Source organism: Bacteroidia bacterium, assembly GCA_041391665.1.
In the GTDB taxonomy this organism is placed as follows: domain Bacteria; phylum Bacteroidota; class Bacteroidia; order J057; family J057; genus JAGQVA01.
The window spans coordinates 288,357-346,027 of sequence record JAWKNO010000002.1 but is presented as its reverse complement, the minus strand read 5'-3'; the positions used below and the strand labels follow the sequence as shown (position 1 = coordinate 346,027).

Annotated in this window: 35 protein-coding genes (2 of these 35 cut by a window edge); 20 read left to right on the top strand and 15 right to left on the bottom strand. The window is 46.7% G+C overall.

What is annotated here, in order from left to right; all coding sequences use genetic code 11:
- Nucleotides 1–2,433, bottom strand: the 5' portion of a protein-coding gene (locus R3D00_13090) for an ATP-binding protein (GenBank protein ID MEZ4774112.1). Its footprint begins 1,044 nt before the window's first position; only the first 2,433 of its 3,477 coding nucleotides appear in the window; it begins with the start codon at nt 2,431–2,433; its stop codon lies beyond the left edge, outside the window.
- 68 nt (nt 2,434–2,501) lie between these two features.
- Nucleotides 2,502–3,932, bottom strand: a complete 1,431-nt coding sequence (locus R3D00_13085) for an amidohydrolase (protein ID MEZ4774111.1) — start codon at nt 3,930–3,932, stop codon at nt 2,502–2,504.
- A gap of 102 nt (nt 3,933–4,034) precedes the next feature.
- Here R3D00_13085 and R3D00_13080 point away from each other — a divergent pair, with 102 nt between their 5' ends.
- Nucleotides 4,035–4,865, top strand: coding sequence for a nuclear transport factor 2 family protein (locus R3D00_13080; protein MEZ4774110.1), 831 nt, complete (start codon nt 4,035–4,037; stop codon nt 4,863–4,865).
- A gap of 14 nt (nt 4,866–4,879) precedes the next feature.
- On the opposite strand, the gene R3D00_13075 is transcribed toward R3D00_13080, so the two are convergent.
- The 5 genes from R3D00_13075 to R3D00_13055 all read right to left on the bottom strand — a co-directional run bounded on the left by R3D00_13075 (nt 4,880) and on the right by R3D00_13055 (nt 10,449).
- The gene (locus R3D00_13075; protein MEZ4774109.1) at nt 4,880–5,788 is read right to left on the bottom strand and encodes an SDR family oxidoreductase; all 909 of its coding nucleotides are present in this window, start codon (nt 5,786–5,788) and stop codon (nt 4,880–4,882) included.
- A gap of 7 nt (nt 5,789–5,795) precedes the next feature.
- Nucleotides 5,796–7,010: a hypothetical protein gene (locus tag R3D00_13070; protein MEZ4774108.1), complete on the bottom strand. Its 1,215-nt coding sequence runs from the start codon at nt 7,008–7,010 to the stop codon at nt 5,796–5,798.
- 62 nt (nt 7,011–7,072) lie between these two features.
- Nucleotides 7,073–8,365, bottom strand: a complete 1,293-nt coding sequence (locus tag R3D00_13065) for an alpha-hydroxy-acid oxidizing protein (GenBank protein ID MEZ4774107.1) — start codon at nt 8,363–8,365, stop codon at nt 7,073–7,075.
- A 147-nt stretch (nt 8,366–8,512) separates the two neighbouring features.
- The gene (gene clpX / locus R3D00_13060; protein MEZ4774106.1) at nt 8,513–9,736 is read right to left on the bottom strand and encodes an ATP-dependent Clp protease ATP-binding subunit ClpX; all 1,224 of its coding nucleotides are present in this window, start codon (nt 9,734–9,736) and stop codon (nt 8,513–8,515) included.
- Nucleotides 9,736–10,449, bottom strand: a complete 714-nt coding sequence (locus R3D00_13055; GenBank protein ID MEZ4774105.1) for an ATP-dependent Clp protease proteolytic subunit — start codon at nt 10,447–10,449, stop codon at nt 9,736–9,738. Before R3D00_13055 ends, clpX begins: the two co-directional genes overlap by 1 nt.
- 120 nt (nt 10,450–10,569) lie before the next feature.
- On the opposite strand from R3D00_13055, the gene R3D00_13050 reads away from it, so the two are divergent.
- Nucleotides 10,570–13,725 carry a S8 family serine peptidase gene (locus R3D00_13050; GenBank protein ID MEZ4774104.1) on the top strand — a complete coding sequence of 1,052 codons (3,156 nt, stop codon included), beginning with the start codon at nt 10,570–10,572 and terminating at the stop codon, nt 13,723–13,725.
- A 54-nt stretch (nt 13,726–13,779) separates the two neighbouring features.
- Here R3D00_13050 and R3D00_13045 read toward each other — a convergent pair whose 3' ends face one another.
- On the bottom strand, nt 13,780–14,907 hold the full coding sequence (locus R3D00_13045) for an ATP-binding protein (protein MEZ4774103.1): 1,128 nt from the start codon (nt 14,905–14,907) through the stop codon (nt 13,780–13,782).
- A gap of 87 nt (nt 14,908–14,994) precedes the next feature.
- Nucleotides 14,995–16,155 (bottom strand): ATP-binding protein, encoded by a 1,161-nt coding sequence (locus R3D00_13040; protein ID MEZ4774102.1) that lies wholly within the window; start codon nt 16,153–16,155, stop codon nt 14,995–14,997.
- 361 nt (nt 16,156–16,516) lie between these two features.
- On the opposite strand from R3D00_13040, the gene R3D00_13035 reads away from it, so the two are divergent.
- Both R3D00_13035 and R3D00_13030 read left to right on the top strand, forming a co-directional pair.
- Nucleotides 16,517–17,269: a hypothetical protein gene (locus R3D00_13035; protein ID MEZ4774101.1), complete on the top strand. Its 753-nt coding sequence runs from the start codon at nt 16,517–16,519 to the stop codon at nt 17,267–17,269.
- 84 nt (nt 17,270–17,353) lie between these two features.
- Nucleotides 17,354–18,370, top strand: coding sequence for an alpha/beta hydrolase (locus R3D00_13030; GenBank protein MEZ4774100.1), 1,017 nt, complete (start codon nt 17,354–17,356; stop codon nt 18,368–18,370).
- Nucleotides 18,371–18,614: 244 nt separating this feature from the next.
- Here the strand turns inward: R3D00_13030 and R3D00_13025 are convergent, their stop codons facing one another.
- The 4 genes from R3D00_13025 to rpsO form a co-directional block, all read right to left on the bottom strand.
- Nucleotides 18,615–20,360 carry an SBBP repeat-containing protein gene (locus R3D00_13025; protein ID MEZ4774099.1) on the bottom strand — a complete coding sequence of 582 codons (1,746 nt, stop codon included), beginning with the start codon at nt 20,358–20,360 and terminating at the stop codon, nt 18,615–18,617.
- A gap of 16 nt (nt 20,361–20,376) precedes the next feature.
- Complete coding sequence (locus tag R3D00_13020; GenBank protein ID MEZ4774098.1) at nt 20,377–22,791, bottom strand: hypothetical protein; 2,415 nt, start codon at nt 22,789–22,791, stop codon at nt 20,377–20,379.
- A 183-nt stretch (nt 22,792–22,974) separates the two neighbouring features.
- On the bottom strand, nt 22,975–25,209 hold the full coding sequence (gene pnp / locus R3D00_13015) for a polyribonucleotide nucleotidyltransferase (protein ID MEZ4774097.1): 2,235 nt from the start codon (nt 25,207–25,209) through the stop codon (nt 22,975–22,977).
- Nucleotides 25,210–25,262: 53 nt separating this feature from the next.
- On the bottom strand, nt 25,263–25,538 hold the full coding sequence (gene rpsO, locus R3D00_13010; GenBank protein ID MEZ4774096.1) for a 30S ribosomal protein S15: 276 nt from the start codon (nt 25,536–25,538) through the stop codon (nt 25,263–25,265).
- 179 nt (nt 25,539–25,717) lie between these two features.
- Here rpsO and R3D00_13005 point away from each other — a divergent pair, with 179 nt between their 5' ends.
- The gene (locus R3D00_13005) at nt 25,718–26,719 is read left to right on the top strand and encodes an AAA family ATPase (protein MEZ4774095.1); all 1,002 of its coding nucleotides are present in this window, start codon (nt 25,718–25,720) and stop codon (nt 26,717–26,719) included.
- 124 nt (nt 26,720–26,843) lie between these two features.
- Nucleotides 26,844–29,192, top strand: coding sequence for a T9SS type A sorting domain-containing protein (locus tag R3D00_13000; protein MEZ4774094.1), 2,349 nt, complete (start codon nt 26,844–26,846; stop codon nt 29,190–29,192).
- A 21-nt stretch (nt 29,193–29,213) separates the two neighbouring features.
- Here the strand turns inward: R3D00_13000 and R3D00_12995 are convergent, their stop codons facing one another.
- Nucleotides 29,214–30,719, bottom strand: coding sequence for a glycosyltransferase family 39 protein (locus R3D00_12995; protein MEZ4774093.1), 1,506 nt, complete (start codon nt 30,717–30,719; stop codon nt 29,214–29,216).
- 159 nt (nt 30,720–30,878) lie between these two features.
- Between R3D00_12995 and R3D00_12990 the strand changes: the two genes are divergently transcribed.
- From R3D00_12990 to trxA, 8 genes are all read left to right on the top strand, one after another.
- Nucleotides 30,879–33,230: a T9SS type A sorting domain-containing protein gene (locus R3D00_12990; protein ID MEZ4774092.1), complete on the top strand. Its 2,352-nt coding sequence runs from the start codon at nt 30,879–30,881 to the stop codon at nt 33,228–33,230.
- 127 nt (nt 33,231–33,357) lie between these two features.
- Nucleotides 33,358–36,279 (top strand): LamG-like jellyroll fold domain-containing protein, encoded by a 2,922-nt coding sequence (locus R3D00_12985; GenBank protein MEZ4774091.1) that lies wholly within the window; start codon nt 33,358–33,360, stop codon nt 36,277–36,279.
- Between the two features lie 49 nt (nt 36,280–36,328).
- Nucleotides 36,329–39,358, top strand: coding sequence for a LamG-like jellyroll fold domain-containing protein (locus R3D00_12980; GenBank protein ID MEZ4774090.1), 3,030 nt, complete (start codon nt 36,329–36,331; stop codon nt 39,356–39,358).
- Between the two features lie 26 nt (nt 39,359–39,384).
- Entirely contained in the window at nt 39,385–41,154 is a 1,770-nt protein-coding gene (locus R3D00_12975) for a BspA family leucine-rich repeat surface protein (GenBank protein ID MEZ4774089.1), read from the top strand.
- Nucleotides 41,155–41,195: 41 nt separating this feature from the next.
- A complete protein-coding gene (locus tag R3D00_12970) occupies nt 41,196–43,730 on the top strand; it encodes a LamG-like jellyroll fold domain-containing protein (protein ID MEZ4774088.1) in 2,535 nt (844 codons plus the stop codon).
- 61 nt (nt 43,731–43,791) lie between these two features.
- A complete protein-coding gene (locus tag R3D00_12965; GenBank protein ID MEZ4774087.1) occupies nt 43,792–45,468 on the top strand; it encodes an aryl-sulfate sulfotransferase in 1,677 nt (558 codons plus the stop codon).
- 28 nt (nt 45,469–45,496) lie between these two features.
- Nucleotides 45,497–48,109: a DNA mismatch repair protein MutS gene (gene mutS / locus R3D00_12960; protein ID MEZ4774086.1), complete on the top strand. Its 2,613-nt coding sequence runs from the start codon at nt 45,497–45,499 to the stop codon at nt 48,107–48,109.
- 68 nt (nt 48,110–48,177) lie between these two features.
- A complete protein-coding gene (gene trxA, locus R3D00_12955; GenBank protein ID MEZ4774085.1) occupies nt 48,178–48,501 on the top strand; it encodes a thioredoxin in 324 nt (107 codons plus the stop codon).
- Between the two features lie 92 nt (nt 48,502–48,593).
- Here trxA and accD read toward each other — a convergent pair whose 3' ends face one another.
- The gene (gene accD, locus R3D00_12950; GenBank protein MEZ4774084.1) at nt 48,594–49,469 is read right to left on the bottom strand and encodes an acetyl-CoA carboxylase, carboxyltransferase subunit beta; all 876 of its coding nucleotides are present in this window, start codon (nt 49,467–49,469) and stop codon (nt 48,594–48,596) included.
- A 336-nt stretch (nt 49,470–49,805) separates the two neighbouring features.
- Between accD and R3D00_12945 the strand changes: the two genes are divergently transcribed.
- From R3D00_12945 to R3D00_12920, 6 genes are all read left to right on the top strand, one after another.
- Complete coding sequence (locus tag R3D00_12945) at nt 49,806–53,021, top strand: SusC/RagA family TonB-linked outer membrane protein (GenBank protein MEZ4774083.1); 3,216 nt, start codon at nt 49,806–49,808, stop codon at nt 53,019–53,021.
- A gap of 22 nt (nt 53,022–53,043) precedes the next feature.
- A complete protein-coding gene (locus tag R3D00_12940; protein MEZ4774082.1) occupies nt 53,044–54,435 on the top strand; it encodes a SusD/RagB family nutrient-binding outer membrane lipoprotein in 1,392 nt (463 codons plus the stop codon).
- Between the two features lie 26 nt (nt 54,436–54,461).
- Entirely contained in the window at nt 54,462–55,241 is a 780-nt protein-coding gene (locus R3D00_12935) for a hypothetical protein (protein MEZ4774081.1), read from the top strand.
- Between the two features lie 80 nt (nt 55,242–55,321).
- Nucleotides 55,322–57,064 carry an FG-GAP-like repeat-containing protein gene (locus tag R3D00_12930; protein MEZ4774080.1) on the top strand — a complete coding sequence of 581 codons (1,743 nt, stop codon included), beginning with the start codon at nt 55,322–55,324 and terminating at the stop codon, nt 57,062–57,064.
- 27 nt (nt 57,065–57,091) lie between these two features.
- Entirely contained in the window at nt 57,092–57,571 is a 480-nt protein-coding gene (locus R3D00_12925; GenBank protein ID MEZ4774079.1) for a GNAT family N-acetyltransferase, read from the top strand.
- Nucleotides 57,564–57,671, top strand: the 5' end (the start) of a protein-coding gene (locus R3D00_12920; protein MEZ4774078.1) for an MFS transporter. The gene runs 1,176 nt beyond the window's last position; the window shows 108 of its 1,284 coding nt (coding positions 1–108); the start codon lies at nt 57,564–57,566; the stop codon falls past the right edge of the window. Before R3D00_12925 ends, R3D00_12920 begins: the two co-directional genes overlap by 8 nt.

The window sequence follows — 57,671 nt, the reverse complement described above, 5'->3', positions numbered from 1 at the left end:
AATATGAAGTCGCCGGGTATTGAGTTTTATTGTGCCGTAAATCAAAATTCCCACCAGACAGGCATAACCTAAAAAGGCCCATATTGTGCGATACCAGGGCGGGGAGATTTCGAAATGATAGACGGCCGGGCTGCTGATGTCTCCGTAAATATTTTTTGCACGCACGAGGAATTCGTATTCACCCGGAGGGAGGGAATTATACTCTTTGCGCGTTTCGGCAGTCCATCCCCCCCAGTCGCTGTCCCAGTTTTTGAGCTGATAACTATACAGGATGGTAGATTCTTCCTGATACCAGGGGCTTGTATATTGAAAGACAATAGAATTGTGTTTGTAATTGAGCAACGGGATCCGGGCCAGTCCGGGGTTTCGCGTTTTTAAGGAATCTCTGAATTTATTGACGATAGAATTAAATGCCCCAAAATACAAAACGGAGTCTTTGGCAATAGAAACCTGTCGGATAAGCGGCAGGAAATGGTTCCCTTCCGGCATTTCCCTGCCGGTATCATACACATACAATCCCTCCTGCGTCCCGATCCATGTGAGGCCGGATGGTTCAGGATAAATATTTCCCCAAATCTCGGTATTGGAAAGCCCCTTAAGCGTTGAGGTATCACGCAACCAGCTGCCATCCGTCTGAGGATGAAGCACTTCCAGCCAACGGCGGGGCTTAGCTTGTCTTTCTACCCATACATTGCCCTCGTGATCCTCCTGAAACCGGATCACAGCCCCTTCTTCCGGGTTGAGTTGAAGCCGGGTATCAGGATAAAACTGCTGCGTTTTCTCGTCAAAAAAGTATAATCCACGGGAGGTTGAAAATACAAGTTCATCCCCCAGATGGTAAATTTTCAATACGGGAGGAAGGGCATTGGAGGTGTCATCTATAGGAATAATCCGGGATTGGGAGAAATCGTTTTTCACAGGAAATTCTACCCGGTACAATGCCCCCTGCCCCAGCATATCGACCAGCCAGAGATTCCCTTCATGGTCCTCCGCCATACTTTTATAACGGCCGGTAAGCCCTTCAATCTGACGCACAGGCTGCCAGCGCCCCTGGCTAAACTCCATGATTTGTACGCCTGCCGTACCAGATATATTATAAAGCCTCTCCGGATGCCAGGGAGATTGGTAGGAGTTGGAAAGCCTGATACCCGGATCTATCGGGATTGCCCGGTTTTCCCTGATTTCGTACACACCTTTTACCGTTGCTACCAATAACTTTTCGTCTGCTCTCCCCCCCGGAAGATTTACCGGATAGGTGATCAGCTTCCATGATTCGACGTCGATATTTTCGACCGGAAAAAACCGCCCGTTTTTCAGATAGAATACCCCCAGTGGCGTAGATGCATACAATATGCCTTTATGTCTGACAGTAGAAAAAACCAAACCCTGCAGCCCGTTGTCTTCATTCCAATGGGATAGCGGGCTGGCAATTTCCACCCGTGAAATTCCCCTTGAAAGAGCCAGCCACAGCGACTTATCACGGTCCTGAAACCCTCCCAACACGAGATTATCCTGAAGCCCGGCTGTTTCGTCGAGATAACGCACCAACCGCCCTTGGCTATCAATCACTAATCCGCCATCCTTGACGGTGCCTATAAAAAAATTTCCATCTTCAAGCGCAATCAGGATCGTAAACAAATTGGCAGAAACAACCTCATCGACCTCTGTACGAAACGGCGTAAGCTTTACCACGCCATCTACAAAGGAGAGAATGAAAAAACCATTTTGAAAGGTGCGGACCAAAATCTTGTGGTCAGCAAATGGAACCATCGCCATTACCGACATAGCAGCCATCGACTGACCACCCGGCATGGCCCGAAATTCTTTCCCGGTCCATTCTACCAAACCCAGCTGGTCTGAAATTCCCAGCAACTTATTCTCCAGTCTGAATATGCTTTTCACGCCTGCTTCCACGGCGTGATGGCTGGTGCGAAGATGTCCGTTTTCCCAAAAAAACAACCGACCGGTATCCGTCGAACGAAAAACAGCACCGGAAGGCAGGCCCACAACGCTGATGATGTCGGTGATGCTCATTTCAGGATTTTCCAGACGGCTTTTGAGGGAATAATATCGCAATGTCCCCATCGAATCTGGCGCCAGATAACCAAATTCGCCCAACGCACCGGCATAAATCGTACCAGCATCATCTGCTGCCAGAGATCTTACCATGGTATGATTGTCAACCGGAATCAGCCGCCAGGAAGTACCATCATATTCGAGGATTCCGCGATAATTGCCAAAATACATGATCCCCCGTGAATCCTGGGCAACTGTATAATTGGTAGAACTCGCCTGATACTCTCTGGATTTATAATTGCGGATATAGGGTGCGCCCTGATCCTGGGTATAAGCCGCAGGTAAATCTGCCTGCCAGATCAGGAATACTAACAAAAACCGAAGCGAAAATAATGATATAAGAAAACGTCTGTTCATTTGCTGGTGGCGTCTGTAGAGTATTATACGGAACCAAACCCGATTGGATAAATAACCCGATTGTGCGATCATTCAACCATTTCCTTTTGGATTTCAGAAGTAATCCGGCTGAAGTTGGCTAACACTTCGGCTTCATCTATTGTAAGTAGTTGGCGGTTTTCCATTACGATTTTACCGTCAACGATAACGGTTTCTACATCTGCCGCATCTGTACTATATACAAGCAGAGAAAAAATATCATATTGCGGCTGGTTATGGGGTTCTTTCAAATCGACAATAATCAGATCCGCCTGTTTACCCGCTTTGAGAGAACCAATTTTATTATCCAGCCCCAATATTTTTGCGCCATCAATCGTCGCCATTTTAATGACTGCTTTGGGATTCATGGCTGTAGGGTCATTCAAAAAAACCTTTTGAAGAAGGGAGGTTGTATTCATCTCTTCCCAGAGATTGAGATCATTATTACTGGCGACGCCATCTGTACCGAGACCAACGGCCAACCCGGCTTTTAACATAGCAGGAACCGGCGCCACGCCCGAAGCAAGTTTCATATTGCTTTGCGGATTATGGGAAACCCCAACTCCTTTGGATGCAAGAATAGCGATATCTTTTTCAGAGACCTGCACACAATGTGCGGCATTCACATCAGGCCCCAGAAAGCCAATTTGATCCAGATATTCGACAGGAGACTGATTGCGGAGGGTTTTCATATCTGAAACTTCCTTACGGGTTTCAGAAAGGTGGATCATAAGTCTTACATCCAGACTGTCTGCAAAATGCCTGCATTTACGGAGCAGCGTTTCCGAACAGGTATAAGGAGAATGAGGGGCAATCGCAACCGAAATCAACGGGTCGTTTTCCCACTTTCTGATAAGTTCCACAGTATAGGCAAGCGCCTTGTCCGGGGAAGGATGGTCTGGCGTCGGGAAATCCAAAATACCTTCTCCAACTACGGCACGCATACCTGAGGATTTGGCAGCACGGGCGACTTCCTCCTCAAAAAAGTACATATCACAGAAGGTGGTAGTACCAGCCTGGATCATTTCTGCCACAGCCAGCAACGAGGCGGTATGAACAGTTTCTCCACGCACATACCGGGCTTCAGCCGGCCATATATGCTTTTCAAGCCATTCCTGAAGGGGAAGATCGTTAGCCAGACCCCGAAATAAAGTCATGGCTGCATGGGTATGGGTATTGATCAGGCCCGGCATGACTAACTGCCCCGTTGCATCGATAATTTTTTCGCCTGAATATTTTTGCCCCAGATCAGCCATTTTACCTAAATCAATAATCTTCCCATGGCGAACCGCCAGAAACCCCTCGTCGATGACCGGTCGAACGTCATCTGAAGTAATGATTGTGGCCCCTGTAATCAGAATATCTACCCTTTCGCCAGTTACCGACTCAGGTTTGGGGCCGCACGCAAAAATATTGAGAAAGAATAAAATAAAAACCAGGTGGGTAGAAGAATGCTTTTGATCCATAATGTAAGACTTCATACTGTCCGCTTCCAGGCAAAATATATCCCTAGTGTTGGTTAAGTTTCCGTTTTATGTATATTTGGTACCTGGCAATATAACATACCTCAAGATATAAAAACTATGAATCTGTTAACAAAATCTATGTTTTATCTGGTCATAATGGCTGCAACGCTTTTCCTCAAACCGATAACAACTGTAGCCCAATCAGATGCTGAAACACAGAAGCTGCTTGTAGCTCAGTTGAAAGCATTTGCTGAAGCCTATGTCAATTTGCCCAATTCTAAAAATAAGGCAAATGTCCTCAGGTATTTCAGCAAAGACGCCACTTCCAATATTTTTGTTTTTAATATCTCCGGTGTTTCTCGGGTATCAAATGGGGATTATAATGGCTTTGAAGCATATCTCGACAATCTGCTCCGCACACCGGGAATTATGCTCTCCTATGATATTGGAAATCAGGTGGACGTAGAGGTTAATGGTACCGTAGCAACACTGGTTTATCGTGTCAACTATGAAACAAAAATCCCCGACGGAATCTGGGTAAAAGGCAAAGAACTGGTAACTATGGCACTGGAAAAGAAAGGTACAGAATGGAAAATTGTTCACTATACCTTCATGCAGGTAGAAGATGAAAAACTTAAAGGTACCTGTCTGTGTGAACTCTTTACTGCTGAAGGTGAAGATGGCGAAGTCGTTGCAAAAACAACCGTCCCGAGTGGCCGTAGCTATACCACGAAGTTTGACAATCTGGAATTCCGCACCACTGGCTCTGATCAGATGATCAAAGTACAGGACAATTACTTCAGACGTGCTGGCACAGGTAAACTGTTGATGGTCAAAGACGGAGAAGAAGTTGAAGTTGGTATTTCAAACAGCAAACGTGAAACCGTTCTGCTTGTCATTCAGGCGCTCTATAAAGACAGCTGTGCCCGCCTGAAAACCAAAAACTAAAACTATAAAATATATTACAGGGACTTCATCTGTTGATCCAGCAGGTGAAGTCCCTGTTCAAATGAATGAGGGTTGTAAGCCAGCTCAGTCTGAGCTTTTAGAATGATAAACCCTGTTTTGGGAGGTCTTTTGGCCTTTTGGTTGAGTGATTCGCTGCTTACCTCCGTAATCAACGATTTATCCAGCTTCCAGAAGTCTGCCACCCGATACACCAGTTCATGCATAGGCATCATCTCCGCCCCGGAGACATGGTATAATCCCCCCGCATTTCGCATTACAGCGGTTACGCTCGCCGACGCCAGGTCTTCAGCCAACGTAGGGCAACGAAACTGGTCGTTGACAACTCGTATTGGCATTTCTTCTTCCAAAGACTTTTTTGCCCAGAGGACGATATTCGTACGCGACATTCCCGGCGTGATCCCATACAACAACATGGTGCGGAGAATGGCATAAGGTATGCCACTTTCCAGAATCAGATGCTCCGCCAGAAGTTTGGACTGCCCATAGTAGTTTACCGGCCCGGTTGCATCTTTTTCTTTATAAGGCCCTGCATCTCCCGGGAATACAAAATCAGTGGAAATGTGTACCATCCGTGTGCCGTATTCGCGGCAGAGATTTACCAAATTTTCAACAGCGCCGACATTTACCGAATCGCACAACGTGCGATTGTCTTCACATTGATCCACATTCGTAATAGCAGCTGTATGGATAATATGAGTGGGGCGAAAATCATGAAAAACTTCCTTCCATCGGTCAAAATCCAGCAAATCAACGGATTCATACTCATACCCTTCGCGGAGCGGATGGCGGTTTATTCCAATTGAAGTTGCCATCAGGCTTACATTCAAACGATCTGCGAGCAAAGGAACAATCTTCTGTCCCAGAAGGCCATTGCTTCCGGTTAAAATAATACGTTTCTGCATAAAGGAATCAATCTGCTGAGGGTCCGAGCTGATAGAGTTTTCCGCCCTTAAAGCTGGCAAAAATCATCTGCGCCTGGGGAAATTCTTTTTCGATTTTTTCAAGTGCTGCGGTGGCTTTATCGCTGTCTTCATAAAACCGATAGACAATGGCGTAGTAGTCTTTTCCATCACCTCTTCGGATCTGGAGGTGATGCGGGATATCCTGCCCTTTCCGCAAGTGTGAAAACACAAGTCTTTTTGCCATATCCTCGTCGGTAACCCACTCGGTTACAATCACATAGATATTTTCCGGGTGAGCAGTCATTTCACTCATATTTTCCAGAATCTTCGCTGCGACTTTGGCGTAGGGAGAGGATTTACTGCTCTCCGCAAAATTTTCCAATGTAGTGGTTTCCGACGCATAGGGGTACGTTTCCACATTTACGCCGCCCACCAATGCCATTGCCGAATTGTCCTGCCGGGCGGTTCCGGGAGGAATAACCATATGGATATCCGTAAAATTTTCGACAGCCTGCTGAAATCGTTCTTCTATTTTATCATAATAAGCATTCGGCTGAAGTTTAGTAAGCTTTTCGCCCGCTTCAACCATTTTTCGGTATGGCTCCATATTGACAAACGGATATTCCCCGCTGGCGGAATTGGCATCAGCCACCAAAAAATCAATATAAGCACGCAAGGCTTCAGAGCCTACTTCCGCCAGCTTGTCTTGCAGAAATGATTCAGGTCCAAGCCCCGTAAAAGTTCCTTCAGCACTGGTAATCTGAATCCCCAGCCGGGAAAGTTCATCGTACAAACCACCATCATCCGCGCTTCCGTCGGCATATCCATTCACCGCCGCAATCGCATCGTAAAGGGAAGATTCGAGCAGACTGTCGCGCATAGCAAAAATGGCCAGCAAATCTTTTTCTGTTCGGATTTCCTCCGTCTTTATCACTTTCTCTGCATAAATACTCATTTTTTGCAGTAATGCCGGGTCGGTATAAATGAGTTTGTATATAGCAGGAAAATATCGATCCAGCGAGAATCCCGCCATCCGCGCATTGGGTATGCCGCGGGTTCTCATTGAGTCAATGGCAGGCATTTCTTCTACAGCAATAGATTCTGCTTCCTCCGAAGAGGTATAAGAAGAAGACGAAGAATTGTCGCAACCAGCCAAAAACATCGCAGAAAGGAGGAACAGAATGAATCCAGGTTGCCGGTTTATTCTCAAAAAAATATTCATAAGGCTGAATTTTCAGTTTCGGGGCAGAATTTACAGACGAATTTTTTACCATACAATCGTATTTACCCCCCAACTCTGACAAGCGTACTATTGCGGATTTCTTCAAGTGTCGTACAACCAGCCAGTCCCATTGTTAACTCAAAATCTGCCCAAAAATTGCGAATCACTGCTTCAACTCCCTCCTTACCTGCAAGCGCCAGTCCATAAACATAAGGGCGACCGATGCAAACGGCATCTGCGCCCAGTGCGATGGCCTTAAACATATCTGCACCGCTTCGTACCCCGCTGTCAAGTAATACAGGAATCTTACCGCCGACTGCTGCCACAATACCCGGAAGCGCTTCTATTGTACTGATGGCCCCATCAACCTGTCTGCCGCCGTGGTTGGAAACAATGATTCCATCCATTCCCCTTTCCACCGCCATACGTGCATCATCGGGGTGTAGAATTCCCTTGAGGATAATGGGCAGACTGGTTTTTTGGCGGAGAAAATGGAGGTTTTCCCAGGTGAGAGACGGGCGGGAATAAATACTGATAAACTTTCTGACAGAAGCCAGCGGGATTCCGGAACGGAGATTTTCCATAAATTTTCCCGGGAAACTGCGCGTCAGCTCCATGAAAAGCGAAAGAGAAGACAAGGTAATTTTCCGGGGCGGGGTGGGTTCTGCCTCCGAATCCGTCACCAGTTTTCGAAACACAGGATCAGAAATATACTGGGCAATTCCTTTTCCGCTCAAAAAAGGCAGGTAAGCCAGATCCAGGTCATCCATTCGCCAACCCAGGATCGTGGTATCGAGCGTTACGACAATGGCACTACACCCCGCATTTTCTGCTCTTCTAACAAAACTTTCCACGAGGTCATCGGATTTACTCCAGTACAGTTGAAACCAGCGCGGGTTATTTCCCATCACAGCGGCAGATTTTTCCATGGCAACAGAGGCCTGACTGCTGAAAATAAAGGGAATGCCCACTTCCGCCGCAGCTTTTGCCACAGCCAGGTCAGCCTGAGGGTGAGCCAGTTCCAGCACACCTACCGGTGAAAGAAGGAGCGGAAACGGCAACGGTTCTCCCAATAAGGAAAGTGCGGTATTTCGCACAGACACATCTTTGAGCATACGGGGCACAATCCGCCATGTGTCAAAAGCACTGCGATTGGCAGCAACAGTAGCACCCGTACCCGCACCGCCAGCGACATAGGTAAAAGCTTCTCTGCTCATTTTTTTTGCGGCGGCAGATTCCAGCAGGGTGGTATTGACCGGGATCACGGGTTTAAAACCCGCTGCGCCATTGAGGTAAATTTCCCGCTGGCGGTTTAGCGCAGCAGATTGGTCGGAGGAGTAGTCTTTTTCTGGCATAAGTGTACGGAAGAAAAGAAAAAAAGCCTGGATACACAAGTGTATGCAGGCGCAAACAAAAATGTCGCACCCACGGGAGAGGTACGACATTTTCGTTTGTATGCCCATAAAAACAGGCCTTTTTTTTTCTTATAGAAAGGCGGAGGGTTAACCAGCCGCCCGGTAAGTCAAAAAGTTTGCTTCTGAGAGTTTCTCCGTGGCGAGATCCAGTGAAATATGATACTGAGTCTCTTCGCTGTCTGGCATGTCAAACATCACATCCAACATAATCGCCTCCAGAATGGAGCGAAGACCGCGGGCGCCAAGTTTCAGTTCTACTGCCCTTTTCACCACAGTTTCCAGAACTTCTTCATCGAAGGTAAGTTTTTTATCTTCGAGTTCGAACATCTTCTGGTACTGCCGGATGATGGAGTTTTTAGGCTCAGTGAGGATTCTTCGGAGGGTCTTGGCATCGAGCGGATCCAGATAGCTCAATACAGGGAGACGTCCGATGATTTCCGGAATCAGCCCAAAAGAGCGAAGGTCAGTAGGTTGAATAAACCGGTAGATATTGGTTCCTTCTTCCAGTTTCTTTGTGGATGCGCCATCAAAACCAATGGTTTTTACGGATATCCGGTTGGAGATAATCCGGTCGATCCCTTCAAAAGCACCGCCGCAAATAAACAGGATATTGGTGGTATCTATCTGAACCAGGTTTTGTTCCGGGTGTTTTCGGCCACCTTTTGGTGGAACATTGGCGATGGAACCTTCCAACAGCTTAAGCAAAGCCTGTTGCACACCTTCTCCGCTCACATCACGGGTGATCGAGGGGTTGTCCGATTTGCGGGAGATTTTATCAATCTCATCGATATAAACGATGCCCTTTTGAGCAGCTTCTACATCATAGTCCGCTTCCTGGAGCAGCCTTACCAGCACACTTTCGACATCTTCACCGACGTACCCGGCTTCTGTAAGCACCGTTGCATCGGCAATACAGAAAGGTACATTCAGCATTTTGGCGATGGTTCTTGCCAGCAGTGTTTTTCCGGTACCGGTCTGACCTACGAGCAGCACATTGCTTTTCTCGAGTTCCACTTCATCTTCATCCTTACCGGGGTGGAGAATGCGTTTGTAGTGGTTATAGACGGCAACCGAAAGCACTTTTTTAGCTGACTCCTGCCCAATGATATACTTATCGAGATGGGCGGTAATCTCGCTTGGCTTTGGAACCCGGGTGATGCGGGTAACGGGTTTTTCTTTAAATTCTTCTTCTATGATCGTATTCGCGTGCGCCACACAGTTTTCGCAAATATGGGCACCGCCATATCCAGCCAGCAGAATCTGGACTTCGCGTTTGGATCTACCACAGAAGGAGCAACTCTCACTTCTCATTATTTATCTTTTTTGCGGGTATTGAGAACCTCGTCCACGAGGCCGTATTCTTTTGCTTCAGCAGATGTCATCCAGTAATCTCTGTCAGAATCTTTCCATACTTTATCAAACTCCTGACCGGAATGGTGGGCGATGATTTCGTATAGTTCTTTTTTCAGGATCTGAATCTGGTTGTGTACAATTTCGATATCAGAAGCCTGGCCCTGTGCACCTCCCATTGGCTGGTGAATCATCACCCGTGAATGCGGAAGTCCGGATCTTTTACCGGCAGCCCCGGCACAAAGCAATACAGCAGCCATAGAAGCAGCAATACCGGTACAAATGGTAGCGACATCCGGGCTGATAATCTGCATAGTGTCATAAATACTCAAACCGGCATAAACAGATCCTCCCGGTGAATTGATATATATATTGACATCCTTACTGGCGTCGGCGGACTGGAGAAAGAGCAATTGGGCACTGACGATATTTGCAACCTGATCATTGATCGGCATGCCCAGGAAAATGATGCGATCCATCATCAGACGTGAAAAAACGTCCATTGCAATCACATTCAGCTGGCGCTCTTCAATAATGTTGGGGGTAAGACCGTAAACATTAGGAACAACGGAAGCGTTGATCTGATGATTGGATGCGCTGACATAGTCGTGCATAGTCAGACTGCTTATACCCACGTGTTTTGTGGCGTATTTCAGAAACTCGTTTTGATTCATATAATTGGCCATAGTTAAAAAGAGGTTAAATTTAATTATAATTTGTTTAAAACACCATATAGTTAGATTTAGTGACACTGTTGCGTGAAAAAAAATACTTTAATTTTCTAGCTTTAGCTCATGAACCTGAGAACCTTTCTACCCTTATTGCTCATCTCCTTGTTTGCCAGCCAGCAGATCACTGCTCAACCGGCTCTGTTGCCCGAATTAAAATACAGACCTTTTACTCTTCCGCCAGATACCCGATATGTGGAAGGGAAAGTGATTTTTAAGATTAAAAGCACGTACAAACATCTCTGCGAAGAAAAAATCATCCATATTCCCGGTATTGAACAAAAACTCAGCACCCTCAAAACCGAAGGCCTCGGGCTCGTTTTCCCCAATATCCTTCCTCCTGATACAGAAACCAACGCCTGGGGACAGAAACTAACGGATCTTTCTACGGTATATGAATTTTCTTATTCATCCCGATGGTCAATTGAGGATGCGGTCAACCTCCTGCTTGCAGATGATGCAGTAGAATACGCCGAACCATGGGTTATTTACGAGCCATTCTACATTCCCAACGATCCCTATTCTGATACAACCGGTTTTCTTTCGGGCATGTGGCACCATGAGCAGATCCAGGCACTTCAGGCCTGGGATATCCGGAAAGGCGACCGCAATATTGTCATCGCGACAGTAGATGCCGGTTTTAATTTGATTCACCCGGAACTTCAGGACAACATTTTTCTCAATCAGGACGACCCGATAGATGGCATAGACAATGACCTGGATGGCTATGTGGACAATTATCGCGGATGGGACTTTGCAGGTACTACTACAGGAAGTCCGGGAGATAACAATCCCTCTGCCGGCAATGTACACGGACATTGGGTACTGAGTACCTATGCAGCCACGGCGGACAACAACCTCGGCATTACAGGAACCGCATTCAACTGCTCCTTCATGCCGGTAAAAGCAGCCCCTGACGACTCGATAGGTAGTATTATATTTGGTTATCAGGGAATTGTCTATGCAGTAAATCAGGGAGCCGATATTATTAATGCGTCGTGGGGCGGTTCATTTAAAAGCAGATTTGGGGAAGATGTGATTCGTTATGCGACGATCAACCACGGGGTTGCCGTTATCGCTGCCGCAGGCAACAGCGGGCAGAATCAGCGATTTTACCCGGCGGGTTTCGACGAAGTAATATCCGTCGCCAATGTCGCCTTTGGGGATACCCTTTGCTGCCCTGATAATGAAGGCAACAGCACCTTTCATCATTCGGTGGATATTTCTGCGCCGGGATGGCGGATCATCAGCCTTGACGGAGACAACGGCTACCGAAACTGGAAAGGCACGTCTGCCTCCGCCCCAATTGTCTCTGCTGTAACAGGTATAACGCTGGCTGCTTTTCCTGACTTCACACCTTTTCAGGCTGCACAAAGGGTACGCATTACCGCCGACGATATCTACGCCTTTAATCCACAGTATCAGGACTATCTGGGCATCGGCAGAGTAAATATGCTGCGCGCTGTCAGCGACCCGCTGAAGCCGGGTGTACGGCAAACTTCCGTCACATTTACCGATTCAGATGGAGATGGTCAATTGAAACCAGGAGATACGATAACCGTGAAAGTCGATTTTCTGAATTACCTCCATGATGCAGCCAATCTGAACATTACCCTCACCTCCCCCACCGTTTTTGCAACTGTGCTTGACGGCAATTTCCATCAGGGAAAAGCAGATCGTTTGCAGGCATTTTCTTCAGGAGAGACATTCCACATTGTACTTTCCCCTGTGGTCCCCAACGATACGGAGGTTGAGCTGAGGCTCACCTATGAAGACCCAGTAACAGGTTATACCGATTTTGAATATATATCCCAAAGGGTCAATCAGTCATGGCTCAATATTACCCACAATCGCCTGCACACCACCATCAGCAGCAGGGGTGGATTTGGGTTTAATGATTTTATTTATCAGCAGGAAGGGCTGGGAGTTTCCTATAATATGTATGAAAACGTCTTGTTTGAAGGCGGATTTCTGGCCGGAAATTCGGTAACACAGGTGTCGGATCATATCAGAAATACCCAGGTCCGGGACAACGATTTTAATATTACCGAAGCGGTACACAGAGATTTTTCAGACCCTCGCGCAGATTTTGTTTATACTACTACTTTCACTGATAACCTGGCCGCTATTCCACTGGGAATCAGTATTACACATAAAACATTTGTATATAAAAATCCCCCTTATGATGACTTGGTCATCTTTCAGTATCTGATCAAAAATCAGGGAAATTCACCGGTTTCAGGGCTATACGCCGGACTGTTTGCTGACTGGGACATCAATATCGCCCCGCTGCCTGTTACGGGTTTACCTGGGACAAGAAATGCGGCGAATTATGACACCACCGAAAAAATGGTTTTTGCCTGGGATCTTGCGGGTAGCAGCAGCCATTATTACGCGATGAGCCTGCTTTCCTCCGGCAATTTCCGTGCTTATGCCACTACCAACCCCAATCCTGGTTTCCTGTTCAACGGCGTGGGCAAATATCAGGCACTCAAAAATATCCCTACCGAAGCCACAGCCTCTGCCGGCATTACCAATGGCGGGACCGATATCATGCAATTTATCTCTACCGGGCCATTTACCATTTCCAATGCACAGGTTGATACTGCGGCATTTGCCATCATTGCGGGGAATACCTATTCGGAAGTTCAGCTTTCCAATGCAGCTGCGCGAGAAGTTTATTATTGCCGGATTCTGGGAAAAGGTCCCGTAGCAGAATTTTCTATTTCAGATCCCACTGCACAACCGGGAACAGCCATACAGTTTGCAGATAATAACGCCCAGGCCACAAGCTGGGCCTGGGATTTTGGCGATGGTACTTCCTCCACCCTCTCAAATCCCCAACATACTTACTCACAGACCGGAGAATATATCATCACACTTACCGTAAGCGACGGGATTTGTACCATTTCCAGCACGCAGACCGTGACTATCAGCAACCAGGTTTCGGTGGACCCGACCGGTAGTGACAAGACCTGGCGTTTATACCCTAATCCCAATGGCGGTACATTCTCGCTGGAAGTAACTGACACGTACTCAGGAAAATACCAGGTGAAAATTACAGATTTGCGGGGTAAGGTATGTTTGGAACACACAGGGGTAAAATATCCCGGAGAAATGAGGGTTCAGCTAGATACCCAGCAGCAGTTGAGTAAGGGCATGTATTTTCTGCATTACACTTCGGGGAAATCGATATTTACGCTACAGTTTATGCGGGAGTGAAGCCTTTAATATTTGCCTTCACCGGGAATGGCAGCAGAAAGGTATCACCATGCCTTACAACAACGCCAGTCCTTTTCGCCAGGGCAGGAGGCGTCCGTGTTCCAACTCGGCCTCCATCTCTCCGGCATAAACCAGAAACTGGTTTTCCGGCTGGCTGCCTGCTATTTTTTGCCAGAGCTTTAACCCCGACGTGAGGCGGGAGTTGTAGGTCTGGCTGGATTTGATTTCAATGGCCTTCAGCTTCAGATCTTCTTCGATTAACAGATCAATTTCATTGCCGTGCTGATCCTGCCAGAACCAAAATACAGGCTGTCTGGCATAATTTGTTCGTTTTTTGTACAATTCTGAGATAATGGCGTTTTCAAATATATTTCCCGCAAAATGGTAGTTTTCCAGTTGATCTTCCGAAGTAAGACCCAGCAGAAAACAAAGCACCCCGGTATCGAAAAAGTAAATTTTAGGCGCTTTTGTGATGCGTTTATTAAAATTGACATGATAGGGATGCAGGAAAAACAGGAAATAGGAAGCTTCCAGCACCGAAAGCCAGGATTTGACAGTATTGACAGAAATGCCTGCATCCGTTGCAAGTGCAGACATATTGAGCGGCTGCCCTACCCGACCTGCACAAAGCTTTAAAAATCGGGCAAATTCCGTTAAGCTGCCAACGTTTTTCAGGGTGCGAACATCGCGCTCCAGATAGGTTTTAATATAATTGTTGAAAAAAATATTGTGAGGGGTATTCCTTTCATACAGTGCAGGAAATCCTCCTTTGAAAAGAAATTCTTTCAACGTTTGTTCCCCTGTTTGCTGGCGCTCCACGTAGGAAAACGGATACAAATTCAGAATGCCTACCCGTCCGGCAAGAGACTGGGTAATACTTTCCATCAGTAAAAAATTCTGTGAACATGATAAAAAAAATTGTTTCGTTTTGTCTTCATCTACGATACCCTGAAGATAAGAAAACAGGTGAGGAACCCGCTGTGCCTCATCTAAAATACCGCCATGAGGAAACCTGCCAAGAAATTTTTGCGGATCATCTACTGCAGTAAGCTGACTTTCGGGGTTCTCCAGATTTGCGTAAGGGAGATCGGGAAAGAGCCTTCGCAGCAAAGTCGTTTTGCCAGATTGACGCGGGCCGCCCAGGTAAATTACAGGAAACCATTGCCGGTGGCGAAGCAGCATATCGGTAACTTCCCTTTCTATGAATATTTTGAGTAAATTTTAAGTTCGACTGCAAAATTACTCAAAATATATGAAATATTTCAATAATTACAACAACGCCAGTCCTTTTCGCCAGGGCAGGAGGCGCCCGTGCTCCAGTTCGGCCTCCATCTCTCCGGCATAAACCAGAAACTGGTTTTCCGGCTGGCTGCCTGCTATTTTTTGCCAAAGCTTTAACCCCGACGTGAGGCGGGAGTTGTAGGTCTGGCTGGATTTGATTTCAATGGCCTTTAGCTTCAGGTCTTCTTCGATTAACAGATCAATTTCATTATTTTTCTGATCCTGCCAAAACCAGAACCATGGGCGTTTGCCAGCGTTAGTCCGTTTTTTATATAATTCAACAATGAGGGCATTTTCGATAATATTCCCAAAATTGTGGTGTATTTCCAACTGACGGGGAGAGGTAATGCCGAGGAGGTTGCAGAGCAAACCCGTATCAAAAAAATACAGCTTGGGAGACTTAATCAGGCGTTTGTTAAAGTTCTCAAAATAGGGTGGTAGCTTGAAAACAAGATATGATGCCTCCAGCACGGAAATCCATGCTTTGGCAGTATTGGGAGCTACTCCCGAATCTGTAGCTAGAGAATTCAGGTTGAGCGGCTGTCCGACCCGACCTGCACACAGGCGCATAAAATTGCCGAAGGAAGATATATCACCCACATTTTTGAGCATCCGGACATCCCGCTCAAGATAGGTTTGGATATAACTGTCAAAAAAGATTTCAGGCGGCACGGCTCTTTCACCATGTATCCCGGGAAAACCGCCCCGCCAGACAAATTCTTCCAAACGGGGCGAAGATTGCTGGGTTTCCAATTCGAAAATTGAAAGTGGGAGCAGATTTAGTATCCCAACTCTGCCCGCAAGTGATTGTGTGATGCTCTCCATAAGCAGAAAATTCTGAGAGCCGGACAAAACAAAACGCCGGTTTTTGTCTTCATCTACATAACCTTGCAGGTAATTAAACAAATGAGGTACCCGTTGCGCTTCATCCAAAATAGCACCTGCAGGAAAACCATTTAGAAATCGACGAGGGTCCTCCTCAGCCCTGCGGCGGGCATCAGCGTCTTCCAAATTTGCATAAGGTAAATCAGGCAGGAGATGACGCAACAGAGTAGTCTTCCCGCTTTGGCGTGGTCCCCCCAGATAAACCACTGGAAACCATCTCCGAAAATCCCGAATACATTGTGTTATTTGTCGTTCTATCAGCATACTTTTTAGTAAATCTGCAATCCAATTGCTAATTTACTAAAAACTAATTCGAAAACCTACTGAATAGAATCAAATCTATACTTAAAAGAAAGTGGTATGCGAACCAGCCGAGAATAAAATAACCACGAATTCCCCTTATGGGATCTTGCGACACGAATATGGATCGAATACAATCAAACTTTTCGCAAACCACTTTTCGATCAGTAAATCTATGTAGTGATGGCATATTCGAGGGAATATTGCCATATTGAGTATCGATTTTTCTATCAATAGTCCACTATGAAAATCCTTTCGTGGAATTGCAATTTCCGGGGCGTTCTTCTCAAAATACCACTAAAAAGGCTTTTATCCAGAGATGCTTATGTATTTTAAATACTTTTTTTCTACTCTGCTAATTATATGGGGCATACTTTCAGGATTTATCAAGCTCTTCCATGAAGGTCTTCATTTTCCATTTTTAACCATTCTCACTGCTGCTTCGATTATAGCAGGAATCGCCAGATACAAACATGCAAATAGTCTATTTGTATTCACCGGATGGGCTTGGATGGTTTTCAATTTTGAATTGATTGGATTTATCATCTTTTTTGACCCAGGCAATTATGGCAGAATGATCATGCCTATTATGCCTTTAGTAGTAGCTCTATTGCTCGTTTTGTTCACACCAACAACAGAACAGGTAAATCGTTTTGTCTGGGAAAAAGTTCTGGTATTCTTTTCCAGTATGCTCATTGGAATTGGATCATATGTTTACAAACCAAGAATTGAAACCGTAAACTGTTGGTATGATTTTACCCATGAGTACCATTATACAGTAATATTTACAGAATCTCCACAAAAAACGCTAGAGGTTGAGTTATCTTTTGAGATGCTAAAAAAGCAGGTAAAACAGGAAGGTCTCCAATATGAAGGAAGACCAGGTTATTATTGCCCGGAGACCGAGGTGAGAGTAATAACCAGTTTTTCAAAAATTGTTTCAGCAGAAATCCTTTCATTTAGAAATACAGACACTTTTAAAAAAATTAGATTCTCGGGTCCCACATCCATCCCTTTAAGCCAGGTAGTGGGTGATATAGACATTCTCAAACCTTCCTATATGAGTATTTGGGATTGACCGGAAAAATTCCGCATCCTCTACAAAAACTCAGACCATATCTGAAAATATAAAACTGTAAGCCCCAGCCTACTCCCGGCAAAAATGACCAGAAAAAAAATTTCCCTTTTAATCCTACTTTCCACCGCACTGTTTCTTTTCGGATCCCTGCTTATCCCGAAAAAATACCCGGTACCTGTTTTTGAAGAAAGGGAAGGGACACAATATTGGGAATTATCCACCGGCTCTCACATCGGGTATATAAAAATTGAGGCAGAGGGGCCCAACCGCAAAAGTCCGGTAATATACCTGCACGGTGGCCCGGGAGGAATGATCACAGACGCAGTAATCGAAACCTTAAAACCGCTGGCAAAACAAGGTCATGACCTGTATTTCTACGATCAGGCAGGCAGCGGCCATTCCGCCAGATTAGCGGATATAGGTGAATATTCCGTAAAAAGACATCAAACCGACTTAAAGGAGATCGTCTCCAGGATAACGGAAAAAAAAGTCATCCTGATTGGGCATTCGTGGGGAGCCGTGTTAGCTATCAATTATCTTCAGGACTTCGATTCAACAGTGGAAAAAATAATTTTATCCGGACCGGGACACATACTGCCCGTCAATCAGGATTTGGTCGGGGAAATTAGTCCTGACAGTTTATCTCTCAGAGAACCCGCATATTCCAATGCCGAAGCAAATAAAAAAGCCTATAACTGGCGAAGTAAATTCATTTTATTGTGGGCCCATCTCTTTCATTCAAAATTAGCTTCAGATAAGGAAGCAGATAATTTTTTCACCTACCTCAACCAGAAGCTCAGCAAGTCCACAGACTGTGAAATTCGCGAGCATCAGGCGATAGGCGGCGGCGGCTATTACAGTCATGTCATGACCGTAAATAGCTTCCGGAATGTTGAAAACAAAAGAGAACGGTTGAAGCAACTAACCACACCTGTACTCATATTACGAGGACAATGCGACAATCAGAAATGGGGATTCACCAAAGAATATTTAGACCTGTTTCCACATTCACAACTGAAAGTAATAGAAGATGCGGGACACGATATTATCAGCAGGAAAGGAATGGCGTATTTTACCCTGATCAGGGATTTTATTGAATAGGAGAGCGACACTTCAGGATATAAAGCCAAAATTCTATACCGCAAGCCTGAATCGGGGGAAACACATAGGAACATAGGTGAATTTTACCCATGTTTTCACAATTCTGGGCACTTTGTTATGAACAGAAGCTTTAAACCCAAAAGCCGGGCAGCAAGGGGTGTTCCCCTACTACCCGGTTATCTGTTGTTTAATCAACCTAAAACCTGTCTATGAGCGTAACTTTATCTTTCGGATCGTTATCAGTCTATCGAACCATCAGCTTCTGAATGGTGCGCTTCGAATCCTTCCGGATATCCACAATATACATTCCGCCGGGAAGCGCGGTAACGTCTATGGGGGTTTCCACGTCGAAAAGCCGGGTCTTTTGTATCACTTTGCCCTGCGTATCCATGAGGGTGAGATAGGTATCGGGGGTGATCGGCGCGGGTACGTTTACCACAAACTGATCAGAGGTTGGATTGGGAAAAACCATTGCCCCCAGATCATTGGTCAGCCCGGAAATCCGCAGCGCGCCCTGATACAGCTTCTGAATAAAAATATCAGACTTGGCAGGCGTTAAATTATAGACCCCATTCGGATCAAAATTGACCACATTCTGAAACCTTCCTACGGAATAAATGGATTTCCCGTCCACCGTAAAATCCTGAATATTTTCCCATGAGTTGGATGAGGATCCACCAAAATTTTTGGCCCAGATAAATTCTCCGTATGGGGTCAATTTAAGCAAAAACACATCAAGGCTACCGTTGGTTGACAATATCGAAGTACCGGGACCAGGATTAAAATCGGGGCTCCCTCTGAAATACCCCGTTACAAACACATCACCCGAAGCATCCAGTTTGATACAGCTACCTGCTTCGGTGTCGTAAAAAGAACCCATTTGTTTTGCCCAGATAAAATTGCCCGAAGGATCAAGTTTGGCCACAAATATATCCGAACTGCCAGCCGAAGTCAGGCGGATATTGTCAAAAGCGGTGGTTCGCATAAAACTACCGGTAACATAGGAGTTTCCGCTGGCATCGGCAAAGATTGCATTTGCTATATGATAGTCAAATAAAGGGTAGTCATTATTCCCAATCGTTTTCACCCACAAAAATTCACCTTCTGCATTTAGCTTTAACACAAATCCCACCTGCGTTTCTGAGGTAATTAAATGGGTGGCCACAGAGTCAGGGTCAAAGTCAACACCTCCTTTAAGCATTCCTGCAATAAAGATATTACCGGCTCCATCGAGGGATATAGACTTGGGCCAAACCCTCGATCCGGGTATGGTATCTGTGGCAATTTGTTTGGCCCAGACAAACTCACCGTCTGTATTAAGTTTGGAAATATAACCATCATATGCCCCTCCCGGCAGGTTATAAACACCTGTTTCGCTCGGGTCAAAGTCTTTGGTACCCAAAAAACGACCGGTTGTCAGCACGTTGCCACTGGCATCGAGTACCATAGAAGGGCCCTCTTCAGCCATATTATTTGCGCCAGCTTCAAAACCATACGCCCATCTTACCGCCCACAAAAGCGCACCGGAAGAATCGAGTTTCTGTACATAAACATTATTCCCGCTATTGAGATAACTCAATTTATAGGTTACCGCAGGATCGGGGTCAAAATCCACATTACTCCCGCCAAAATAACCTGCTGTAACAATATTACCTGAAGCATCCAGCGCAATATTAGCACCGACCACAGTATGCCCTCCAGAAGCTGACCCGTAAGTCAGTACCTTTTCCAGATTACCTGCGGGATCCATTTTCAGCAAAAATGCCTCACCCCCACTGGTCGCAGTATAAAGCAGGGTATCGGGACCGGGATCAAAATCCACCGTAGCATCAAACTGTCCGGTGACATATAACATGCCCGAAGCATCGGTAGTCACAGCCAGGGCGCGGTCAATAGATACTCCGCCGATTTGTTTTACCCAGGCAAGATTTTGGGCGTGCAATTGTATGAATACACCTACGAGTGCACTGAGAATTAATATATTTTTCATCGGATTTTCAGATTAATTATTGAGAAACAACTACTGTAACCTTTGCCGTGCCGGAAGCAGTTGCCATAGAATGCGAACAGGAGTTGCAGCTACCCCAGGAGAAAGTACCGTAAATTCCAACCAGGTAATCTTCGCCAACGGTTGTCTGATCAGGGAATACGTAGGTCATATAATCCCTTACATGTTTTTCGGTACCTGTTACATACCAGGAGTCGTTGTAGGTAGGATAATTCTGATTTGCCAGTCCGGTAACATTCACCGCATACGAAATGGCATTTTCCATTTTGGATACATACACACCGGTACCCGTGTAGTGCCAGAGATTACCCGAAGCATCGGTTCTATCACTGTGGTAGGCCTGAGGAGAGGTGTAATATACAATGGTTTTTGTGTCATTGCTGACTTCCACTTTACCCTTAACGATTTCCCGCAAAGTCCAGGTGGTCTCCGATCCAAATCTGAAGTAAATATGGGCAGTAAAGGTTTCTTCACCCGATTTGACATCTTCATCTGTTGCCGTGTAGTAGATAGAATTGCCGCTGGTAGTCAACTGAGTAGTATTGTCTCCAATATACCCATATGCCCCGGCAGTACTCCATTCCACTTTGTAGTGGACAAATTCTGACTGGACAATCGGGTCAGTACCGTCGGCATTCAGCAAATATAATTTAACTTTGGCTACGCCTCTTTTGGGCGAAAGAACGGCATCATCGGGAAGCATTTTCACAACCAGTTTTTTTACATTAATTTCTGCCGTGTCCTGTCCTATTTCCCGCTTACTGCCTGCACCTACAATATAGGCTGTTACATATACCCTTTCGATATTGTCGGTTTCCGGCGCTACTTTGCCATAATAGATCATCGTTGTACCTGTTGTTGTCGCCGTTGTCATTTCCTGCCCTCCGTTTTTGAATACGCCATAAGCGCCGGTGGTTGTCCAGACATATTCCAGCGTTTCACCGGCTGCGAGGTCAGCCTTGGTACTTACAGTCAGGGTATGATTGGTGAGGATTCCGACCTTGGAGCTTTTAGGTGAAATCGTAACGTCATTGTCTTTGCTGATGACCGTCCACTCATCGATATAATTGCAATTCAGGTGTATTTTTCCATAAAGGTCATTGAGGCCGTAGGAGATTTCCTCACTTTCTGTCCCATGAATTACCTTTTCAGTGAAATTCAAAACATTCTGGTTGTACTCTTCAATTCCTTCCAGATCTGCCTCAGCCTGCACCGCATTGCCGGAGGTAATGTTGCGAAGAGATTGTAAAAGGGTATTATACAGCGATTCGAGTTTGTAGGAATCCCACAATACTGTCGTCCGGAAATCTTTGAGGCTTTCTACATATTCACCGTCTTTTACCAGCGCCATGGTACTGGGTTTTACATAACTTTTGACCTGGTCTATGTATGGTTGAATCCGGTTTAAGTTGTTGGGCATAAGCAGTTCCAGGCTACTGGTCTGGTTGAGGTTGTCGAGCATAATGGGAAGCAACAGGTCTGCGGCAAAAAATTCGACCCACAATTCTTCCAGCTTCGCCTGTTCGGCAGTATTGGGGGTAGCGGTAATGGATTCATCTCCTCCCGGGCCCACAATACGGACTTTCCAGGTAGAATTTTTTTCATAGCTTTCCAGTGCAAGTGACTGAGGGCCGGAGACAGATGCGCCCAATACAGGTAGCTGGCTGGTGGGAGTAGTACTCGGAATGATTTCAGGGATTGGGGTATAAACTGTATTGGTCAGGTCTTTGTAAGACATTTTGTAAAAAAATGCATGTGCTCTTCTTTGATAGACATTGCCAATCTCCACGCTCTGATCGTCGCCACTGCGCGGTCTCACAGTAAGACCACTTTTGGTAGGATCGGGATCTTCAATCACAATCTGTTTGCCGCGAATGTCAATTACAGGTTTGTAGGTGATTTCGTTCACGGTTCCGATATACAAATCCAGGTATTTTTCTTCAGAAATCATTAGTGGTGAAGCCACAAACAGCTTCTCCAGTTCCGCCACAAATCCGGGAAACTGTGTGTAGGCAGGGATTTTCTTTATCTGCGCCACTCTTACCGAATCCAGTATAGTGTAAGGCAGTTGAAGGCCATAATACAACATTGCCTGAGCAGTAGTGGTCATGGATATTTCCTTGTTTTCATCAGAAATGATGCTGGCCATCATGATCTTACCCGCTTCATTGAGGAGATATATCACTTCATAAGTACCCGGATTATACCGGACAGAAGCTTTGCCCTTTGCATTCACACTTGATTTTTTTGACAAAGAGAACACACTTGTGGTGCTAAGATCCAGGCTTGAACCCGAGGGCAAAACAACCTGCACGTCGGTATAAGAAAAATCGTCAGGCTGAGGTTTGGGATCGTCCTTTTTACAGGCGGCAAAAAGCACAATCAGGAATAGTAACAGAGGTAGCGCTTTCATTTTACGGATGCTTTTCATAATTTTTTTGTCATTAACAGGCCTGTGGTTTTTCAGGCTCTGATAGCTATGAAAATTCCGTACAAAAGGTTAACGTCCAGGTTTAATCAAATCCTGTAGCTTTTGACAAAAAGAAAAAGCCGGAAGGAAAATCCTTCCGGCTATATCAACATTTTTTTTCAAAGTCTAGTCTCTGCGACGGTTTTGGTTCCGGTCGCGGTCGTTTCTGGGGCGGTCGCGGTCATTGCGGGGAGGACGACGGTCGCCACCGCGGTCTCTGTCGTATCCACCGCCATCTTCGTCTCCGTTTTCAGGGCCTCCGGGAAGGAGTGCCTTATGGCTCAGCCTGAATTTGCCGGATTTTTTGTCCACACCAACCAGTTTGATATCAATTTCATCGCCTACTTTGAAAAGACCTTCCATAGAGTTGAGTCTTTCGTGGGAGATTTCAGAGATATGAAGCAGTCCTTCTTTTCCAGGGAGGAATTCGACAAAAGCGCCATAATCCATAATGGTTTTCACTTTCGCTTTAAACACCTCACCAACGGTCGGAACCATAATCAGCGCGCGGATCTGGCGAACAGCCGCTTCGATGCTATCTGCATTATCGGCAGAAATTGTCGCGGTACCGATGGCATTTTCGCCTTCTTCGAGATTAATGGTAGTACCAGAGGTACGCTGGATTTCCTGAATGATTTTTCCACCGGGACCAATGACTGTTCCAAAGAATTCGTGAGGAACTTCCATCGTAAAGAACCGGGGAGCAAACCTGGACATTTCTGGACGGGTTTCGGGAAGTGCTTTAAGCATTTCTCCGAGGATATGCATACGCCCGCCTTTGGATTGTTCGAGCGCTTTTTCAATGATTTCGTAGGAAAGGCCGCGGATTTTGATGTCCATCTGACAAGCAGTAAGACCTTCAGCTGTTCCGGTAACTTTGAAGTCCATGTCTCCAAGGAAATCTTCATCACCCAGGATATCCGACAGAACGGCAAAACCATCTTCTGTAGTGATGAGTCCCATGGCGATACCCGAAACGGGGCGGGTAATCTCAATACCTGCGTCCATCAGTGCGAGTGTACCCCCGCAAACGGAAGCCATCGAACTCGAGCCATTGGATTCAAGGATATTGGAAACAACCCGGATGGTGTAGGGAATATCCGTAGGAATCATCGGTTTCAACGCTCTTTCGGCGAGATTACCGTGGCCAATTTCGCGGCGGGCAGGTCCGCGGTTGGGTTTTACTTCACCCGTTGAAAAACCGGGGAATACATACTGAAGCATAAACTTCTTGGAGCCCCGGAAAGTGGCGGTATCGATGGTTTGTTCGTCGAGTTTGGTACCCAGTGTAACGGTACAAAGAGACTGCGTTTCACCACGGGTGAATACTGCAGAGCCGTGAGTACGGGGCAGATAGCTCGTTTCAATCCAGATCGGACGAATCTGATCAGGTTTTCTCCCATCAAGACGAAGACCTTTTTTTACAATGGTGCTGCGCACGATATCCTTCTGAATATCTTTAAAGTAGAGTTTCAGGTAGGTATCGAGGTAAGGCAGCTCGGCATATTTTTCTTTCAAAGATTCCACCATGGAATCTTTCACTTTCTTCAGTTTTTCGGCACGTTCTTCTTTACCAAATCCCCCTTCAGCGACTTCCAGAACGGTCGATTCGATGTGTGCCCTGATATCAGCGTAGAGTTCTTTGTTTTCAGGCAGGGTTTCGTATTCGCGGGTCGGTTTACCGACTGCTTCACGAAGTTCCTTCTGAATACCATTGAGCGAGCGGATCACGTCATGGGCAAATTTCAAAGCCTCGAGCATAACCGATTCGCTGACTTCTTTCATTTCGCCTTCCACCATATTGATGGAATCATCCGTAGCGGCAACCATGAGATCCAGATCACAGTCTTCCATTTCCTGGAAGGTAGGATTGATGATAAACTCACCATTTTTTCTGGCTACACGTACTTCACTTACCGGGTCAGCGAAAGGAATATCAGAGACACAAAGCGCAGCAGAAGCCGCCACGCAAGCCAGTGCATCCGGCTGTTCTTTGGAATCAGATGAAAGTAACTCCACCATTACCTGCGTATCGCCATGATAATCATCGGGGAAAAGCGGTCTTAACGCCCGGTCTATCAGCCGGGAAGTCAGGATTTCGTTTTCGCCCATCCTTCCGTCACGCTTAAAGAAGCCACCCGGGAAACGACCCGAGGCGGAAAATTTTTCCATATAATCGACAGACAACGGAAGGAAGTCGGTCTCAGGGTTGATCTCTCTGCGCGCGACAACAGTAGCAAGTAGCATGGTTTCCCCACAACGCAAAATAACCGCACCATCTGCCTGTTTGGCTAATGCTCCGGTTTCAATCGAAATCTCTCTCCCGTCTGGGAGTGTAGTGGATTTCCTGGTTACATTCATCTTAATTTATGATATCGTTCGTATGTTCACAGAATAAATAAAAAAATTGGGAATTACTTCCGAATTCCCAATTCTTTGATCACTGCCCGATATCTTTCGATGTCGGAAGCTTTGAGGTAATCCAACTGTCTCCGGCGCTTACCTACCAGTCTCTGGAGGCCCATCCGGGTAGAATTATCCTTCTTATTTACTTTTAAATGCTCAGTAAGGTGTTGTATTCTATAAGTAAACAACGCGATCTGTGCTTCAGGAGAGCCCGTGTCTTTTTCTGTTTGACTGTGGCTGTATTTCTTAAAAATCTCCTGCTTCAATTCTTGATATAAATACATCTAACCTAATGATTTAATGGATTGATTTTTGAACATGCAAATATAAAGGATTAATTTTGGAGAAACAAATCATTGACAAACCTTTAGTTTTTAACACAACATTAACAAATCAACGGTTCGTTATTCCTTGAATTTATCCTATTTTTGCCCGGCAAAAACCGTTCGATAAACCATTTGACATGAGTGAATTACAAACCACGGATATCAAAGCGCTCAACGAGAAGATCAAAGAGAAAAGTGCATTCATAGACTTGCTCAACATTGAGGTGCGCAAAGCCATCGTAGGGCAAAGTTATATGATTGAACGTCTCCTTTTGGGACTTCTCTCCGGCGGGCACATCCTGCTTGAAGGTGTCCCCGGACTGGCCAAAACACTGGCTATCAAAACTTTGGCCACCGCAGTTGATGCCAAATTCAGTCGTGTGCAGTTTACCCCTGACCTCCTGCCTGCCGACGTTGTCGGTACGATGATCTACAACCAGAAAACGCTGGAATTTACCGTAAAAAAAGGGCCTGTCTTCGCCAATTTTGTACTGGCTGATGAGATCAACCGATCTCCCGCCAAAGTGCAAAGTGCCCTCCTCGAAGCCATGCAGGAAAAGCAGGTAACCATCGGTGAAAGTACTTTCAGCATAGAAAGACCCTTTCTCGTTCTGGCTACCCAAAACCCGATTGAACAGGAAGGTACTTATCCCCTCCCTGAAGCACAGGTGGATCGCTTTATGCTGAAATGCGTCATTGACTACCCCTCCAAGGAAGAGGAAAGACTCATCATGCGGCAAAATGTAAATCAGGAATCCTACTCCATTCGCCCCGTTGTAAGTCTCTCGGATATCCTTGATGCGCAAAAAGCTGTCAGGGAAGTGTACATGGATGAAAAAATCGAACAGTATATCCTCGATATTGTATTTGCAACCCGTACACCGGCAGACTATAACCTCAAACAACTCAGCCCGTTGATGAACTACGGCGGCTCTCCGAGGGCTTCGATCAATCTCGCCCTTGCAGCTAAAGCCTTTGCTTTTGTCAAACACAGAGGTTATGTCATTCCGGAAGACGTAAGGGCCATCTGCTCAGATGTTCTCAGACACCGTATCGGACTGACCTATGAAGCCGAAGCAGAAAATGTTACCACTGAACAAATCATTACCCGTATCCTCGATGTAGTGGAAGTGCCCTAACAGAGCTCCTTCATATTCCTTCAAAAAAACCGGAATTTTTGTAAGATACCGGCTTTAATAGAAGTGTCCGCTTACTCCATATTTACGTACTTTACGTATAATGTATTATTATACGTGCGTTCTTATGGAAAAAGCTCTACCAGGAAAATTTGAAACCTCAGCACCTGTTACAATCAGATACGTATCGGTAGCAGGGATACTCATTCTGGCCCTAACGCTACTGAGTCTTACCCTTACTGTCAATATCTCCGGTGTCGTCAATGATTATGCTGCAGTAACAGCCATTCATACCTGGTCTGTAGAGGTTTCTGATGCTTCTGCTTTCAGTGAGGGAGATAAAATCCTTCTTATTCAGATGAAAGGGGCCATTATTTCAGAAGAAGATAATGCCACGTATGGTGATATTCAAAGTTTTGGGAATGCCGGGAATTACGAATTTCATACCATCGATGCAATATCAGGTACGACCATTTCCTTTCACGAAATTATCTGCAGCGATTTTACGGTAGAAGATCTTGTCCAGATTGTACGGGTTCCGGTATATGACGATGTCACCGTAAGTGGTGTACTTTATGCTGCTCAGTGGAATGGCACTACCGGCGGAATTCTGGCACTCGAAGCGACAGGTACCCTCACATTAAATGCCAATATCGATGTAAGGGATGCCGGATTTAATGGGGGAGATAGAAATGGTTCTGCGCACACCGGAGGGCTCACTTATATCTGTGCCTTTAACTCCGGTCAGGGGGGTATCAAAGGCGAAGGAATTACGGAAATCTTGCAGGATGCCTGCCGGGGAAAACTCGCCAATGGTGGCGGTGGCGGCAATGACCACAACGGCGGTGGGGGCGGTGGGGCAAACTACGGCTCCGGTGGCGTCGGCGGGCACGGCTGGAAGTCCAATACGGCAGGAAATCTCAGCGATCTTGATAAAGGCGGACGTGGCGGTGAAGGGCTTTCAGAATTATACGAACTCGGTATACCCAAGCTGTTTCTTGGCGGAGGTGGGGGCGGTGGACATCAAAACAACGGTGCCGCACTTGCCGCAAGTAACGGGGCTGGAATTGTCATTATCATTGCCCCTGTGCTGAATATCGCCAGTCCGGTCACGATCATGGCCAACGCAATGGATGCCACGGATGTATATGTCAATGACGGGGCAGGTGGCGGCGGTGCGGGGGGGGCCGTACTGTTTGATGTGGAAACATTTATATCTCCCGGGAATCTCGATATTGATGTAAGCGGAGGAGATGGCGCCAGCGTCATCACCCGCGACCAGCACGGGCCCGGCGGAGGCGGCGCGGGCGGCTATGTAAATGCCAACCATCCCCTGTCAGAAGATATTGACATCAACCTCGAAGGCGGAGCCGCAGGATTGTTTATTTCTACTACCAATCCCTCCAACCCGCTCTCCAATACTTCACATGGTGCTGCCAAAGGAGAAGATGGCAGCCTGGTGGAAAATCTTGTGCTTCAAACCTGTTCATTTCCCCCCATTCTGGATCTCGACAAGAATGAAAGCGGGTATGACTTCAGTACTTCCATGGTCATTCATGCGGGGAGTGTCTCAATAGCAGATTCTTCCAAAGACCAAATCTCAGACGATGATAACCTGAATATGTTCCTCGCAGTCATCGTGCTGGAAAATGCTCTCGATGGAGAAGATGAGGGTCTGTTGCTCCCGGGCTCACTGCCTGCCGGACTTTCAGCTAATATATCTGCCGACAATTATACCATTACAATTACCGGAGAAGGTACCATCCGGGATTATGAAAAAGCGATTTCTATGGTCCGGTATTTTAACAATTCGGCCTCACCCGATATGTCTCAGCGGCAAGTCAGTGTATTCGTAAATGACGGAGGTGCCGAAAGTAACACGGCCTTTACCTATATCACACTTACCGATGTTCTTTTGGAAATTAAATGGACCTTTTTCACCGTGAGTCAACAGGCTGGTGATTTTCTCCTCGAATGGCAGCTTTCCAGTCCTGTAAATAACCCCTGCTTTGAAGTGCTGAGAAGTATTGATGGGGTGATTTTTGAAAAATTGACGGACATCAGCTATGCCAAATATCTTCCAGAAAGAAAGAGTTGGCTGGTACGCGACAATACGCTTTCTGAATCCGATATCCATATGGTATATTATCAGGTTTCCTGCCATTCCGATAATGGGTTTTATATAAGCAGCCCCATCGTGGGTCTTACTTATCAGGCCAACCGAAGTATGAAAATCGAGGGGTTCCAGGACCGGGAAAATAGCCAGCTTATAGTCCAGTATTCTGCCGGGAAAAGCGAAAAATACAGTTTATCCGTCACAGACTTAAGAGGAAACACCATGTGGTACAATCAATACTTCGGACAGACTTTGTCAGGAAAAATCTACCTCAATATTGCAACATGGACGCCGGGAATCTATTTCGTAGGTATTGAATCTGAAGGAACACGCAAAACTCAAAAAATCATGATCCGATGACTACTTACCGGCCATTCACATTCAGGGGTTTATGAGAATTTCGGACTGAAGTTCCAGCAATTCACAACCTTCTTTTCCTGACAAAGGACGAACAATAAAATGCTCCTTCAGGTAGCGTATCACCTCCGGCTGGCAAGCCATGATCATCTCTCCTACCCTTGCCTCACTGACCGATTTTTCCCGGGAAATCTCAAATCCTTTTTCGTTGCGCGTCAACTGGTAAAACAAAGCATGTGTGCTGTGCCCTTCGTGTAGAATGGTGTATTTTTTTAGTTCCGGAATTTGTTTCTCCACCTGCTTGACCAGATAGCCGTAACGTTCACCCGGATAATCAATGTCGTGAGGCTGATACACCTTTTTCATCACTGCAAAGCCGGGGGTAAAGAAAAAAGTAAATACAAACAATCCCGCCCAAATACTCTGCATCAGCACCCCTGACTTTTCCATCCAGTTTTTCCCACCTTCATACAAACGGTACAAACCAAAACCGACCAGCATAGCCATCAAAGGATAAAGCGTTGCATCATACCACTCCAGTTTGGTTTTGGAGAATGAAATCACCAGCAACCAGCTCATTGCTCCGAAAAAAACCAGACTCCCGTAGCGGGAAAGCGATCCGGATTTGGGCTGGAAAATCAGAAAAATTCCCACTGGTAAAAAAAATAGCCAGGGTAGATATTTATGTGTATAAAGCCTTGCCGCAAACCAGTAAAACGGCCACAGATGTCCATCTCTGGTTGTCAGATAATGGCCGCCCAGCTCACCTTTCCACATCCCTTTAAGGAAACCAGGATAATCAACTTCTCTATACAAGTAATATCCGCCAATGATTACCAGATAAAGCCCCAGGGCCTTCCATGTTCTGCGGTCCCGAAGTACTGGCAACAGTTGTCGTTGAGTAATCAGCCAGAAAATCATTCCCGGAACTAAAAAAAGCCCTGCCACACTTTTTGTAAGGGTTGCCGCAACAATAGCTCCGGTAAAAATCCATAAATGGCGGGCGTACTGGCGGTCGTATTTCAAAAAGCGGTATAAATAGGTAATCGCCAGCCACCCCAACGCAGCCAATGGCGCATCATGATCACCCGTACGGCTGACATGCACATGAACAAATCCCCAGGAAGTCAGAAGTACCAAACCACTGAAAATGCCAAAAGTAAATTCGCCCGTTTCCTGGCGGCTGAAGCGAAGCATAAAAAACAGCAGTGCCGCGATACTTAACGCTACCGGAATCCGAAGTGCCAGCTCATTGTATCCAAATATATGATAACTGATAGCCTGAATCAGACTGAAGAATGGCGGCTTGGTATTAGTTGCAGAAGGGCCATCAGGAAACTCACTAAAATTATTCAGGTATTGACCGTCATGCGCAATCCGAAATGCCCTTAAAGCAAACAACGATTCGTCAAAGTTTTTTAAAGGTTGCGAGCCTAAATGAAGAAAAAGCGGAAAATAAGCCACAATAGCAAAAATCATTACCGGTAACCAGGTATGAAGCGCCGCCTTATTTTTTAGAGGATTATTCATTTTTTGCTTAGATGCAGCGGTAAAGATAGGAAAATGATGACTGGCGAGACAAGGTGAATTGCAAATCCTGCAAAATCTTACAAAAGTTAGGTCAACCAGTTGATTTGACAATTAAATAGTTTATGCATTATAATATTTGCCTAACATAATTTTCATAAAATGACAAAGCATAAACTAACCCAAAGAACCGGCTTATCGCTCAACAACCGGTTTGTAAAGGTACTGGCAACAGGTCTTGTACTCGCAGGAATTCTCATGGTAACCGATTCTGGATCCACAAGTATTTCAGGAGTAATTAACACGTACGCAGCAGTTACGGCTATTGGCACACAAACTATAACCGTATCCAGCTCCAGCGGATTTAGCACGGGAGACAAAATCCTGCTGATTCAGATGAAAGGTGCGATAATCTCGGAAGCCGATGACGCCAGTTATGGCAATATCAGCAATTTTGGCAATGCGGGAAATTATGAATTTCACACCATCGCAAATAAAAGCAGTAAGACATTTACACTTGCTGAGCCCATATGCGGGGATTACACCGTCAGCGACCTGGTGCAGGTAGTGCGCGTTCCTGTATATTCAGATGTAACCGTTTCCGGAACGTTGAGGGCATCTGACTGGGATGGTACGAAAGGTGGTATTCTGGCGCTGGAAGCTACAGGTACTTTGAAGCTGAAATCAGACTTAGACGTGCGAACAAATGGCTTCAGAGGCGGTGATCTCAACGGCAGCGCTCATACAGGCGGTTTGACTTATATCTGTGCGTTTAATTCGGGAGAAGGAGGAATAAAGGGGGAAGGCATCACTGAAATCGCTCAGGCTGCCTGCCGGGGAAAACTCGCCAATGGCGGTGGGGGTGGCAATGACCACAATGGCGGCGGTGGTGGCGGCGGTAACTATGGATCGGGCGGTATTGGCGGACATGGATGGAAGTCAAATACCCCGGGAAATCTCTCCGATTTAGACAAAGGCGGACGTGGAGGCGCCGGGCTTGCCGATTCTTATAACTCAGGCATACCCAAACTTTTCCTCGGCGGCGGCGGCGGCGGCGGCCATCAAAACAATGGTGCATCCGTACCCGCAGCGAATGGTGCCGGCATTGTAATCATTATTGCCAATACAATAAATGTAGATAGAACCGTCACCATCAAAGCCAATGCCCTTGACGCTACAGATGTAGAGGTAAACGACGGCGCAGGAGGTGGTGGCGCAGGGGGTAGTGTGTTACTTGATGTACAAAATTTTTCCAACTCCAACAGGCTCTCCATTGATGTGAGTGGTGGGGAAGGAGCAAGTGTAATTACCAGAGATCAGCACGGTCCGGGTGGTGGCGGTGCCGGCGGTTATATAAACACAACCCACTCATTGCCAAATGATGTTACGATATCGCTGACAGGAGGAATTCCCGGCTTGTTTATTTCTGACGGAAATCCATCCAACCCCAATCACAATACGCCACACGGCGCAACTGCCGGGCAGGATGGGGCGATTATCGGCAATCTCGTGCTCCAAACCTGTTCGGCCCCTCCGGTCATAGACCTGGATAATGGCAGTGCCGGAGAAGATTTTGATACCCTCCATGTATTACAAAGAGTGCCAACCCTTATCACCAACCCATCCAAACTGGATATTGAAGATTCCGATGATATAGCTATGGAGATTGCTATTATCGAAATCAATAACGTGCTGAACGATACAAGTGAAAAACTCGGCATTATAGGTGATCTTCCATCGGGCATTACAGCCACACTCTCATCTGACAAACATACCCTCACACTTCAGGGCTCTGCGCCAATCAGTGATTATCTCACAGCGATTTCCAAAATCAGTTATGTCAATACCTCCACGAATCCGGATAAATCGCCCCGAATGATATCGATCTACGTCAATGACGGAGGTGCAGAAAGTAATACAGCCAATATTACGCTCAACTTCCTTGATGGTACATTCCCGGTTGAATGGCTGGGCTTTACGGCAGAAAACCGAAATGGCAGCAATTATCTGGAATGGCACACTGCCAGAGAACAAAACAGCGACTTCTTTGAGATTCAGCGCTCAGGAGATGGCAATGATTTCAAACCATTGGAAAGGGTAAAAGCCGCAGGGTTTTCAGATAAGGTAAAATCCTATAGCTATACCGACAAAAAGCCCGCTTCAGCAGGTAGTTCAACGATATACTACCGTCTGCGCCAGGTAGATTTTGACGGCGCGCAGGACTACAGCACGATTGTCGAGATCAGCATGACAGGGGCAACCGGTAATGCACTGAAAGCGTTTCCCAACCCGGCAACAGATCAGGTAACCATTGAGGCCAGTCATTCTTCGGGCACTTCGGCCAATATCAGCGTTGTCGATATGCAAGGGCGCACGATTTGGACCCAGCCGATCAGTGCCAATGAGCCTGTTTCCACCCTTCAGATAAATGTATCAGACTGGTCACCAGGTACTTATATTATCAGACTGCAGGGACAAGGAGCGCCCGTTACACAGAAACTGATTGTGAGGTAACGAGTTCAAACAACCTTTTTCTTTAATGGAAACTACGTTGAAAACTAAAATCTGTACCCTTGCTTTCCTTTTTCTATGTTTACGACTGCATACATCTCTATATGCCCAGGCCGGTTACACTCTGGATATGGACGGCACTGACCAATATGTAGAGATTCCTTATAATGCGAGCTTAAATCCCACAACTACCTTCTCCATCGAATGTTGGGCCAAAATCGAGGGTGGCGCAGGCACCTGGCGCTCCCCTATTACCTCACGGGAGGTCCCCGGCGCAAGCAATAGCCGTGGCTATCTCCTGTATGCCGGCACAGATGACAATTGGCAATTCTGGACCGGTTCAACGGGCAATAACTTTTCGACGCTGAACAGTAACGTCCCCGTAACCAACGAATGGACGCACGTAGCCGGGACCTTTGACGGCAGTACGCTTCGCATCTATATCAATGGAATCCTGGCCAATAGTTCAGCAGGAACCTATACCGCCAATCCCAGTCGCCCTTTGCGGATTGGTGCCGGCGCGACGGAAGGTACACCCTTGTTTTATTTCTCAGGCAAAATCGACGAAGTCCGCATCTGGTCTGACGTGCGCTCCCAGGCCGAGATTCAGGCCAATATGCACAAAGAGCTCGAAGGCAGTGAGTCTAACCTTGTCGCATATTACTCCATGTCCGACGGTAGCGGAACCACCTTGACCGATAATTCCAGCAATACCAATAACGGAACGCTCACCAATAGTCCAACATGGAAAACCTCGGGTGCGCTGGCCGGGCCGCGTATGGCTTTGGATTTTGATGGCTCAGATGATCATGTAAACATGGGAGATGTATTGGAAAATCTGGGAACAGTGACGATGGAGGCCTGGGTATATTGGCGGGGATCGGCAGAAGCTTTTTCGGAAATATTCACCAAGAATTTAATCAATTCTTTCTCTATCACCAGCACCAATAATCTGCATATCAATTTTGGGGATGGTTCCTCGTGGAATGCGGGAGTGAATTCTGCAAAAACGATTCCCACAGGTACATGGACCCACTTGGCAGCTACTCGTGATGGAGACGGGCTGGTAAAATTGTACATCAACGGCGTGCTAGATGCCAATACGGCCACCTTATCGGCTACCGGGCAGAATAGTGATTTTCGAAGCATTGGCTGCAAATATATTTCTTCCAATACTGCCATCGTGGGCCCTTTCTCAGGAATCATTGACGAGGTACGGCTGTGGTCTTCTGTCCGGAGCGAAGCGGAAATCCGGGCCTATAAAGACCGCACGCTGGAAGGCAACGAATCGAATCTTGTGGGGTATTTCCGCTTTGATCAGCAGGCTGATGCGGGCAATACTACGGTTTATGACTATAGTTCCAATGGCAATAACGGTACGCTGACCAATATGACACCCGCCTCCGACTGGGTGGAGGCGACTCCGTTCAACACCTGGATTGGAAGCGAGAACAGCGACTGGAGTAATGCCGACAACTGGGGCAATGCTTCTGTTCCTTCAACTGAAGATGTAGGCATATTCAATTGGGCTGGAAGTAACCTACCCACTTCTTCCAATATTTCAGCTCGCAATTTCTATCTCGATGCAGGCATTACTTTCAGCCACTCCGGAAACCTCACACTCTCCGGAGACTACTACAATGCGGGTGTTTTTACGACTACCGGGACAGTTACATTCTCAGGAACTGCCGCACAGGCCATCCGCGGTACCGGCACTTCTACCTTTGGCACAATGACCATCAACAACAGTGCGGGTGTCACCATGGAGCAGGATATAACCACCAGCACGAGCCTCACACTGACCAGCGGCGCGCTTTCCATCGGTGCCAACACCCTTACCATTAACGGAGCCGTTTCTCAAACTTCGGGGACACTCACTGGCGGAAGTTCGTCCAATATCACAATTGGCGGTGCCGGTGCGAGCACATCTTTATCCGCTGTAACCCTCAACAACCTGACCCTCAACCGGGCCAATGGTGTCACGCTGGGAGGATCTGTAACGGTAAACGGTGCGCTTGGACTTACCGCAGGTATACTCGATCTTAACGCCAATACGCTTACTATGGGAAGTGCGGCCTCAGTCTCAGGTTCGCCAGGCAACAGCAGCCATATAGATGCCAGAACAGGTTCACTCCGAAAAGATTACAGTGGTGCAGATGCTTTTCTCTTCCCTGTAGGCGATGGTACTGTGTATTCGCCCATCACCCTCAATTTTACTTCTGGTTCATTCAGCACAGGTTATGCCACAGTAGGACTGGCAGCTTCCAAACACCTCAATAACAACAGCACGACTGACTACATTAGTCGATATTGGACCGTCAGTAGCAGTGGTATCAGCGGATTTAGCTGTAACGTCTCAGCGCAGTATGATGACAATGACATCAACGGTACGGAAAGCAATATTCACGGAGGAAAATATTCCGGAGGCAGCTGGACTGACCTGGGAGCTGTATCTACCGGAAGTAACCTCATCACCGGCACAGTGACCGGTTTCTCTGACTTCACCGGAGGTGAAGCAGATGCTTTTCCTGTCGAATGGCTCAGTTTTACCGGAAAACCTGAGGAGAAAACGGTTTTACTTGAATGGATCACTGCCACTGAGTTAAACACCCATTTCTTTGCTATCGAGCGGAGCGAGGATCAGCAGAGTTGGAATAATCTTGGCAAAGTCACTGCAGCAGGTACCAGCAGTAAACCTGAAAACTATCAGTTTACAGACACACAGCCGATACCGGGACTTGCCTATTATCGCCTGAGACAAGTAGATTTTGACGGAAAATATCAATATAGTCCGACAATCGCAGTAAATCTGTACGAAGGCATCATTTCTGTTTATCCCAACCCGGTGGAGGACCAGATGTTTGTAACCATTTCAGACAATCATCCTTACGAACTGATCCTCTCAGATATTCATGGAAAATTTATTATGAGAAGAGTTGTCACCCCGGGTACACATCCTGTTTCGCTTGCCGGATTATCTCCCGGCATTTATTATATCAACATCAGAAACAGATTTTCCCGGGATTACAGACAAACCGTGATTAAAAAATGACCAGGTCCTTTCACATGAATTTACCTTTCAACCACACCTATTGAAAAACTTGAAAAGACTACCTGTCAAGCTCTGTTACACGCACCTTCTTCTGATTTTGACCGGAATGGTTTTTCTTCACACGACCATGTCTGCTCAGGCCGGTTACACACTTGACTTCGATGGAAGTTCTTCTTATGTGGAAATCCCGCATGATGCCTCTTTCAATATTGGTTCGGGTGACTTTACGGTGGAAGGATGGATAAAAGCATCCGGTTCGGGGACAACCCGCACCATTCTCGACAAAGACAATATGTTTGGCGGATCGCTCCGAATTGGCCTTACCTTTGGAGACAAGCTGGAATGTGTAACCGCGATATCGGGCGATGGTGATCATACGGTCACTTCCGCTGCCTCAATCGGTGCGGAATGGACCCATTTTGCCGTGCTGAGAAGCGGAAGCACGTTGTATGTATATATCAATGGACTCCTGGACAACAGCAACGCCGGAGGCCTCTATGACTTTGATAATTCGGAGAGTTTATTTCTGGGGGCGGATTACGCTTTTGGCGGGCAATACAATATCTTTTCGGGGAAAATGGACGATATCCGTATCTGGTCCGATGCCCGCAGTCAGGCAGAAATTCAGGGAAATATGTACCGCACCCTGACCGGCTCCGAAGCCAATCTCGTCTCCTGGTACCAGATGTCCAACGGTTCGGGGACTACCCTAACTGACAACTCTGACAACGCCAATAACGGAACCCTTTACAATAGTCCGGCGTGGAAAGCCTCCGGCGCATTTGCAGGCCCGCGTATGGCACTCGATTTTGACGGAGTGGACGATTTTGTATATGCACCACTAAACTGCACCGCATCCGGAACCATTACACTGGAAGGATGGTTTTCCTTTAATTCGCTCTCTGGTCAGCAAAACCTGATGAATGTTCACCAGACAGCAAATTCCGATATTCGGATTGTGCCCTATAAAACCGCTGCCAACCTGATTGCTTTTTATGTTTTTGACGGCTCGGCTTCTTATGTGACCACTTCTTCCTATTCTATTACCCAGACTAATACCTGGCATCACCTGGTATTTATTTACAATTCAGGTACCGTTTACATTTACGCGAATGGGTTTCTGGTCGGAAGCGCAACCGGGCAGGGAAGTTTTAGCACAGGTACAACCAACCTGTTTTCAATGGGCGCAGATTATAATGGGGTGGGCGCAGGTTTCTACTCCAATGTAAAAATTGACGAAGTCAGAATCTGGAGTGATGTGCGTTCTGAAGCCGAAATCCGAACTTACAAGGACCAAACACTTGAAGGAAGCGAAGCAGGCTTACTTTCCTATTACCGACTTGACCAGCAACCCGATGCAGGAAATAGCACAACTTATGATTACAGTTCCAGCGGACACAATGGTACCCTGGCTTATATGACACCCGCCTCAGACTGGGTCAGCAGCGCTCCTTTTAACACCTGGATCGGCAGCGAAGACGGAGATGTTACCAATACCGAAAACTGGAGCCGGGGCGCGGTTCCTTCCACAGAAGATGTTGCAATTTTGGCCGCCACTGGCTCCAATCCGCCTGTGCTGGGCAATATTTACGCCCGAAACTTCTTTATCGATCAGGCTTCTGTGTACATATCAGTCGGTAACCTGATTCTATCGGGAAATTTCATCAATCTGGGAACAGCCATTCTTCAGGGAATTACTTTTGAAGGAAGCGCAGCGCAACGCATTGCAGGCACAGGTTCCCATACTTTTTCCTCTTTTGCCATAGATAATTCTGCGGGGATAACCCAGGAGGCAAACGTTACCTGCACAGGTACCCTGTATCTTACCTCAGGGACACTTGATTTTGACGGCACCACCCTTTATCTCGAAGGCGTGGTAAATCAGACCAGCGGCTCACTCTCAGGGGGCACCAGCGCAAATCTACTGGTGGAAAATCCTTCGGGAACGGCTACCAGTATTCCGCCAGTTTCGCTAAACAACTTGTCGGTCAACCGAAACAGTGGCATCACCATGAGCGGTGATGTATCGGTCAACGGATCATTAATTCTGGTTACCGGTACGCTGGATCTCAACAGCCATACACTTTCCCTCGGGTCATCGGCCACAGTCTCCGGAAGTCCCGGCAGTTCAACCTATATTTTAGCTACCAGCGGCACATTTCGCAAAGACTACAGCGGGGCCGGCAGCTTTTTGTTTCCGGTAGGAAATGCGATGGCCTATTCTCCAATTACCCTTAACTTCACTTCAGGTGATTTTTCGGGTGGTTATGCCACAGTTAATCTCACCGCTTCCAAACACCCCAATAACATCAGCACAACCAGTTATATCAACCGGTACTGGACTGTTTCAAGCGGGGGAATCAGTACTTTTAGCTGCGATGTTTCGGCGGTTTACGATGTGGCAGATGTCGCAGGCAGTGAATCCAGCCTGCATGGGGCCAAGTATTCAGATGGTAGCTGGACAGACCTGGGAGCCGTCACACCCGCCTCTCATCTCCTCACAGGTACAGTGACCTCCTTTTCCGACTTCACCGCAGGAGAAGAAGATGCATTTCCGGTCGAATGGCTCAGTTTCAGTGCGAAGCCCTATCAGGATAAGGTTTTATTGGAGTGGGTTACCGCCACCGAACTCAACAGCGACTTTTTTGCTATTGAGCGCAGCGCAGATCAGCAAAGCTGGAATACCCTGGCTCAGGTCAGCGCAGCGGGTTATAGTCATACGGCTCAAAACTACAGTTATGAGGATATTCAACCCGTCAGTGGCATAACGTGGTATCGCCTTCGGCAGGTGGATCTCGATGGCAGTTTTGACTACAGCCATGTCGTCGAAGTCCACCCGCTCGCCAGTATATCATCCATTTACCCCAATCCGGTCAATGATCAACTGACAATTGATCTGCCGGGCCAAACGCCGGTAACGGCGCTGCTGTTTGACATGCAGGGACGAATCGTGATGGAGCAGAAAATTACATCAGCTGATCATTCTTTACCGGTCAGAAATCTTCCCGCAGGTATATATACCCTCCGGCTGAGCGATGGTCAGGGATGGACGCAGGAAATGCAGGTGGTAAAAGAATAACACATCCGTTCTGTTAAAATATTGACATGGAGAAAGTAAAAAGCTTATTGCGCCCATTTTTAATAATCATGTTTACGCTGCCTGTGATCAATGCGCAGGCAACCGCATTTATTACCACCTGGAAAACCGATAACGCCGGCACTTCCAGTTCTACTCAAATCACCATCCCCGGCACGGGCACCTATACCGTCGAATGGGTAGAAGTCGGTGTACCTGGCAATAATGGCAGCACCTCAGGTACTGGCTCGGTTACGGTTAACTTTCCTTACGCCGGCACTTACCAGGTAAGTATTCCCAGCGGGATGACCCGTATTTATTTTAATCGCGGAGGCGACCGGCTCAAACTCCTCACAATAGAACAGTGGGGCACCCTGGCCTGGACCAGCATGAACAGAGCCTTTTACGGTTGCGCTAATCTTACTTACAATGCCGTAGATGCGCCAGACTTATCGTTGGTTACCGATATGCACGGGATGTTCAGAGAATGCGCCAATTTTAATGGGGCTATCGGAGGCTGGGATGTATCGACTGTTACCAATATGAGCTATCTGTTCACCAGTTGCAGCATTTTCAATCAAAACATTGGTTCATGGACAGTATCGGGTGTGTCTGATATGAGTTATATGTTTCTATGGGCACCATCTTTCAACCAGGACATCGGCGGCTGGGATGTCGGGAGTGTAACCAATATGACCGAGATGTTCGACGGAGCCAATGCTTTCAATCAGGACATCGGAAGTTGGGATGTCTCTAATGTAAGCGGCATGGCCTGGATGTTTCGGGATGCCGCAGCTTTCAATCAGGACATCAGTGGCTGGATTGTCTCTGGTGCAGGCAATATGACCTCTATGTTTAGTGGCTGCACCAATTTCAATCAGGATATCAGCGGTTGGGATGTTTCGGGTATATCTGATTTGAGCTATATGTTCAATGGCTGCACCAATTTTAATCAGGACATCAGCGGTTGGAACGTATCGAATGTATATTCTATGACCAACATGTTCAATGGCGCCACCGCATTTGACCAGAACCTCGGGAGTTGGAACATTTCCAATATAGACATGTTTGGCGGGATGGATGGTATGTTAAACAACTCCGGGTTATCGAGAACCAACTATGACAATACCCTTATCGGCTGGGAAGCACAGGCTGTACCGGATCTTACGGTGGACGCCACCGGGCTGATTTATTGCAGCGGCGAAACCGCCCGGGATGCACTTATCTCAAATGGCTGGACGATCAACGGCGATACAAAGGATTGCAGTGTTTTTCCTGTCGAATGGCTGAATTTTACGGCAAAGCCTCAAAGCAATACCATTCGCCTTGACTGGGGCACCGCCAACGAACTCAACAGCGACTTTTTCGCCATTGAGCGCAGCGTGGATCAGAAAATATGGCAAACCCTCGGGCAGGTCGATGCGGCAGGGTACAGTACAAACACACAAAACTACACCTACAAAGATCAGCAGCCACTCACGGGAAAAACGTATTATCGCATTCGGCAGGTGGATCTCGATGGTAGTTTTTCAACCAGCAAGATTGTGGAAACTACTTTTTTTTCCGTCGAAGCTGTCATTTACCCAAACCCCGTCCACAACCAGATCTTCATTGATATACAGAAGAATACGGATGCAAGCGCTGTGATAATTGATATGCAAGGCCGTATAGTCAAACAATTTATACTCAACGCAGCCCATAACAGCATCGCTGTCGGTGATCTTCCGCCAGGCTTGTATTTACTCAGAGTCAGCAACGATCCTGAATGGGAAAAGGAAATGCTGGTTATCAAAGAATAATGTTTCTGCCTGAATCAGGGAGAATAAAATTACCACACCTCATGAGAATAACCTGTTATCCTCTTGCTCTTTGTTTTTCACTCATCTTTTTTTGTGGTCTGCACAGCGGCCTTTTTGCTCAGGGAGGGTATACGCTTGATTTTGACGGTGCCTCCAGCTATGCAGAATTGCCATATCATGCCGTTCTTAATCCGGCCACAAATTTTTCCATCGAGTGCTGGGTAAAGGTGGAAGGGGGAGCAGGCACCTACCGGTCGCCCCTTACTTCCCGATCCTTTTCCGGCGTCTCCGCAGGCTATCTCATTTACGCATCAGCCGCCAATGAGTGGGAATTCTGGACAGGACAAAATACGGCCTCATGGGATAATCTCAACAGCGGAATAACCGTTTCCTCAGAATGGACACATCTCGCAGGTACTTTTGACGGTACAACCAAACGATTTTATATAAACGGGGAGGAAGTCGCGACAGCAGCTGGAAATTATACCCCAAATACCACCATGCCCCTGCGAGTGGGGGCAGGTAATACAGAATCTACCCCGGACTACTACTTTCCGGGCAAATTGGATGAAGTCCGCATCTGGTCAGATACCCGCACACAGGCAGAAATTCAGGCAAATATGTATAAATCGCTGACAGGATCAGAAGCGAACCTGGAAGTTTATTTTAAAATGTCGGACGGAAGTGGCGCTGTCCTGACTGACAACTCTGCCAATAGCAACGATGGAATCCTATACAACAGTCCGGAATGGAAAACCTCAGGCGCATTCGCCGGCCCGGGGATGACATTGGATTTTGACGGAACCGATGACTATGTACAATTGCCCGCCAGCATCCTCAATCTCGCCAGTCCTTATACGATTGAGTCATGGATTTACCCGACAGATTTTACCCAGATAGCCACCTGGCGCCGGAGAGTACTATTTCTCGCAGGTACTCCCAAATTTTCCCTTGCTGTATATGAGAACCAGAAAATTGCCTTTAGATCCACTTATGGCCCCGTCACCTTTACCAGTGCAGATACCATCGCAGGGAATACCTGGACTCACATTGCCCTGGTGTATGACGGGAGTAGTTTCGTCCTGTTGATTAACGGAGAAGAAGCCACGCTGAATGCAGGTGGCATGACCAATGCCGGAAATGGCTCTTATTCGGCCATTGGCTGCACATCCAATGGAGAAGGCCCTTTTCAGGGGCAAATAGATGAAGTCAGGCTGTGGGATGATGCCAGAACCCCTGAGGAAATCCGCGCAAATATGTTCCGCTCCCTCGATGGAGACGAGGACAACCTGGTTGCCTACTACCGGTTTGACCAGCAGTCCAACTCCACCCATACCACCCTGTACGACATCACCGGTAATGGATACAATGGCACCATGACAAATATGGATGCCGCTTCAGACCGGGTAAGTGCTTCCTTTTTCAGCACCTGGATTGGTTCCGAAGACAGTGACTGGAGCAATGGAGAAAATTGGGGAAGACTGGCTGCGCCCACTACTGAAAATGTCGGCATATATGGGTGGGCGGGAAACCATATTCCTGCATCGGGCGACATAAGTGCCAGAAATTTTTATGTGGATGCCGGGGTCGTAATCAACCATAGCGGAAATCTCACTCTCAGCGGCGATTATTACAATGCAGGCACCTTTTCTTCCACAGGTATCCAATCATTTTCAGGCAGCAGTCGTCAGAATATTCGTGGTACGGGAACCACTACTTTTGGAACTTTTACGATCAACAATCCGGCCGGCGTAAGGTTATTCCATGATCTCACGACGACGGGCAGTCTTACCCTCACCAACGGCATTCTCAGCCTCAACAGCCAAACCCTTACCCTCGATGATGCAGCAGTGGTTGCAGGCTCGCCCGATGGGAACCGGCATGTACACGCCACTTCCGGAAACCTCAGAAAAAATTACAGTGGTACAGGAAGTTTCCTGTTTCCGGTGGGTGACAGCACCCTCTACACGCCCATTACGCTGAATTTCACCTCAGGGCTTTTTGCTTCAGGGTATGCTTCCGTATTCCTCACACCAACCAAACACCCCAACAACGGAAGTGTCAACCATTTTATCAACCGGTACTGGACAGTCAATAGTAGTGGGATTAGCAGTTTTCTTTGCGATATCACCGCACAATACGATGATCTCGACATCAGCGGAACAGAAAGCGTTTTGCACGGAGGGAAGTGGAACGGCGCTAACTGGATCAGCCTCGGTTCTGTCAATGATGGAGCCAATACCATTATCGGAACAGTCAATTCATTCTCAGATTTTACGGCGGGGGAGGAAAGTACCCTGCTCGTGGAGGCGCAGCCAAACTCACAACCGGAGCCATCCATCGCTGAAGCAAATCTGTTTTATCCCAATCCGGTAAAAGATAACCTTACCATCATCAGCCCGGAAGGATTTCACACATTAGTACTGATCAATATGGAAGGAAAAATTCTGTATAAAACCCTTCTGACGGAGGGTGAACAAATCCTATCTCTTTCCGGGTTACCCGCTGGTCCGTATTTTTTAAGGATAAAGGATGCAACAGGTGCTTCGACAGATCATATTCTCTTGAAAGAATAGCTGTTTGTATCTGTCATCCTAATCATCGTAACTTTGGCGCTGAAAGAAACCCTTTTTTGCGATGAAACATTTTTTACCTGTTTTCTTCTTTTTGGGGCTAATTTGTTATTCCCAGGCTCAAAACCAGACAGTCGGACTTTTCACCTACGAACCCGGTGCCGTAGAAGGTTATACACTTTTTTCACCGCTTCGAAGCAATACTTCCTTTCTGATCGATAATTGTGGAAGACTGGTAAATAAATGGACAAATGACAAAACGCCCGGCAATACCGTCATTTTTACCCACACTGGCCATTTGTTACGAACCGAGCTGATCCCTAATCCGGTCATGAATGTTGGAGGAATAGGTGGACGCGTGGAACTTGCAGACTGGCAGGGGAATGTAACCTGGGAATTTACTTACTCTGATTCACTCGTCGCCCAACATCATGAAGCCCTCATGTTGCCCAATGGGAATATTCTCATGCTGGCAATAGAAAACAAACCCATTGAAGATGCATTTGCCCTAGGCCGTAACCCTGCCCTGACCAACAATGTGGATGCCATCTGGCCAGAGCTAATTGTAGAAATCCAGCCCATAGGTGCCGACAGCGGAGTAGTGGTATGGGAATGGCATATCTGGGACCATACGGTTCAGGACTTTGACCCTACCAAACCCAATTTCAGCCCGATCGCCGATCACCCCGAACTCATCGATATCAACTTCATTTTTAGCGCAGTAGCAGAAGACTGGCTCCACGCCAATGCGATCGACTACAATGCCGAACTGGATCAGATTATCCTGAGTCTTCGCAATACCAACGAGTTTTACATCATCGATCACAGTACTACGTCATCAGAAGCGGCCTCACACTCAGGCGGCAACAGCGGAAAAGGCGGAGACTTCCTTTACCGTTGGGGAAATCCCCAAATTTATGGCAGAGGCACAGCTGCCGACCAGACACTTTTTGGCCAGCATCATGTTCATTGGGTAGAGCCGGGAATGCCCGACTACGGCAAAATCCTCGCCTTCAACAATGGCGCTCTTCGCCCGGATTCCAACTATGCGACAATTGACCTGATCAATCCACCGATTGACAGCGCAGGGAATTATACGATTCCGGAAAGTGCTGCATTTGGGCCTGATTCCGCTGAATGGGCATTATTGGTAGATATTCCCATGAAATATCCTGCGGGTTTCCTCGGTAGCAGCCAACAACTTCCCAATAAAAATATGCTGATTTGCCACGGCCCGGATGGTATCATCTATGAAGTGGATTCTTCGGGAAATCTGGTCTGGCATTATGTGATTCCGGTAGGCCAAAATGGGCCATATACACAGGGTGATCCTATTGGTAATGCATCTGTCAACAGCCTGGACACCCGCACATTCCGCAGTATCCGCTATGACGCCAGTTACCCGGGGTTTGCAGGCAAAGACCTGACTCCGGGAAATCGCATTGAAGGCAATCCCCTACCCCTTCCGGCAAACTGCAGTACCGATGGGCTGGATGAACTGACACAAGAAACACTCAGCATTTACCCTAACCCTGCCACTGAAAAAATCTTTATTCAGTTGTCAGGACTGCGCCCGCAAACGTATCAGATCAAGTCCATTCATGGACAGCAGCTTTTACAAGGGAAAAATGCAGAAGGAATGCCCATAGACATTACCCGGCTTGCGGCAGGGATCTATTTCTTAGAGGTTTGGGATATCAATGATACTTTTCCCAAAGTCGGGAAGTTTGTAAAACAATAAATCTTATATTCGCACGACACACGACGATATGGCAAAAGATTCATCCCAAACGCCGTTGATGCGGCAGTACAACGCAGTCAAAGCGAAGTACCCCGGCACTGTGTTATTGTTCCGGGTGGGAGATTTTTACGAAACTTTTGGGGAAGATGCCATTGAGGTTTCCAAAGTGCTCGGGATCGTACTTACCCGGAGATCCAATGGAGCGGCAGCTGATGTGGAACTTGCCGGGTTCCCTCACCACGCACTCGATACCTATTTACCCAAACTGGTACGAGCCGGTAAACGCGTCGCCGTATGCGACCAGCTGGAAGACCCCAAACAGGCAAAGGGAATAGTCAAAAGAGGCGTTACCGAACTGGTTACTCCCGGCGTTACTTTCAATGACAAAGTACTTGAAATCAATCAGCACAACTATCTGGCTGCAGTTTATTTTCCTGACAACAAGTCCGTCGGTGTTTCTTTTGTAGAAGTTTCAACCGGAGATTTTTTCTGTTTCTCCGGCAATTTCTCCTATGCAGAAAAAATCCTGCATACGCTTTCCCCCTCAGAAGTACTCATTTCAAGAAAAGATTTGCGTCTCTTCAAACAACATTTCGGGGAAAAATTTTACCTGACACGGGTAGATGAATGGGTGTTTCAGCCTGATTACGCAAGAGAAAAATTGCTGGAACTCCTCAAAACCCAATCCCTCAAAGGATTTGGCGTGGAAGATGAACCAGCCGGAATCATTGCCGCAGGCGCTGTGGTCCATTATCTCAACGAAACCCAACAGGCGGAGCTAAGACATATCACCCGCATCTACCGGTTTGATGATTCGGAATTTGTATGGCTGGATCAGTTTACGGTCCGCAACCTGGAATTGGTTCGCCCCCTTCACCCGGATGGAAAAACGTTGGTAGAAGTGCTCGATCATACGCTGACGCCTATGGGCGCAAGGATGATCAGACGGGCAATTTTACTTCCCCTGAAAGATATCAACCAAATACAAAAGCGGCTGGACATTGTAACCACATTTTTGAAAGATCAGAATGGCCAGCTTCAACTTACGACCCAACTGAGGCAGATAGGCGATTTGGAACGCCTTGTCTCCAAAGTAGCTACGCTGCGATTGATTCCGAGAGAAGCAGATACACTCCGGCGTTCGCTCCGGCTGATTGAACCTATCAAACAAATACTTCATGCCTTTGGCGCGGACCAGCTCAGCCGAAAAGCCGATGAGTTTGAGGATGTATCTCCTGCACTCCATATAATGGATACCTGGCTGATGGAGGAAATGAGCGGGAATGTTGCGGATGGCCATGTGATCAAAGATGGCGTTTCATCAGAATTGGATGAACTCCGCCAGATTCAGAAAAATGGAAAAAAACTCCTGCTGGGACTTCAGCAAAGAGAGATCGAAAAAACAGGTATCTCCTCACTCAAAGTCGGATTTAATAAAGTATTTGGATACTACCTCGAAGTTACCAATGCCCATAAAGACAAAGCCCCGATCTCCTGGACCAGAAAACAAACCCTTTCCAATGCGGAAAGGTATATCACAGAAGAGTTAAAAGAATACGAAGATAAAATCCTCCATGCGGAAGAACGCATTTTGTCTTTGGAGGCAGACTATTACAACCGGTTTTTACAGTTGATGCAAAATCATATTTATGCCATCCAGCGCAATGCGCGTCTGATTGCAGAATTAGATATGCTGCTCAGCTTTGCAAAAGTAGCGCAAGCCAAGCGTTATACTATGCCGGTTATCACGCAGGAGGAAACCATCGATATTTGCCAGGGACGCCACCCGGTCATCGAATCTACGCTGGGACCTGACGACCCCTACATTCCCAATGATATCATGCTGGACAATCAAAGCCAGCAGATTATCATTATCACCGGCCCTAATATGGCGGGAAAATCTGCTCTCCTACGGCAGACAGCGTTGATTGTGCTGATGGCACAAATGGGCAGTTTTGTTCCTGCCGAATCGGCCAGAATCGGGCTGGTTGACAAAATATTTACCCGTGTAGGTGCTTCTGATAATATTTCCAGCGGAGAATCAACTTTCATGGTGGAAATGAATGAAACAGCACAAATCGCCAACAATGCCACTGGCAGAAGTCTTATATTATTGGACGAAATAGGCAGGGGTACCAGCACCTATGATGGCGTTTCTATTGCATGGGCGCTGGTGGAATATCTTCATGAGACACCGGGTTGTCAGGCAAAAACACTGTTTGCGACCCATTATCACGAACTCAACGAATTGGAAGCAAGATTGAGCAGGGTCCGCAATTTTAATGTATCCGTCCGGGAAGTAGATGGGAAAGTATTGTTTTTGCGCACACTCAAACCGGGAGGAAGTGCACACAGTTTTGGGATCAATGTCGCTGAGATGGCCGGAATGCCGAAGGTGTTGGTGAAGAGAGCCCAAAATTTGCTGGCACATTTTGAAAAAAACAAAATTAACGATCAGGATAGCGCAAAGGCCGTAAAATTCTCTGATAAGCAGACCATCCAACTAAATATGTTTGAGTTGAAAGATGCAGACACCCTGAAAATCAGGCAATTGCTTAGTGGCGTAGACATTGATCGGATGACACCGGTCGAGGCGCTACTGAAACTGCAGGAAATCAAAAAATCACTGTTGGAAAGCTAAAATGTCGCGCAGGCGATAGACTAAGGAAAAAAAGCGTATTATATTTGCATAATATTAATTACAAGAAGATGGGAAAACCAATAACAATTACCGAGCAAAACTTCGAAGAAGTAGTATTAAACTCAGATAAACCTGTGTTGATAGACTTTTGGGCGGCATGGTGCGGTCCGTGTCGGGCCATTGCTCCGATTATTGAAGACCTGGCCAATGAAATGGATGGGAATGCTGTTATCGGAAAAGTGGATGTTGACGATAACCGTAACATTGCTGTTAAATACGGCATTATGAATATCCCTACGCTGTTGATTTTCAAAGACGGTCAAGTCGTTGACAAGCAGGTAGGACTTACTTCCAAGGCAGTGCTGACCAATAAAATGGCTGCGCACGCCTAAGCAGTATCTCACGCAGAGTTAATTTTTTCCCTGAATGTTGAAGAAAAACGAAGGATTACGCCTTCATTTACCTTCAGCATTCAGGTTTTTTTTTAGTTCTTTTCGGCTACAATGGTTATGGCCTTGGGAAACAACATACTGTAAGCATTATACAGGGTAGTTTTCAGATCTTTACGGTGAACGATAAAGTCCAGAAATCCATGTTCAAGGACAAACTCTGAGCGTTGAAACCCATCCGGAAGATCGCGGCCAATGGTTTCTTTAATCACACGAGGACCGGCAAACCCAATCAGTGCATTGGGTTCGGCGATATTGAGGTCACCGAGCATCGCAAAGCTGGCCGTTACCCCACCAGTTGTAGGATCGGTCAGCAGAGAAATGTAAGGAATTTTCCTTTCACTTAAGACAGCCAGCTTGGCGCTGATTTTGGCCATCTGCATCAGACTGAAAGCACCTTCCATCATCCTTGCACCACCACTTTTGGAGATAATAAGCAGTGGCATTTCATCGGTCAGGCATTGTTCTATGGCACGACAGATTTTTTCGCCGACGACACTCCCCATACTTCCCCCGATAAAACGAAAATCCATGGCACAAATCATCAGGTTTAGTCCATTTACTTTTCCATAAGCCGTGCGAATGGCATCGGTAAGTCCGGTTTTTTCAATACTGGACCGGACACGGTCGGGATATTTTTGAGTATCGACAAAATTCAGAGGATTACCAGAGATCAGGGTATCGTCTTTTTCAATATAAGCACCATCGTCAAAAATGATGGAAAAATACTCTTCACTTCCGATCCGTATATGATGGTCGCAATGAATACAAACGTAGGCTTGTTGTTTTAAAGCTTTGGTTTGCAGCGCTTTTTTACAATTGGGACACTTCTTCCACAGCCCTTCAGGCGTGTTATTTTTATCTTCGGTTTTGGTGAGGATATTATCTTTTACCCGCTTAAACCAGCTCATAATCTAACATCTTTATAAGTTCCAGATTCAAATATACACAATCCTTTACCCGGAGCAAAGAAAACCGGCACAAACCATTCTGGGGCAAAGCCTGATAACTGAAAATTAAATCAAAATAAGCAAAACAGGCCATTTACAAAAACAAAACACAGGGGAAATGTTTAAGTAAAATAGTTGGTCAAGCAACCCAAACTGTTGTTTTTTTCGTTTGTCTGGTCAATCCACCTTTGTGTTTGGTATATTCACATGTTTGTTTCTTACATGAAGAATGTGTTAAATTTGAAGGTTCGTTCTTTGTATTAAGTGTTAATTAACGTCAAACTAAAGCTTTATTAAATGAGAAGATTTTTATTATTCCTGGCCATGTGCGGGCTCGGGCTAAATGTGCTTTTTGCACAGAGCTCAGTCTCCGGTACAGTTACCGACGCACAAACCGGTGATGCTCTGGAGGGTGTTGCCGTATTGGTAAAAGGAACAACCGTAGGTATGTTTACTGACGCAAACGGTAAATATTCCCTGGAAGTTCCTGCAACTGGTGAAACCCTCGTTTTTACTTTCGTTGGAAAGAAAAAGCAGGAAATCGCTATCGCTGGTCGTCGCACAATTGATCTTGCTATGGAGCAGGATATCCTGGAAATCGATGAAGTAGTTGTAACTGCTTTTGGTATTGAAAGGGATAAGCGTTCCCTTACCTCCGCTGTACAGGAAGTAAAAGGTAGCGCACTGGTTTCTTCACGTGAAACCAACGTAGTAAGTGCACTTTCCGGTAAAGTTGCCGGTGTACAGGTTACCAACTCTTCCGGTGCTCCCGGCGCCGGTGCCAACATCGTCATCCGCGGTAATGCGTCGCTTACGGGTAACAACCAGCCGCTGTTTGTCATCGACGGTGTACCCATCAACAACTCACAGACCACTACAGGAGAAAGTGTACTTGGAGGAGAAAACCTCTCCAACCGCGCCATCGACATCAACCCCGAAGATATTGCTGATATCTCTGTGTTGAAAGGCCCGGGTGCAGCTGCACTTTACGGTTCACGCGCTTCCAATGGTGTAATTATCATTACTACCAAAAAAGGCGGTAAGCAAGGCGGTGGCATGCAGTTTTCTTACAATACTGCCCTCAGCTTTGATGAAATCAACCGTGTCCCCGAGCTGAACCAAACATATGCTCAAGGCTTTGACGGTGCACTCGCAGGTCGTATTTCCACTTCATGGGGCCCCAACATGGCCGATCTTTCTTATGATGGAAGTACTACTTCTGACTATAGCCCATACGGCAACCTGGTAATGAAAACTGCCGCCAATGCTACAGGTCAGGCTGTTGTAGCTGCCGATCCCTATAAATTTTTCCAGACCGGAAGAAAATGGGATAACAACTTTACGATGTCAGGTGGTGATATGAATACCAACTTTATTCTGAGTGCCTCCAATACTGCTCAGACAGGTATCATGCCTAACTCTGATTTCAATCGTACCTCTATCCGTACTGCTGGTCAGGCAAGACTGAATAACAAGCTTACTGTTAGTTCTTCAATCACCTATACCTACACAGATATGACTTCGCTGCAGCAGGGTTCCAATGTAAACGGAATCATGTTGGGTCTGCTCCGTACCCCACCTTCATTTGACAACTCTTATGGACAGGATGTAGTAGACCTCGACAACCGTGCAGCTTTCATGAATGCCAACGGCAGACAGCGTAACTACCGCGCAGGTGGTGGTTATGACAACCCCTACTGGACCGCTTACATGAACCCTACCACTGGTCAGGTAAACCGTATGAACGGATATGCCCTGCTTAGCTACAAACCCCTTGACTGGCTGGAATTCCGCTATCGTCTGGGTGCTGACAGTTGGTCAGATATCCGCAAGAGTGTATATGCACTTAACTCTGCCGGTGGCTATGCTTCCGGAAGAATCACTGAGCAGACTTCCCGCTGGTTTGAGGTTAACTCTGACTTCTTTGTTGAGGCAACCCACCGCTTTACAGAAGACTTTGGTGGTCGCCTGATGCTGGGAAATAATCTTAACCACAGATTTGCTCAAACAACTCGTGCGGTAGGTGCTGGATTAACGATTCCAGAATTCTACAACCTCTCCAATGCCAGTACTTTCACGGCATCTGAAGGACAGGAAACCATCCGCCTGGCTGGTCTTTTTGCTGACCTCGCCCTCGATTACAAAGGCATGCTGTACCTGAACCTTTCCGGAAGAAATGACTGGGCTTCTACCTTCGGGGAAAACAACAATAACTTCTTCTATCCTTCTGCCAGCCTTGCTTTCGTATTCACCGAAGCTTTAGGTCTGTCTAAAGGTACAATTCTTCCTTTTGGTAAAATCCGCGCTTCTTATGCTACCGCTGGTAAAGAGCCTGGTCCATACCTCCTCAACACTGTATTCGTAGGTGGTGGTGCTGGTTCCGGATTTATCTCCGGTGTTGCGGCTCCTTTCCTGGGTCAGAACCTGTTTACGCTTGATGGTACACTTGGTAACCCAGATCTGCTTCCTGAGCAAACCACTACCCTGGAATTTGGTCTTGACCTTCGTTTCCTCAGTGGCCGTATCGGAATGGACGTAACTTATTACAAATCCACTTCTGAAGGACAGATCATCGGTGCGCAGATTCCTACCACTTCCGGATTCTTCTCTACTGTTGTAAACGCAGGTACTGTTGTAAATCAGGGTATCGAAGCTGTTATCACCTTAAACCCCATCCGCTCCAACAACAATGGATTTAACTGGGATATCACTGCAAACTTCACACGCAACGTGAGCGAAGTTACCGCACTGGTTGATGACCTTGAATTCCTTTCTATCAGCTCAAACTTCGTAGGTGCTGGTAACTATGTGGTTCTCAATCAGCCTTATGGTGTCCTCTATGGTAGCCGTTGGTCAAGAACTTCTGACGGTCAGTTGATCATCGAAGACAATACCGGTTTCCCAAGACAAGATCCACAGGAAGGCATCCTGGGTAATCCAAACCCCGATTGGTTGCTGGGATTAACCAATACTTTCAGCTGGAAAGGTCTTTCTCTCTCCGGTTTGATTGACGTTAGAAAAGGTGGCGACATCTGGAATGGTACAAGAGGTGCGCTGGAGTACTTCGGTATGGCTAAATCAACTGAAACAGAACGTTTGGAAAACAAAGTAGCTGTATTTAATGGCGTTCTCGCTTCCAGCTATGATGGCAATGAAACCGCTCCTGCTGAATGGAAAACCAACGATATCGCTGTTCCGCTGAATATGAACTGGCACTTTGCTGGCCCTGGTTCTGGCTTTACCGGCCCAACCGAGTCCTATATCGAAGATGGCAGCTGGATCAGACTTCGTGAAATCACCCTGGCTTACTCACTGCCCAAAAGCCTGCTCAGTAAAACCCCACTGGGTGCTATTGACGTGAGCATCACAGGCCGTAACCAGTATCTCTACACCAACTATCAGGGAATTGACCCAGAAACCAGCCTGAAAGGTGCCAGCAATGGCCAGGGTTTTGATTACTTCAATTCTCCCAATACAAAAAGCTGGGTAGGTGCTATCCGCATTTCTTTCTAATTCCAAAATGTTGATTATAATTATGAAAAATATAAAGAAATTATTCACTCTCGCACTCACGGGAGGGATTCTATTCTTCACAAGCGCCTGTACACAGTTTGTAGAAGGCCTGTCAATAGATCCCAACAACCCCGCGGATGTGCCTTCCTCCCTCTTGCTGCCCAACGCTACTGTTGAAATGGGTTCGCTCCTGGGTGAAGACCTCGCATGGTACAGTCAGGTATTTATGCAGACACATGTCGGTACTGCACGTCAGATGAACGCGGCCACCCGCTATACCGTTCTGGCTGGTGACATCAACAATGCATGGAACGCAGCTTATGCAAACATGCTGATGGACCTGAAAGTGATTGTTGATAAATCTGCCGAAAATGGCAATACGCACTACAGTGGAGTAGCAAAAATCATGACCGCTCTGGCTCTTGGTACGATTACTTCTGCCTGGGGTGATGCGCCTTACAGTGAAGCACTGAAAGGTACAGAAAATACTACCCCTACTTATGACAATTCTGAAACTGTACTATATCCAAAAATCCAGTCTCTGCTGGACGAAGGTATCGCTGAGCTTCGTGGCTCCAGTGCTGTTTCCCCCGGAAATGATGACCTGATCTACAAAGGTTCAACAGCAAAATGGATCGCTGCTGCTTATGCACTGAAAGCCCGTTATGCCAACCACTCCAGCAACAAGGATGCAACTGGTTCTGCAAATCAGGCACTTTCATTTATCGAAGCCGGTGCGATTGCCAGCAACGCTGATGATATGGCTGTCCCTTACGGTACAGCCGATCCACGCGAAGCTAACCCATGGTACCAGTTTAATACACAGCGTGGCGACCTCGTTTTAGGTGAATTTTTTGTCAACAAACTGTTGGAAAACGATGACCCAAGACTTCCCTTCTTTGCAAAAACTGATGCAGCTGGCGGTTATTCAGGTTCGCCGGTTTTCCCTCCGACTATCGATGCATCTCCGCTTGGTTCTTTCTACGGAAATATCAACTCCAAGCTACCGTTGGTTACTTATGCTGAAGTTAAGTTCATTGAAGCTGAAGCTAATTTCCGCCTCGGTAAAACTGCAGAAGCCCTGGCTGCATACACAGAAGCTGTTACCGCGTCCGTAACCAAAGTTACCGGTGCCGCTCCTGATCAGACCTTCCTCGATGCTGTAGTTCCTGCCAATGCAGCGGACCTTACGCTGGAAATGATTATGGATCAGAAGTACCTTGCCATGTTCACTCAGTATGAGTCATGGACAGACTTCAGAAGAACCGGTTTCCCTGCACTGACCCCTTACCCTGGCCAGTCTTCTGTTCCCGGCCGTTATCCTTATGCTCAGCGCGAGCGCGACCTCAACACCGCGAATGTGCCCGCTGCGGCAACAAGTGGTTTGTTTGATAAACTCTGGTTTGCGAAATAATTTGTTGCAAAAACACCTATTGAATTATGAAAAAAATTGCGAATATTTTTCTTTTAACGATCTTACTGGGCAGTTTTACTTCCTGCCTGGAAGATTCGAAAGTAGTACCAGACTACACACTCGGTGCTACTGCTCTCCTCTCTAATGTTGGAGGTCTCTTTGACCTGACGGACCTGAATAACTCAACATTTGGATTTTCTGTTGATATTCTCGCTCCTGATGAGGTGAATGTAACTTCTGTTACCATCATGAAAAGCTTCAACGGTGGCACTCCGGTAGCTCATGCTGAGATAACCAGCTTTCCCGCCAGCATCACCGTAACCCCTGCCGACGTGGTAAACGGGCTGGGTGTTGCTGTGGCTGACCTCAAGCTGGGTGATCAGTTTGATTTCACCTTGAAAGTGAATACCAGCAACGGTACTTTCTCTGCTCAGGATGCATTCAACATCAAACCTGCATGTCTTTCTGATCTGGCTGGTACTTACTCTGTAGTTACTTCAGGAGAAGCCGGAGGCGGTAATGGTACTTATACCAATATCGAAGCTGATGTTGTACTTACAGAAACTGCTCCCGGTGTCTATCGTGCAGATGACATCACTGGCGGTATGTACCCTCAGTTCTGGGGTGGAAATCCTGAACCAGGATCTTTCGAAGACGTTTGTAACACACTTACCATCCGTCCTGTTCCCGATCAGTGGGGTGATACCATTGTCGGAGGTGGAGAAGTAAATGAAGATGGTTCACTGAATCTCAACTGGTCGAATGGCTACGGAGATACCGGTGCAGCTGTTTATACGCCAAAATAGTTCTTCAGAATTTATTAACTTTCAGAGGCTGTCCCCAAAGGATAGCCTCTTTTTTATTTTATTTGCCTAAATCCGTACCAATGAAAAAAATTTTACTCAACATCCTGCTGATTCTCCTGTTTCACAGGGGGGAGGGCCAGGTAAACTTTGAGGACAAATCTGCCTTTCAGGGTATCAACCACAATTATGGCCCTTACACTCCCAGTGGTGGGGTGAGCTTTTATGACTTTAACCATGACGGCTGGGATGATCTTACCCTGGCTACCCCCAACGGGGAAAAAATTCACTTTTATAAAAATAATAAAGGCACCTTCCAAAAAATTACCGCACCTGTCAATCATACCGACAACGCACAGCAAATCCTCTGGGCTGATTTTGACAATGACGGCGATGCCGACTTGTTTGTCTCTTCTTCCAATGCACCCAACCGACTGTACCAAAATAACGGCAACTTCCAGTTTACCGATATAACCGCGGCCTCCGGCCTTCAACGCAATAACCTTCCTACCTATGGTGCCGCATGGGGAGACTATGACCGGGACGGCTGGCTCGACCTGTATTATGTCGACAGACCCAATGTACTCACCGGCCCTGTTTCCGCTCATCTCTACCGCAACAATGCCAATGGCACCTTTTCCGAAACTACGCTCACAGCACTGGTTGCCGATTCGACCAAACTGCCCTGGGTTACGGCCTTCATTGACATCAACAATGACCTATGGCCTGATATATTTACGGCACAGGATAAACTCTCCAAAAATTCCCTCTTTAAAAATCTCGGAAATGGTACCTTCGCCAATATCAGCGCTTCCAGCGGTGCGAATCTTGCCATGAATGCCATGTCGGTTACGCCCGGCGACTTTGATGGAGATGGTTACCTCGATATCTATATCACCAATACCAACCAGGGAAATAAACTCCTCCACAACAATGGAGACGAAACCTTCACCGAAATTGCAGCCGATGTTGGAGTAGAGTTTCTTAGTATTGGATGGGGGGCGCAATTTACCGACCTTGACAACGACACAGATCTCGATCTGTATGTAAGCGGAGCAGAGGTCGGCAGCACAGGCCCTTTGTCAAGCGCCTGCTATATCAACGATGGTTCTGGCATGTACAACCGGGTTACCAATAGCTTTGCCGGTGATACGGTAGGTAGTTATGCCAATGCGATCGGAGACTTTAACCGCGACGGTTTTCCCGATATATTTGTGTGCAATGAAGCCCCTTTTCATTCACAACTCTGGCAAAATAGCGGGGGTACCGGCCATTGGATCAGAATCAGACTCCAGGGTACTGCCAGCAACCGGGAAGGAATCGGTGCCTGGATCGAAGTTTTTGCCGGAGGATCAAAATTTGTCCACTATACCTTAAGTGCTTCAGGGTTTCTCGGTCAAAACGCTGCTGCCCATATCTTTGGGCTGGGAAATAGCGCTCAGGCCGATTCGATTATTGTCAGATGGCCTTCGGGACATACAGACGCGCTGTACAATATTCCCGCCGGCGAGGACTTTACTATTGTAGAAAATGAAGGTACTTTTAACACTGATATCTTTGACAGTAAAATTGCTCTTCCGCTGAAAATTTATCCAAATCCGGCCAACGATTTTATCAGGCTGGAATGGAAAGGTGTTGAGGCAGCAGCCCTTAATATTCGCATCATCAACAACCTGGGACAAATCATCGCTACGCTCAACTGGCAACCGGGACCTTCAGCAAATTACTTCCAGATACCTGTAACACATCTCCCCAACGGCACATACCGGATACTGGTAACCCTGGATGACCGTGCGCAGAATCGGTTTACGGTAATTGTAAGATAAAGACCATCAACCTTTTGGATTACTTTTATGGATATGCTCGTTAAACTCTACGATCTTCCCCAGATTTTACCGGAAGACCTGGTTCAAACCGAAACCCGCGGAATTGTCATCCGCAGAGCAATGGCCCCTGAAAAACACCTTGTGGTGCGTTGGGTAAGAGAAACCTTCGGGCATACCTGGGGCAATGAAACCGATATTGCTTTTGGAAACCAGCCAATCTCCTGTTTTATTGCAGTGGATAACAAACAAATCGTCGGTTTTGCCTGCTATGAGGTTACTGCCAGAAATTTTTTTGGCCCCACCGGTGTAGCAGAATCACACAGAGGGCTTGGTCTGGGTAAAATCCTTTTCTTACGAGCACTGCATGCTCTTCGGGAATTGGGTTATGCATATGCAATCATCGGCGGTGTAGGTCCGGCAGGTTTTTATACAAAAATTGCAGGAGCTATCGAAATTCCGGATTCAACCCCGGGCATTTATAAAGGATTACTCAAAGAAAATGGATAAACCCGCTCGCTCTGCATCAGGTCTCCCCCACCCGCTTACCTGGGTTCCCTCACTGTATTATACAGAAGGAATTCCCTATATCGTGGTAGTCTCGCTGTCC

Excerpts from the sequence above, each read along its gene's own strand:
- R3D00_13025 (MEZ4774099.1), bottom strand. The coding sequence starts at position 20,360 with ATGAAAAATATATTAATTCTCAGTGCACTCGTAGGTGTATTCATACAA.
- R3D00_12925 (MEZ4774079.1), top strand. The coding sequence starts at position 57,092 with ATGGATATGCTCGTTAAACTCTACGATCTTCCCCAGATTTTACCGGAA.
- R3D00_13080 (MEZ4774110.1), top strand. The coding sequence starts at position 4,035 with ATGAATCTGTTAACAAAATCTATGTTTTATCTGGTCATAATGGCTGCA.
- R3D00_12940 (MEZ4774082.1), top strand. The coding sequence starts at position 53,044 with ATGAAAAATATAAAGAAATTATTCACTCTCGCACTCACGGGAGGGATT.
- rpsO (MEZ4774096.1), bottom strand. The coding sequence starts at position 25,538 with ATGTATTTATATCAAGAATTGAAGCAGGAGATTTTTAAGAAATACAGC.
- R3D00_13085 (MEZ4774111.1), bottom strand. The coding sequence starts at position 3,932 with ATGAAGTCTTACATTATGGATCAAAAGCATTCTTCTACCCACCTGGTT.
- mutS (MEZ4774086.1), top strand. The coding sequence starts at position 45,497 with ATGGCAAAAGATTCATCCCAAACGCCGTTGATGCGGCAGTACAACGCA.
- pnp (MEZ4774097.1), bottom strand. The coding sequence starts at position 25,209 with ATGAATGTAACCAGGAAATCCACTACACTCCCAGACGGGAGAGAGATT.
- R3D00_12965 (MEZ4774087.1), top strand. The coding sequence starts at position 43,792 with ATGAAACATTTTTTACCTGTTTTCTTCTTTTTGGGGCTAATTTGTTAT.
- R3D00_13055 (MEZ4774105.1), bottom strand. The coding sequence starts at position 10,449 with ATGAATCAAAACGAGTTTCTGAAATACGCCACAAAACACGTGGGTATA.
- accD (MEZ4774084.1), bottom strand. The coding sequence starts at position 49,469 with ATGAGCTGGTTTAAGCGGGTAAAAGATAATATCCTCACCAAAACCGAA.
- R3D00_12930 (MEZ4774080.1), top strand. The coding sequence starts at position 55,322 with ATGAAAAAAATTTTACTCAACATCCTGCTGATTCTCCTGTTTCACAGG.
- R3D00_12970 (MEZ4774088.1), top strand. The coding sequence starts at position 41,196 with ATGAGAATAACCTGTTATCCTCTTGCTCTTTGTTTTTCACTCATCTTT.
- R3D00_12985 (MEZ4774091.1), top strand. The coding sequence starts at position 33,358 with ATGGACGGCACTGACCAATATGTAGAGATTCCTTATAATGCGAGCTTA.
- R3D00_13075 (MEZ4774109.1), bottom strand. The coding sequence starts at position 5,788 with ATGCAGAAACGTATTATTTTAACCGGAAGCAATGGCCTTCTGGGACAG.
- R3D00_13020 (MEZ4774098.1), bottom strand. The coding sequence starts at position 22,791 with ATGAAAGCGCTACCTCTGTTACTATTCCTGATTGTGCTTTTTGCCGCC.
- R3D00_12995 (MEZ4774093.1), bottom strand. The coding sequence starts at position 30,719 with ATGAATAATCCTCTAAAAAATAAGGCGGCGCTTCATACCTGGTTACCG.
- R3D00_13005 (MEZ4774095.1), top strand. The coding sequence starts at position 25,718 with ATGAGTGAATTACAAACCACGGATATCAAAGCGCTCAACGAGAAGATC.
- R3D00_13070 (MEZ4774108.1), bottom strand. The coding sequence starts at position 7,010 with ATGAATATTTTTTTGAGAATAAACCGGCAACCTGGATTCATTCTGTTC.
- R3D00_13065 (MEZ4774107.1), bottom strand. The coding sequence starts at position 8,365 with ATGCCAGAAAAAGACTACTCCTCCGACCAATCTGCTGCGCTAAACCGC.
- R3D00_13050 (MEZ4774104.1), top strand. The coding sequence starts at position 10,570 with ATGAACCTGAGAACCTTTCTACCCTTATTGCTCATCTCCTTGTTTGCC.
- clpX (MEZ4774106.1), bottom strand. The coding sequence starts at position 9,736 with ATGAGAAGTGAGAGTTGCTCCTTCTGTGGTAGATCCAAACGCGAAGTC.
- trxA (MEZ4774085.1), top strand. The coding sequence starts at position 48,178 with ATGGGAAAACCAATAACAATTACCGAGCAAAACTTCGAAGAAGTAGTA.
- R3D00_13035 (MEZ4774101.1), top strand. The coding sequence starts at position 16,517 with ATGTATTTTAAATACTTTTTTTCTACTCTGCTAATTATATGGGGCATA.
- R3D00_13000 (MEZ4774094.1), top strand. The coding sequence starts at position 26,844 with ATGGAAAAAGCTCTACCAGGAAAATTTGAAACCTCAGCACCTGTTACA.
- R3D00_13030 (MEZ4774100.1), top strand. The coding sequence starts at position 17,354 with ATGACCAGAAAAAAAATTTCCCTTTTAATCCTACTTTCCACCGCACTG.
- R3D00_13045 (MEZ4774103.1), bottom strand. The coding sequence starts at position 14,907 with ATGCTGCTTCGCCACCGGCAATGGTTTCCTGTAATTTACCTGGGCGGC.
- R3D00_13040 (MEZ4774102.1), bottom strand. The coding sequence starts at position 16,155 with ATGCTGATAGAACGACAAATAACACAATGTATTCGGGATTTTCGGAGA.
- R3D00_12990 (MEZ4774092.1), top strand. The coding sequence starts at position 30,879 with ATGACAAAGCATAAACTAACCCAAAGAACCGGCTTATCGCTCAACAAC.
- R3D00_12975 (MEZ4774089.1), top strand. The coding sequence starts at position 39,385 with ATGGAGAAAGTAAAAAGCTTATTGCGCCCATTTTTAATAATCATGTTT.
- R3D00_12935 (MEZ4774081.1), top strand. The coding sequence starts at position 54,462 with ATGAAAAAAATTGCGAATATTTTTCTTTTAACGATCTTACTGGGCAGT.
- R3D00_12945 (MEZ4774083.1), top strand. The coding sequence starts at position 49,806 with ATGAGAAGATTTTTATTATTCCTGGCCATGTGCGGGCTCGGGCTAAAT.